We start from the raw sequence: 57,671 nt of genomic DNA, 5'->3' as shown, positions 1-57,671 counted from the left end.
TACATTTCATGTAAAAGCATCCAACAATGATGGCGTGTGGAACGAAACAGGTATTCAGTATACCATCATCATTTCACCACCATGGTATCGTACATGGACATTCAGGATCATGCTTGCGATTTTGTTATCCATGGTCGTATGGGCCATTTACGAGGCAAGATTGCGAAACCTTGAATTACGTAAAGAGCGAGAAGTAGCGATTCAAACTACACGTTTAAAAGAACAGTTTCTTGCAAATATGAGTCATGAAATCCGCACGCCATTGAATGCGATCATGGGAATGACACGTTTGCTCCGGGAAAAAGAACCCAAACCCGATCAGTTAAAATACCTCGATGCAATTGCGCAATCTTCCGATAATCTGCTGGTCATCATTAACGACATTCTTGACATCTCGAAAATAGAAGCCGGTAAAATTGAACTGGAAAAAATTCCATTCAGTATTCGCACCGCTTTATCCGGAATCTATGATACGATGCGTTTCAAGGCGGAAGAAAAGGGATTGTACTTTTCTACTTCCGCTCCGGAAGGAATGCACGATTATTTTATTGGAGATCCCGTTCGACTTTCTCAGATGCTGATCAATCTTGTCGGCAACGCGATTAAATTCACACAGCATGGTTCTGTGACAGTTCGTTGTCATATCACACCTCAGCATCCTTCAAATGGTGAAATTACGCAGGTGAAATTTGAAGTTGTCGATACCGGAATTGGTATTGCGCCTGAAAACATTCACAAGATTTTCGACAGCTTTACCCAGGAAAGCAGCGAAACAACAAGGAAATTCGGTGGAACAGGACTTGGTCTGGCCATCAGTAAAAAACTTGCCGAATTACAACACGGAACGATTGAAGTTCACAGTGAACCGGGAAAAGGAACAACTTTCATTGTGAATATACCTTATCCTGCCGCTGAAACACCGGTTGCTGAAACTGTCAACAATATCCCATCTGAAGATTTACGCAAAGCTTTGCAGGGAATTTCCATTCTCCTTGTTGAAGACAATGACTTCAATAGAATTGTCGCCGTAGATACACTGCAGGAGGAACTTACAGATGTGAAGATCGATATCGCTGTAAATGGACTTGAAGCAGTTGAAAAAGTACGTTCAAAACAATACGATGTGGTTTTGATGGATGTTCAGATGCCGGAGATGAATGGTTATGATGCAACCAAAACAATTCGAAAACTGGATTCGCCTGCAAAAGACACGAGGATTATCGCGATGACTGCCAGTGCGCTGAAAGATGAAGTGGAAAGATGCTATCAGGCCGGCATGAATGATTTTATTGCAAAACCTTTTGACACCGAAGATCTCCTGAAGAAAATCAAAGGGATGATTTTTGGGAATAAATAAAAAGCTACCGAAAATTTCAGTTATAAAAAAAGGGAGATCTGTAAACAAATCTCCCTTTTTCATTCTTTACTGAAGATTAATTCTTCATCGGAAGAAATCCATAGTCTTTTCCGTATTCAAGCATCTGTCCGACAAAATCCTTTGGATACTCAACTTTTACATCGGTAATCTTGTCTCCATCCATCACTGCGACAAGTTTAGGCTGAATGAAACCCATATACGGCGCGATGTTTAGCTTTTCATATCGTTGATGAACTTCCTCCCAGATTTTCTGATCCACCTTTACGCCGTAATTTTCGACAAGGTTCTTTCCCGCTTCGTAATCACCTTCTGATTTCATACGTTGAATCTCACGCAGGAGCTGACCAAACAGCTCTCGAAGTTTAAGGTAATCATTGATCACAATGTACGTTTTGCCATCCCGCACAACCATCTCCATGACTTTATCCTTCGTTCCTTTTTCCAATGCCCAGGCGGAAATCAACTGACGGTTACGCATGTGTGCTTCTTCCAGGTTCTTTCCCTTTTCGATCCTGTTGAGTTGTGTCATCAAGCCGTTCATGATGTAATTATCGTATTGCGCTTTTCCTGCATCCAGACTGGGGCTAACGCCAATGTCAATCAGTTTTTGATCCATGCAGAAATACAAACCTACCAGATCAGCTCTTGCCTCTTCGAGAATTCCCGCGTATGTTTTTAATGTCTGTTCCGTTGTTCCGACGCCTTTGTTGATTTGTCCGGATGCATGCCCGATCACTTCGTGCATATCCGTATGCAAATCACCTGCAATGGCTCCGTATTTTTTCACGCGCTCAATGACTTCAGGACTTGATCCGAATTCATCAATCACCGGACTTTTCGATCTGTAATAATTATAAGACTCAACAATATTTCCGAGTGATACAGATTTGGAACCGTATTCCTCACGAATCCATTCATTGTTCGGCAAATTGATTCCAATCGGTGTTACCGGTGCGGCATCAGCAACTTCACTGATCACTGTAATCACCTTCGCAGTAATCCCTTTCACATTCTTCTTCTTATGATTATCCATGATTGTTGAATGATCTTCAAACCATTGAGCTTCTTTGGATATTGCTTCAATCCGCTTGGTTGCAACCATATCCTTCATCGAAACAATCGCTTCAAAACTTCCCTTGTACTGCATCGCATCCTGGTAAACTTCTATGAATCCGTTGACAAAATCAATACGCGCGGAAGTATCAGCCACCCAGGCTATGCTGTATTCATCAAAGGTTTTTGTATCGCCCGTTTCATAGAATTTTATCAGTAGCGAAATGGTTTTTTTCTGCGCTTCATTTTCCGCAACTCCTTCCGCCTTCCTTAACCAGAATAGAATTTTGTCAATTGCAGCGCCATACATTCCACCGGATTTCCATACTCTTTCCGAAATTTTTCCATTCTCCTTCACCAATTGAGAATTCAGACCAATCGGAGATTTGTCATCCGGGTTAGCCTTCTTGATTCCGTTATAATAATCCTCAACTTCCTTTTGAGTGAGTCCGGAATAGAAATTATTGCATGATGCAGTGACAACATCCACACCGGCTGTCAGGTCAATTGTCTTTTTATCAATATTCGGATCAAAAATTATTTTGCTGACCATACTTGTAAATTCAGGAAGTGCCATTCCTTCAAGGGGAAGTTTACTCTGTTCTGATTTTGCAAGAAGAGAAGCAAAATAATCCGCGCTACACTCCGGAAGCATTTTATCGGCAGAATAAAAATGATGAATGCCGTTCGCGAAAAACATGCGTTTGGCGTATACCAGAAATTTATCCCATTGCTCACCCGATTTTTCTCCGCTATACGTTTCCAGAATTGTTTCAACAGTTTTCCTTACCAATAACGCATGAGTATATTTCTGATCATAAAAGATATCTCTGCCACACAAGCCTGCCTGATATAAATAGTAAGCAAGTTGTTTCTGTTGCAAAGTCAGCTCATCGAACCCATCTATTCTGTAACGGAGTACCTGTACATCGGCAAAACGATCAGCGATATAATCAAAACTTGTATCGGCAGGAGCCGATGATTCCTGTTTCTTTTCTCCGGGCGAACAGGAGAAAATGGTCAACGCAAGGGGCGCCAGGAGAAGCCCCTTCAAGAGTTTTTGTTTCATGGAATTGGAATGTAGAATTTTGGAATTTGCATTTGTCCGGTTAATACCGGTTACATTGATTATTGAATACCATACTTTGTTTTGTATTTCCGGTAGAGTTGCTTTTGGACATCATCAAGATTAATTTCTTTTCCGCGAATAAATGCCTGCACGACGTTATTGGTTCTCATGTCCAGAGCATCACCTGTTGAAATGAACAAGGTTGCATCCTTTCCGGTCTCCAGTGTTCCGCAGCTCGCATCTATTCCGAGAATTTGCGCGGGATATTGTGTCAGGCTCCTGACTGCTTCTTCCTTCCCTACTCCATAGCCGGCAGTTGTACCTGCATTAAACATGACATTTCTGGACTGCCAGGAACCATCCATTGTTTCGGTATAAACTATTCCAGCTTTGTTTAAGAGTCCCGGTAATTTATACGGCAGATCCACATCATCGTCCTCACGGGGAGGCAGGGAATGTGTCCGACCGAGTACAACCGATACATTATTCTCCTTCAGCAAATCAGTGACGCGCCAGGAATCGGCTCCGCCTACCAGAACCATTTTCAATTGATATTTTTTACAAAATTCTATAGAAGCAATTATCTCTTTAACAAAGTCACAATGCACAAATAATTTTTTGGAACCATCAAACAAACCACGCATCGCTTCAAAGCGGAGATTTTTTTCAGAATTATTCCCATTGGCATAAGCTTTCGCTTCATTGAAAAATAGATCTATGGCCGCGAGTTGCTGTGACATTCTGTTTTTCTGTACTTCTTCACTCTCGGAATAATTTGTCCTGCTGATGTACATACGCGGCCAGTTGAGATGCATTCCTTCATCCGTTTTGTATGCCGCGTCTTCCCAATTCCATGCATCGAGTTGCACAACAGAACTTTGTCCGGAAATAGTTCCACCCTGCGGTACTACCTGCGCCATCAAAACTCCATTGCTGCGTACAGTAGGAATGATTTTTGAATCGGTATTGTAGGAAATAATGCTTCTCACATTCGCGTTCATATCCCCTACTTCATAATAATCAGCTGTAGAGCGAACCAAATCTATTTCCGCCAAACCTAAAGTGGTGTTGCAGGAAATAAATCCGGGGTAGACATGTTTCCCGCCTGCGTCAATAGTGGTTTTGTATTTCGAAGCGTCAATTTTTATAAGACGCGCATCCGCGACAAGAATGAGTTTGCCGTTTTCAAAACCCACAGCTGAGTTCTCGATAATTTTACCGTTACCCAAATGAGCGGTAGCATTCAAAATGAGGATAGCACCACTCTGTGGTAATGCGGGAGCCGGGTTTTGAGCTATAAGAATTCCGGGGAAAACAATGAGTGCAAATATGTAAAGTAGCTTCTTCATGGTCTTTGGAGATGATCTCTTTGGTGAGGAATAATGGAGATTGAATTACTAATATTTATTATTTCATAAACACCTGTTCTTCTTCATCGCAGTGTTTAATGATCGTCGGTCGCATGCCGCCTTTTTGTACCGGTTCGCCTTTGACTTTGGCTTCATTCATTTTCTGAACAAGCCGGCTCTTGTCAATTTTTATTTCATCACGAAGAGACTGATCTCTATCAACATCGAAATAACAAATACCATCAACATAGGTACGCAATGCTTTCGCATAAATTGAAAGTGGGTTTTCATTCCACAATACAAGATCCGCGTCTTTTCCAACTTTGATACTGCCCACTTTATCTTCTACTCTCAGAATTTTCGCCGGATTCAGTGTAACAAATTTCCAGGCTTCCTCCTCACTGATACCACCGTACTTTACTGCTTTCGCTGCTTCCTGATTCAGTCGACGCGCCATTTCCGGATCGTCGGAGTTATACGATACTGTTAGTCCTACTTTATTCATAATCGCTCCGTTGTATGGAATCGCTTCGTACACTTCATATTTATACGCCCACCAGTCACTGAACGATGAAGCCCCGCGAAGACCATGCTGTTTCATTTTATCAGCGACCTTAAAACCTTCAAGGATGTGTGTAAATGTGTTGACCTTAAAACCAAATGTATCCGCGACATGCATCAGCATGTTGATTTCACTTTGTACATAACTATGACAGGTGATAAATCGTTTGCTGTTAAGAATTTCAGCAAGCGCATCCAGTTCAAGATCCTTGCGTGGAGCAGACATTGAGCTTTTTGTTTTTGCATCAGCCGATGAATATTTTTTCATTTTTGCATCGTATTCACGAGCGCGCGTGAAATAATCCATATACACCTGTTCAACGCCCATACGAGTCTGAGGAAAGCGATACACCTGACGGTCGCCCCAGTTACTTTGTTTTACATTTTCGCCCAAAGCGAATTTTATAAATCCCGGCCAGCCCTGGAATTTCAGTTTCTCGGGAGACTGACCCCAGCGCAATTTTATCAATTGCGTCTGACCACCAATTGCGTTCGCGCTGCCGTGTAACAAATGGGAAGATGTTACACCACCTGCAAGCTGACGATAGATCTGGACATCATCCGCATCTACCACATCACCTATTCTGACCTCCGCTGAAGAACTCTGAGTCCCTTCATTCACCGCGTCAGAGACTGCAATGTGAGAGTGTTCATCAATGATGCCTGAAGTGAGATGCAAACCTGTTCCGTCAACGACAACACATCCGGCCGGGGCAGACAAATTTTTTCCGACTTGTTTAATCACACCATCGGCAATCAGGACATCCGTATTCTGGAGAACTCCATCAGACTCATTGGTCCAGACAGTAGCGTTTTTAAACAATGTCGTTTGCGCTTTCGGTAACTCCTTCCAGCCATAAGCCATGTTTGGATAAGACACTTTGCCATTTATTGTATTTTCTTTCTTCGTGCTGTCCTTCTTTGGCAATGCGACAAATGCGGAATCAAATTTTGCGGACCATTTTACCCAATCGCCGTTTGGTAAAGTTGCGTTCCCTGACCAGCGTACTCCCTGGTTTTCTTCCACCAGACCACTGAGTCGGTAAATCCCTTTTTGGTTCACGTTTCTTAAATTCAAATTGAATATTAAGAAGATTACCAATACGTGAAAAATTTGTTTTGATCAAATTAGTGTCTTCAAAAACACTCACTTCCGGATTCATTAACTCGCCCCCTGCTTTCATGCGCAAAACAGGTAAATTGCCAATAGATAATGTATAATTTCCACGAAGATCAGTGATGTTGTAATCATTGACAGTATATCGTTTTCCTTTTACCCAATTTTCATAAACAATATTGTCTTTATCGAAAAGCGATTTGGACACGATGATGAAATTAGCAAGCATGCCATTGCGCAATGATCCTAGTTGATCCGACAAACCAAGCATTTCTGCAGGCACTGTGGTCAGTGCTTTCATGGCCTGTTGTTCCGTCAGACCATTTTCAATCGCTTTGCGGATATTTTTCCAGAAATCATTTTTGTTTCGCAGATCGGAAGTTGTCAACGCGAATGTAACACCAGCTTTCTCAAGTGCAGCCGGATTACCAGGAGCAAGCTCCCACTGTTTCATTTGCCGGTAAGAAATATTCAGCGCGTCATACGGATCCGTCACATCGTATGCTTCCGGAAAATTAATGGGTACTATAAAGGAATTGCCGGTTTCTTTGATTTCCTGAATACGCTCGTATTCATCACCGGCACCTTTTAAGATGAAATTCACCCCGAATTCATCGCCAATCCGGTTTGCACGCAATTCATTTTGTTTGTCACCGGCATCAAAAATCTGAGAAAGTTTCTGCAGTTTATTAAATGCATCAAGACTGATGTTGAATTCCTTTTTATATCCGCCATTGCTGTACCATTGCGCGTCATAATAAGTTTGACGCAACAAAGCAATGGATCCCATCAGGGAAGATGGATAGTCTTGTGAAGAGGAACCTTTGTCAAAAGAATAATTTGCCGCTACTCGGTCACGCAAGATCAGATCATTCTCTTTTCCATCACCTAACAATGTAACTGTAGATGTTCCTCTGACAATTCCATCTTTTAAAATACTCTGCACCGCGCCAAAACCCAGCTTTCTCCATTCCTCAGCCTTTTTCGAATCCGCGCTGAAACTCCTGTAGGCATCGTACTCCGCACGGATAGCCTGGTTCCAACTGTAAGCACCTTTGGTATTGCTGAGAAATTGCGGAGCACCGTCTCCACCGGAAGCACGTTTCATTTCCGGTAATCCATAGTCAGTGAAAATATCAATGAGCGAAGGATAAATCACTTTTCCTTTCAGGTCAAAAACTACGGCATCCTTCGGAATGCTCAGCCCTTTTCCTGAATTGACAATTTTGCCATCACGCACAAGCAAGACTGCGGAATCGAGAACTGTTTTCTCGTCGATATAAATTTTTGCCTTTGTAAATGCAAAGAGCGTATGACGAGGATCTGTTGTACCATTTACAGGGAATGTTTCCTGGGCATATGTTGCTGAAAACAGCAATAGAAATATCCCGGAAAAGAACATAGAAATTTTCTGCATAATCTGCTTTTAGAGAGAGACGAATGTAAAGAATTAGCCCGAAATGGATCGTTAAAATTTCTTAACAATCGGGCATTTTGCAGGAAATATGGCGGCTGGGAGGGATTCTGGATTTTAGATTGATGATTGTAGATTGTTGATTTGGGTTATTGAGTTATTAGGTTATTGGGTTATTAAGTTATTAGGTTATTAGGTTATTGAAACAAGAACAAACCCAGAGCTCTGTGCTTAATACTTTATACTTTATACCATATACCTAATCCCTTACAACATGCAAGTGTCAAATTACCATTCCAACTCAAGAAAAACAGTTTTGCTTCCGCAATTTTGTATTTTTCGAAAAAATTTACCCCCTATGAAGAAATTAATTCTATTTGTTCTTGGCATCCTTCCCTCTCCTTTCTCCTCCGCGCAGGCATTTACAGATCTGAACTGGGGTTTGCATGGATTCACCGGAGCCAATGTGGCATTCGCGGATTATGACAACGATGGTGATCAGGATTTTGTCATGTCCGGGTTCGGTAGTACAACCGCCGAATGGACCGGTTTTTATCGTATTGACAATGGCAACCCGGTGCTGATTGATTCATCATTGATCAAGGTATCGAATGGCTCAGCAAATTGGGGAGATTATGATCATGACGGTGATCCGGATTTATTGATGAATGGTCAGACCAATGGAGGAGCCCAAACAGCGCTCTATAGAAATGACGGAACCAGTCTGCTCACTCCCGTTCCGAATAACGGATTACCCGGATTTATCGGTTGTATGCGCTGGATAGATTACGACCAAGATCAATTATTGGATGTGATCGCAAGCGGAATGATTGATGTAAATTTCATGGACACCACCATGCTTTTCCACAATGATGGAAATGGAATATTCACCCACGCAGCATCTTTTCCTTTCTCTTTTTTTGAAGTGGATATTCAGGTATTGGATTATGATGTAGATTCCTTCCCCGACTTTTTTATCACAGGCAGAGGATCATTCTCACCAAATGGATTTTGCGGACTCTTCCACAACGATGGCAACGGACAATTCACACAATCTCCTGATAATTTTCGTCGTCTATTTACGGGTACTGCGAAATGGGGGGATTATGACAATGACGGAGATCCGGATATCCTCGTTGATGGAATCGACAGTACGAATGCCGTGTTCACTTTGATTTACGAAAACAATTCAGGTTCATTCACTGAATTGCCCAATGTTCTCCCGGGAAGTGGAGAACCCGGCGCTGTAGACTGGGCCGACATCGACAATGACGGCGATTTCGACATCGCGATTTCCGGTTCACACCTGATGAGAAATGACGGAAACAATTTATTCGCCGATATTTCTCCATGGGACACCATGAATTTTGCCTTACCAATTACCTTTGCCGATTTTGATATTGATGGAGATCAGGATATTTTCTTTCTCAGTTATTTCGGATTTACGGGAACAACAATGTATCAGAATAATCTGTTTACCGGAATCAACAAGGATCCCCGCACAGAAAATCTTCTTCTCTATCCCAATCCTGCGAACACAAGCATTTCGATTCAGTCCGATATAGCATTGAATGCATCGTTTACCATATACGATACGCAAGGCAGAGCAATTCAAAGTTCAAATCTCAACGCGATTAAAAATTTAATAGACATATCACATTTCGAAACCGGTGTGTATTTTATAGAAATAAAAAATCAGGATTCAATCAGGAAACTTCGTTTTACAAAAATGTAATCAGAATGTTTGTTTAGTGAATGGTGAAGAGTGAATGGTGAAGAGTGAAGAGTGAATGGTGAATGGTGAATGGTGAATCAAAGAGTCTGTATACTGTTTAATAGATAATTTTTAGAAAATTAATACACACACTGGCGTGCGAGGGCGTCCATGAGCAGCGAGGACCGTGCATCGACCGGTAAAAAGAGATTATCCGAAAAATCGGTGCACGATACACGGTCATTATAGAATTTCCTCGCATTCGAGCATATAAATCCCGAAGGGATGCAATTACTATAGACTAAACCATGCGTCTTCCAGCTAAAAGCCCGAAGGGCTGACATTTTCATCTGAATCATGTCAGCCCTTCAGGCTTCTTGAATAATTTAGAATTGTATATCTATAATAATTGCATCCCTTCGGGATTTTGAATACCTACTCTTCGTTCTGCGGAATCTTTGAACAACGGTCTTGTGCGATAGAGGATTCTGCCGCATGCAGTATTCCCGCTGGCTCAAGTCTTTAATGAAAGTTAGTACCCCTGAAGCATGATCTCTTATAAAACCAATTTATTCGGGATTTCAAAACACTATGAATTTATAGGAAGAGAATGTAATAATTGGAAATACGACTGCTACTATTCATTTGAATTTTTTAATAAAAACCATTGATCTGTATTCCATTTTGGAAAAGGAATGAATAAATGGTATATTTCTAAGACTATTTACAATGTAAAGGGCCAAGTCCTCCGGCGCACAGGCTTTCGTTAAAGACTTGGCCCAGCATGAATGTGTTACTAGGATAGAACTTGAACAATTCAGATCAGGAATATACATTATTGAGTTAAAAAGTCGTGATATAAATTTAACTAAGAAAATAATTAAGCTATGAAACGATTATTCAAAATATTTTTAATAATTTATAGTTTGTTGTATACTATTTCGGCATATTCCCAATCCTGGCAGTGGGCAAAACAAATTAAAAATGTTTGTCAAAATGGCCCAATACAAATCATGACCTCATTTTCAGATGGAGTTAATACATATGTTCTTGGTTATTTCACGGATTGTATTTCCATTGGAACTGATACTTTGCAATCTAATGGAAGTTCTGATATGTTTATTGCTAAATATAATTCATTTGGTGACATTGTTTGGGTAAAACAATTCGGAGGCGATGGTTCCGATTTGTCCTCAAGGGAATATGCTTCAGGCGTCATTGATACAATAAGTCATTGCATATATGTTGCAGGTGATTTTAGTGGAAGCATGAGTCTTAGCCCGTCAATTGTATTGAATGGACCAACCACTTTTTCTGCTACTTTTCTTGCCAAACTTGATTTGAATGGGAATTTTATTTGGGGTAAAAAAATCGGGAATACAAGAAATTCCTTGTTATACCCATATTTACACAATGGTTTGCTCTACACCACAGGCGAAGTCTATGATACAATGTTTATTGATTCATATCTTCTTACTCGTGGTGAATTTCTTGCCCGGTTTGATTCGGTTGGGAATTGCTTATGGGCAAGGACAGTGATTAGCCCTAACACTTCAGCTTATATTCAAGCTTCATTTATTGATGAGGATATTGTTTTATCTGGAATTTTTAATCGTGACACCTTGAACATTGATACTATTTCATTGTTTGGGAAAGGAAATTATGATGGATTTTTGACAAGAATTGATAGTACCGGTAAAGTAAAGTGGGCTCAACAGATTGGATCAGTCGGGTTTGATCAAATCGGAGAAGTTTATATTGATAATAATAAGGATATTTATTTTGGAGGGAAATTCGAGGATTCTTTGACAATTGATTCAATATTATTAACAAACACAGGAACAGATCTTTTTTAGCGAAGTTAAATAAAGATGGAAATATATTTTGGCTAAAGCAAGGTCATAGTACTGGTACGAATAATAATATCTACAGGCTTACACCTTTTCATGATTCAGAAATAGTTATTACAGGTTCATTCAATGCTAGCATTACTTTTGGTAATCAAAACATGTCTACTTCATACAATCAGGATATGTTTCTTGCCAGATTTAATGATGATGGATTGTGTTTGGGAGCTGACCATTTTGGTGAGGCAAATGGTTTATGTGTTGTAAGTGATAATTCGGATGGACTTGTGAGTATTGGCAAGTTTAATGACACAGTTACATTAAATGGAATTGTGTTAAATTCTGTGGGAGCTGTAGCTGACGTATTTATAGCTAAACATAGTGCTCTAACTGAAATTCACGAGACCACGGAACGCCGTAACAATTCATTATTAATTTATGCAAACCCAAATCAGGGGATTTGCAATATTCAGGTTCCTGAAGAGTTTCGTGGAGAAAAATCTCTGACCTTGAAAGTATATGGACAAAATGGAGCGCTGTTGAAAATTATTTCTATTGATCCGGGAAATGATGATGTTGATCTAACAATAGAAAACGAAGCAAAAGGAATTTATACTGCAATATTGAGCAACGGTAAAAAACAATTTACTGGAAAAATAATTTTCGAATGATCGATTTGAATCTTGGTTATGATACAGTATTTCTAATTTATTGAAATGTTGATAACGATAAAACAAACTATTGTTTAATAATTTTAAAAACAGATTGATTAAATTTCGATTGCACTTTCACGAGGTAAATGCCTGACTGGAGCGAAGGAAAACGTAGTCTGTATCCATTTGCGTTACGGTATGCTTCGTAATTTATCTCCTTACCAAGTACATCACTCACACTCCATTTCAATTCCGAAAAATCCATTTTTCCGAAATTCACCTGCAGATCTTCTGTAACAGGATTGGGCGAATAGCTGAGGACAAATTCTGTTTCCGGTTCGTTAACGAAAGAGCTTGTACACAGCTGACAATTCCTGAGTACAGAAACAGCAGTATCATTCGTCACCAGTGAATCAAAACGCAAACCTTCCGGACAATTTCCTTTGAGCTGAAAATTCAGCCAGGGGATTAGCAATCTGTTGATTGTCGCCTGTTGACTGGCTCTGGAAATAGCAGGAGCCGGTGTACAGGAGCTTTCGCCTATGGAACACAAAACATTCGCGTCCGCCATCTGGCAATGACTTCCTCCATGAATGGTGATCAGCGATTTACAGGTACTGTGCAGGGAATCATACATCGGTAATTGATTGCCGGCAATTGGCGTTACACAATCATTTTCTCCCGCGAACATAAGAGCGGGAAGAGTAATTCCGGAAGCAGCCTGAATAGCGGATGGATTGGTTTCCGCGGCGGCAAGATTCGCCAGTGCTGTGATGTGCGTATTGTATTGCACTGCCAGAAAACTTGCGCCTCCACCCATGGAATGTCCCATCACACAGGATGTTGAATCCACTCGGTTAAAAAACGCGGAGCCTGAATTTTGTCCTTCTCCCTGCAATGCATCCACAAGAAATGCAAGATCTTTTCCCAGCTCCGCATGCTGGGGTGAAAAACCGGTTTCGGTAATCGGAAATGCAACAATGTATCCTTCCGCCACAAGAGCATTCCAGAGTGTGGTATATGCGTCCCAGGTCATCACAAAACCATGACCAAAAATTACAAGTGGAAATTTATCGGTATTCAGCTGGGTGATTGTTACATTGTCACCATCTGTATCCGCTGGATAATAAACTTCCGTCTGGATCGCCCTGCTTCTGTTCGGATCCGTAAAGCTGATCGTACGATGTCCTACATGATAAGGCTGGGCAATCGCGCCGGAGCAGTACAAACAGACAGTAAAAAACAGGACAATACAATTTTTCATCTCTCAAATTTACAATTCAAACAACACTGTTTACATATTGTTCTCTAAAAATTAAATTTACCCCGAAATACTGTCATTTAGCTTCAATAAACAGTAAAAATCCCGGTCAAAAGTATCCTTTGCGGGAAGATAATTTTACCTATTTTTGGCGCAAACACAAACCGATGGACTCCTCCTTACTTGCAAAAATTCACATGGTCAGCGTGATGATCTTCCTGCTGATTTATGTTGTTAAAACTGTTCTTTTATTCAGCAACCGGGCCAGCCTTGACAAATTTACCCGTGTGATCAAGGTTCCTGAAATGATCATCAGCACCTTGTTTCTGGTAACAGGTTCATGGCTGTACATCCAAATCGGAGGAATCAAAATGTTCCACCTGATTAAACTAGCCTTTGTTTTGATTTCCATTCCACTTGCAGTAATTGCCTTCAAGCGTTACAACAAGGCACTTGCATTGTTGTCCCTTTTATTGATCATTGGAGCTTATGGACTTGCTGAGATGAGTAAAAACAAACCCTTTATTCCCGCGAAAGTTGTCGTGTCAAATGACGATGGCAGTCAGCTTGTGATCGGAACCCGCACGTATGCAGCCAACTGCGCATTCTGTCACGGTACAGACGGTAAAAAAATGTATCGCGCCGCTACGGATCTGACTCGTTCAACATTGGATGCAACTCTTGTTCAGCAAATGGTGAGGGAAGGTAGCAAAGGGAAGATGCCTGCATATGCCGGGTATCTCAGTTTAGATGAAATCGCAGCAGTTGGAGTGTATGTTCAGACATTACGCTCAGCTCCGGCCGTGAATCAATGATTTCCACCAAACAACTTCTACCTGGAAAAGAAAAACAGATATAACCGAACGGACTTTTGATAGCCCATTAATTTCTGCAATGTATTTTATAAAAAGGAACGTATCCGCGTTCCTTTTTGTGTTTTTACCGTTTATTGAGCCAAAATGAAGCCTTAGAAACTTATTTTTCTTTTTAAACTACCTTTGCATTCCTTCATGCAGTCCACGCTCAAGCCGAAAATTAAGTCCGTACTGAAAAAACTCCTGTTTGGTTCAGGAATCGTATTTCTGTTTCTGGTTTTATTCGCCTTTACAACAGGTCCGTTTTGGATGTATTACAACCTTGGATCCGGTCAGGCCAAAATGAAAGAAGCGCCTGCAACCATTGTACTGATGGGTGGTGGCGGCTTTCCAAGCGAATCAAATCTGATCAGAGCGTATTACACCATTCATGCAGCCAAAACATTTCCAAACGCGAATGTCCTGCTTACATTGCCCGGCGACAGTCTTGACAGCAACAGCAGTGTTTTTCGTTTTCGGAATTATCTGATTGAACAGGGAATTGATTCGACACGCATCCTGCTCGAATGCACCGGAAAAAACACTCGTGGTCAATGTCTGGAGATATCACGTATGATCAATATGTTCAATCCTCTGCTCGTCATCTCTTCACCCGAACACCTGAAACGTTCAGTACTTTGTTTTCGCAAAACAGGTTTTAAGAATGTGAGTGGAATTCCAGCTTTCGAAACGGCGATTGAGTCCAATTTATTTTTCAGTGAAAAAAAACTGGGCGGAAGAAAAATTCCGGGAACTGATGTCGGAACAAATTTACAGGTGCGCTATCAGTTTTGGACACATTTACGATATGAAGTGATTGTGATACGGGAATATTCAGCACTGGCTTATTATAAAATGAAAGGCTGGATTTAACATCAATCCAAATTCAAAAGAAAAATAAAGCATATAAATTTTCAATACACGATATTCACTCTTCTATTCATTAAGAATTAAAATTACAGAATGCCTCAAACACCCGTATCTACAGCCCGAAAGCAGGAAACCTGCATCCTGATCGGACTGATTCACAAACACCAGAATGAAAATCAGGTTACCGAATACCTGGATGAACTTGCATTTCTCGCTGAAACTGCCGGAGCATTTACGGCACGTCGTTTCACACAACGTATGGAACATCCGGATTCAAAAACATTCATCGGCAGTGGTAAGCTTGAAGAGATCGCGGCGTATATCAAAACCAATTCCATTGATCTCGCCATTTTCGATGATGAACTCAGCGGAACGCAAATCCGTAACATCGAAAAGGCTTTGGAATGCAGAATCCTTGACCGGAACAATCTCATTCTGGACATCTTCGCGAAACGCGCGAGAACGGCACAAGCCAAGGCACAGGTGGAGCTAGCGCAATATCAATACCTGCTACCCCGTCTGACACGCATGTGGACTCACCTTGAAAAGCAACGTGGTGGAATCGGGATGCGTGGTCCGGGGGAATCGGAAATTGAAACTGACCGTCGTGTGATTCGCGACAAACTCGCGAAGCTGAAAGGCAAGCTACGGGATTTTGAAAAGCAAAGCGCGACACAACGTAAACAACGCAGCGAATTGATCCGTGTTGCACTGGTGGGATACACGAATGTCGGCAAGTCGACACTGATGAACCTGATCAGCAAGAGCGATGTTTTCGCGGAGAACAAATTATTCGCGACACTCGATACGACTGTGAGAAAAATCGTTTATGACAACATTCCGTTTTTGCTTTCCGATACGGTTGGATTCATACGCAAACTTCCTCATGACCTGATCGAATCTTTCAAATCAACGCTCGACGAAGTTCGTGAAGCGGACATACTCATTCATGTAGTGGACATTTCACATCCGCAGTTTGAAGATCATATTAATGTTGTGAACCAGACATTGGTGGACATCGGAGCAACCGACAAACCAACGCTTTTGGTATTCAACAAAATCGACGCATATCATTACATACCAAAAGAAGAAGACGATCTCACTCCTGCTACGAGAGAAAACATGACTCTTGAGGATCTAAAAAAATCCTGGATCTCCAAGATCCCGGGAACCTGCATTTTCATTTCGGCGGTGAATCGAACCAATGTTGAAGAATTGCGTCTTACTCTGACGGCGAAAGTGAAAGAATTACATTTCCAACGTTACCCGAATTATCTCGAAAGAAATAATCAGGAAGAATAAAAAACGGCGCGAAGAAATTCTTCGCGCCGTTTTTTTGAGATAAAATTTTTATCAGAAAATATATCCGATTGCTAATCCAAATCCACGAAGACTTGGCAAACCGGTCTTGTATTCAACATTTACTTCACTTGCTGTAACAGTTGTTTTCAAAGAACCTACAGGAACATCTGTTGTGGAGAATTCATCACGTAAATCCTGTTGTTGCGCCGCATCAAAATTTCCTTTTCCGGTAAGTTCAACTTTGCTACTGCTAAAACCGGCACCAATAATCCACCAGTCCAGTGTAACATGATCTCCAAATTTCCATTGGTTTCCAATCATCAGTCCAACTCCTATTCCTGACAAACTACCTTCCATTGAAGCTACATCTTTTTGACCATTATCACGGTCGTAAGAAAAAGAATAAGTGCTGGTAGTATACTTTGAATAACGAAGATAGGGAGCAAGATAAAAGCCCTTTGGAGCATGTTTTTTTACGTACCAACGATATTCAGGCGTAATCGAAAATCCGGAGAAAGAAATATTTTTCAAATTTCCGCTGGAATCATCGGTTGTGATAGCAGTGGGTAAGCTTCTACTTGGCAGATAACTTAAACCAAGAGCAACAGAAGAAGATCCGTTTAAAGTATATTCATCCTGGAGATAAAAATTCCCAAAACCAATTGATGTCAGATTTAATTTAATAATATTTTGATTTCCGTACATTTTTGAAGCATCCGGATTGTCCTGTGCCATAACTGAACATGTCAGCAGTACTGCGGATAGTGCTAAGTAAAATTTTAATTTCATGTTGTGTAGTAGTTTTTGAGTAAGGGTTAAGATTAATAGTCAAAAATATTTCGTCTGCCGGTTATGGCAGTAATTATATTCCGATGAAATGTTATTTATCTGCCGACAGTGAAATGTGTCTGATACAAGGCATTGTTTTGCTGATCGAGCAAACTCAGATAATATGTGCCATTCGCCAAAGCGGATACGTCAACAGCGGTTTCTTTTGGTTCGATAAGATTGCTGGCTACCAATTGACCTTTCACATCAAAAATGCGATAAGTGAGTTGAATACTTTTCTCCAGTTCAACATGAATGTTTAGCTGATTCACCGCAGGCACCGGATACAAAGCAACAGATTGGATAACGTTTGGAACTTCATCGATTCCGATCAGCGAAGAAAAATACAAGCTATCTACCTGCAAGGTGCTACCTGTTTCACCCGGACCGTTTCCGAAAGCAATTGGTGAACGCGGTGAAGATTGAATCCAGATAAGAGAAGTGTCAGGGTTGCCAAGATTTTTCCGACTCATCAGAATGGAAAACTGTGTGTAGACATTGTTTTGAATATTTGTTTTGAATAATCCTGTAGCGATGGTATCACGACTGGAAGTTCCCGTATTATAACGTGAAAGCAACACTTCAACAGAACCGGTATCTGAATTTACAGGAGTGTATTTGTAATATCCATTTAACTGACCATGCGCGGCATTGTCAGGAGTACCACCGGTTGGAGTGATACTAAAACTCGTAAGGTTTGTAATGACAGTTCCGTTTGACGCGCAACCAGGTAATCCCGGAACAACAGGAATCGGGCCTGGTGAGGCGTAGAATGTCCAGCTGGTGAGGCGTAAGGATGCATTACCGGATTGTACATCTGAAATATCCTGCACAGCACTATGCTGTGGAAGAACATTGGTAAAAGATACGCTATCGGTCGTATTCCATGATGTCGGAATTTCAACTGCCCCGTAAGGAGTCCAACTTTCAAATGTTCCGTTTGGAACCTGAGCGAAACCCGCCAGTGATAAACAAATCAAAAGACAGGATGAGAAGATTTTTTTCATGATATTTTCCGGAATTAGAGGCTGTTCAAAAGTAACAAATTAATGAAAAAGGCAAAAAAAAAGAGCGATGAACAGGATCATCACTCTTTTCCATTAAATTTCTTGGATTAACCTCCAATTGTAACTTTCAGACGGGTACCGACTTTCAGGTCATTGGACTCAAGGCGGTTGATCTGTTTGATGGATTCAACGGTCATTCCACCATAACGTTGCGCGATTTTCCAGAGAGTATCACCCGGCTGAACAACGTGGTAGATTATTTTGCTATCGTTCGTTTTAACATTTGAAGAAGTGACAACTTGGTGAGCTTTGAGCCTGGGCAGCTTGAACAGGTTGGTTGGTTTCTGTGGAAGAATCGCTCACACTTGAATTCAATGCTGTTGTATTCGCTTTTTCAGGTGAAGATTTCATAACCAGTTTGCCCTCCGCTTTCCGTGGAGCATTTACATATACCGTGAGTTTCTGTCCGGCTCTGAGTTTGGTACTCTTCAGATGGTTCCATCGTTTCAATTCCTGAACCGAACAGCTGTAACGGTTCGCGATGGTTTGAAGATGTTCACCACTTCTGACTTTGTGCAATTTCCTGGTCAGCTGATCGCCTTGTTCTGAATCAGTATCCCGAACATCCGCGGCAACAAAGGAAGCCTGAGCTACAAGATCCTGTTGCTGATAGATGTTGTCTATACTCGCGATATAGGTATTGATCTTGTTTGTTGGAAGGCGCAATGTCATCGGTTCATCGCTGTCGGGAATCACACCCTTTTTATACACAGGGTTCAGATAAGCAAGCAATTCAACAGGAACATTGATCGCGTCAGCTACATTACGCAGTTGCATTTTGCGGTCGACCATCACTGTATCCGCTTCGAAATAACTGATCACCGGTGGAACAGATGTGAGGTTGTGTTCAGATGAATAATTCATCAGGTAAGTAACGGCGATGAATGCCGGAACATAACCACGTGTTTCTTTGGGCAGATAAGGGCTGATTTCCCAGAATGTTCTCTTTCCACCGGAACGGGCAATGGCACGGTTCACATTTCCTGCGCCACAATTGTAAGCGGCAATTACAAGCAGCCAATCGTTGTAGATGGCATACATGTCTTTGAAATACTGAGCTGCAGCCATTGTCGATTTCACAGGGTCACGGCGCTCATCGATGTAAGAGTTTACTTTCAATTTGTACAGCTTGCCGGTCGCGAGCATGAACTGCCACAAACCTGTTGCTCCCACACGGGAAACAGCAGTTGGGTTCAATGCGCTTTCAACAATAGACAGATATTTGAATTCAAGAGGAAGACCCTGCTGATCAAAAATTTGTTCGTACAAAGGGAAATACAAATTCGCCAGACCCATTACACGTTCTGTCAATGCACGTTTACGCAATGCATACAGGTCGATGTATTCCTGAACCTGGCTATTGTATGCTAAAGGAATTGGTGTTTGAATTTTCTCGATACGCTTACGATAGATATCGTCGGCATAGGATGGGACTTCGTAGGGTTGAAAGTTATTGCCTTGCTGTGTACCGGAGCTCGCGAAGCTGAGGCGCTGAATGTAATTCAGGCTTACCAGGCTGTCGAGAGTCGCTGCAATCGGATCGTATGTTCCACTTGCAACGGCCTGCTCAATCACTGCATCGGGCGACTGTGCCACGAGCTGCTGCGAGCCGACGAACATCAGAGAGGCAAACAGTGATGTCGCAAGTATGTGTTTCATGTAATTTCTCATTTCAATTCTCCGTTTTTTCGGGGATTAAATCTACATCGGTTATTTTCTTAGGAGGATTGCAAAGATATGGTTTTCTGTTAATTATAAATCAATTTACGATGAAAGCGTCATGAAGTTGACCCTAAGGAACTGACTTTCTTACACATGTATATTGTGTTAAAAAAGAGCATGCATTCTTCATTTAAAAACCTAAATTGTAGCTAGTTGTGATCGCCTGAATATCAATGGAATAGACGGTTGTGAAATTTGGAGTTTAGAGTCCGGACTCAGCTTAATTTCACCATTCACTCTTCATTACCTGAAATTTTCCAGAGATGTATTGCTCATCACAATCCCGTATCACAAGTTGATACTGTCCTTCCTGCATTCCGGAAACATCTTTTTCAAATGGAAGAGAAATATTTTCTTTTTTGAAAACACACCGCCCACTGACATCATAAATAAAAAAGGTGATCGGAAATTTTAAATTGAGGGTCCCGTTCAGACTAACAAATATTTTTTTTGCTGATGGGTTTGGATAAACAGTAACACTTACTTTTAATTCAAGTTCATCAATTCCTGTAACTGGTTCATAGTAATAAAAGAACTGGTTCTCATTCTCCCATTCGTTCTCCTGAACGATCCAGTTTTGAAAAATAGAATACACCAGATTTCCATTGCTATCATAGGTGTAATTCAATAAACTCCCATTGTAATAAGAAGAAAGCAGTGTATCGTAATTTTCATATAAATAAGTCACAGGATGATACACCGAATCATATGAAACACTCCACTTTTGCAAATGATACCAGGATGAATCTACTGTGTCCCATCGATAAATGAATGCATTGAGCAGATGCTTTCCGGAATCATACGTATAATCTGTTCGCCTTTGTGGTAACCATGTATTGAAGGACATATCCCATCGCTCTGTCAGGTACACTGACAAAGTTGAGTCGGTTGCGTAGCCAGACGAATAACGGTATTGGTTCTTCCAGGTGTTTTGATCGTATACCTGCTGAATTTCTTCCGTCAATAAATCCGCGTTGGAATAAGTATACAATGCCCTTCCCGTATAGATCCATTGTTGTATGCCCGGGTTATACAAGAAGGAAGTTTTATCGCTTTGTAAATTGTTTGTTCCATACCCGAAGGAATCCTTTTTAGCATTTTCCCATTGTCCCAGGAAATTCTGTCCGGTGATGAGTAAAATCTGATCCGAACCGGTATAGCTATAAAGCGTGCGATAGGAAAGGTACCATGATGTGCCGTTCGAAGAGTAATTCAGTTCATAATCGCTGAGCTGATTGGGTAAATAGTAGTAACGAACACTATCAGCATTGCTGAAAACATGAAAAACATCGTCATACAGCTGATTCACACGGGCAATCTTGCGAAACGAAGGGGTATTTGTGAAAAAGCGGAACTCATTCGACTGCAAAAACCCAGTTTCTTCATTAAAAGAACCTCTGTTCTGCGCCCACAAAGGGTTTTGGAGATATATACTCAGTAAAAAAAGAGTCAGTAGGCTAAAAAAACGGCTCATGCAGGGCTGATTTTACTATCAAAGATAGGAATTTCAATCCTACGGAAGCTGATTGACCAACGCTTGAAGGCTATTGGTGGAATAGTTCAGGGTCTTTACCGAATTAGTTGGACTTCCACCTGTCCACGGTGGTATTTTCGATACGTCCTAACCAATCTGTGTGGGGCAAATAGCCTGCGAAGCTGGCAACACACAGGATTCCTTCTCGTCAAACCACAACAGCATTTGGCTGCTTCACAGCGGCCCTGACTTAAACTGTCTCAACATGGCAATGGAAACTGCGCTACTGGGCTGTGCTTTGCCCTTAGTGATTCAAAAATTACAAGAGATGCTGATCCGAAAAGGTTTTCGGGTGCAAACACTTCGTGAACACACGACCATCATTATGGCTTACCAGGACGGAACCTGGTTCAGAAGTCCAAAACAAGTGGTGCTGGAATTAAGTCCTGTCGAGGATTCCATCACACGTGTTGACGTAACGGCCATCATTGATGCAAAGAAAAAAGACCCTGAAGCGGAAGAAGTCATAGAAGAAAAAATCGTTTCCGCGATCTACCAAAATTTTAAACCAACTAATGAAACACGCTATGGGATTTGATGAAATTACCCCGCATCTGAATAAGATCGCGACACTTTATCTGATAAATAATAAGCGAAAGGTGGGGTGGATCTTTGTGGATAAGGCCAGTGGATCCAATACAATGCAGGAAATTTATTTTATCAGTGTACAAAAAGGAAAACGCCTGATCAATGCACTGGAAAATCACGATCACAAAGTACTGGAACCTTTCCGGGAAAGTATTCCACTAACCATGATCGAGCGCATTCGCTCCACAAAATAAAACTCGGAAATTTTAAAAGGAGAGAAGAACTATTTCTTCTCTTCTTCTTTTGTATCAACGCCATTTTTGGCGTCTTTGAATTCCTTGATTCCTTTTCCCAATCCACGAGCCAGATCAGGCAGACGTTTAGCGCCAAAGAACAGGAGGATAATAACCAGAACGAGAAAAATTTCTCCTCCACCCATTCCGCCAAGAAATCCAAGAAGTACTTGAAGTGTCATTTTATCTTTGAATTAATGCACTACTGGTGCGGTTGTAAAGGTAGATATTTTCATTGGCTAAGCCATAAATTAGCCGCCTTTTTATCATTCAAGCCAGAATTGTACTATCAAGTCCTGTTTTTGTTATCCAAAAGAGGGTTTCAATTATCAATTAATGGATAATTGAGGCGATTTGCGGTTAATTTAAATAGCTCACCTTTTCGCAGCCAACCATCCTTCCGGATCCATTTTATTGCTGCCCCGCCAGATTTCAAGGTGTACTTCAGTCTTCCCTTCGTCCTCATTTGTCTGAACCAAACCAATCGGTTGTTTGGTGATGACTTTATCGCCGGCCTTCACGAAGACTTCCTGCAGGTTGGAATAGAGGGTGAAATATTCACCATGCTGAACAAGGATCGCGTATTTGTCCACGACCATAATTACCCTTAACACTCTGCCGTCAAAAATCGCCCTTGCTTTCGCGCCTTTTTTGGAATTGATATCAACGCCATTATTATTTACTACCACATCTCTCCACACCGGATGCGCATGTCGGCCAAAGGAACTACTGATGATTCCCTGCTCCACCGGCCAGGGTAAACGGCCTTTGTTACTTTCGAAATCATTACTCAGCTTGATCGCTTCCGGAGTGCTTGCCAATACACTGGTTGAATTCGCGCTGCTGACATTCTCAATTTTCTTATTCGAAACATTCGCGCTTCCGGAGCTTGCATTTTTCTTTCTTGCCGCTGTACGCGCGGATTCTATTTCCTTACGGATGATGTCTTCAATCTTCGATGCAAGGATTTGCTCCTTTCTTTGTTTCTCACGCAACTCCGCCCGCAGTTTCTTTTCCTTTACAGTCAGATTATTGAGCACACTTACCTGTTCCTTTTTCTCCTTGCTGAGATCCCGCTTCTCCTTTACCTGAACTGTCAGTAATCTCGATTTATCTTGTTTTACATCCTGCAACTCACGCTTCTTTCCATTCAATGAGTCCTGTACCTGCACGATCAGATCGCGCTGACGCAAACGATATTCACTCAGTTGTCGCAAATACTTAAGACGCTTGTAAGCCTGGTTGAAACTCTCCGCGGAAAAAATGAATGCCAGTCTGGAATAATTTCCCTGATTCTTATAAGCATAATACAGCATTTCAGCGTATTGCTTTTTCAAGCCATCCAATCGTGAATTCAGTGAATCGATCCGCGTGGAGACATGACCGATTTCATGATCCACAACATTCAACTCCGTGTTGATCGTACTGATGAGCTCCGCACGGTAGGAAATTTTTTGATTGAGGGCAATCAGTTGTGAAAGTGAAGCGGATTTATTTTTCTTCGTCTGACTGAGCAACTCATTGGTATATTCTATATCCTGACGAATCTGTGCTTTCTTACGCTCCAGTTCCTTCTTGGATTGAGCAAAAGCAATTATCTGAATAAGAAAAAAAACGGTCAGCAGGATAAAACGAATCGTCATCCCAAACCACCTGTTCCCCCCATCCCTGCTCATTTCCTGCTTATGCATTTGTATTCAGTGTTGCCGCGGATTATTCCTCGAACGATAATTTGTATTCAAGATTGAACGGAAAAATTGACTAAAAGTTATAGAAAAACTTACAGATTTTATCGGGATCAGGAAAAGGATGCGGAACCCTTGTAAATACCCGGGAAATGCCTGCTTTTAACAGAATTAACTGAATTGTCAGAATCAGGGTTTACCACCTAATTCCCGGAAGGCGCAACTACCCTTTCGTATTTTTCAGGAACTGAAAAAGGCATGGAAAATTCTTCATTGGCTGTAACCTTTGTGTACTCCAGTTTGATGATAATTGGAGAAGCTGAAGAAATGGTCACCACCAGGTTGCCAGGGAAAAGTTCGGAATTCACATCCATGAAATTCTTATAGTTCGCTTCAATCCAACGGTCTTTTTTGTCATCGGTAATTCTGGATTTCGCGATCCGGTAATTGCCATCGATCCAGAAATCCTGGATAATAGGTTTACTCGGATCTTTTTCTTCCTGAACCCTTTTGGCCTGACGTTTATTGAGTGTACTCAAAATAATATAAGGTTCATCCTCGTACATCGATTTCAGCTTCTCATTTTTTAAGTACGGAAAATAATTCCCGACAATCACTGCCTGAATCATGTCATAATTGACATCCGATTTCAGCAATTCTTCCAGATAATTATAATCTCTTGCACTAAACTTTTTATGTACACGATCCAAAATCATCAGGCTGTCACGATTGATCAGCACACGTGCCGCTTCTATTCCCAACAATGGTGTGATTGAGATCCAGATCGCGCTGTCTTTTCTTACTCTCAAATTGACATCAAATGTGTTTGTTTCACCACTCTTGTCGGTATAATCGACAGTAGCTTTGGCGGTGAGCCATTCAAAATTAAATTGCCTGGACAATACACTATCAAAAACACTGATGACTTCTTCTCCTTTCAGCTTTACGGGTGCAGGAGGTGTTTCGACAATCTTCCGAGTTGTTTTGCAACTGAACAGGAACACAAGCAATGTGGAAAAAAGAAATATTCGTCCGTGAGAACGAAATGAAATGCTAAACCGGTTTTGAAGGTAAAATTTATCCATGAGCCAGGAGAACATCAGCGGCGATAAAATGCCGCCGGTATTAATCGAAAAGTTTTTTCTCCTGAATTTTTTTATCCAAAAACTCGGAACCATCACCGGCATCTTTGGCTTGCTGCCAATAATCCAACGCTTTGATTGTATCACCGAGTTTAAAGAGAACATCGCCATAATGTTCCAGCAATGTACCGCTTTTACCCGGAGTATTGGCAATGGCTTTTTCTATCCAGATTTTCGCGTCGGAATATTTGCCCATTTTATACATGATCCAACCGTAAGTATCCTGGTAGGAAGCCTGGTTGGGTTCCAAAGCATTACTTTGTCCACTCATCACTTCCGCCTTATCCAGTTTTTCTCCGCGAAGTGATAAATAATACGCGTAATTGTTCAACACCGTCGCGTTCTTTGGGTCTAGCTCAAGTGCTTTGTCGTAATTTTCTTCAGACTTCGGAAAATCTTTTAGTTCCTGGTAAGTGTCACCCAGACTCGCATAAAACTGAACTTCCAGATTTTTATTATCCACCACCATTTTCAATCCGGTCTGGTATGCCGCGACTGCATCAGTATATTTTTTCTTTTGCGAACACGCCACACCTTTCAGGTAATATACTTCCGGCTGATCAGGAAATAAAGTGAGTGCTTCTTCGCTCTCGACAAGCAGTGAATCCCAGGCCTGCAATTGTGCTTCGAGATACATGATCTGCCTGTAGACAATAAATTCTTTGGAACCGAGTTCTCTTGCTGTTTTGAATTCGACCAAAGCTTCAGCGGTTTTTTTATCCTGGTATAAAAAATCACCATAGACAGCATGAGCACGTGATTCATTTGGATGTGCTTCAATGAGAAGACGGCACATATCCAAGGCCTGTTCCTTGAGTTCAGGATGCAATTCAACGAGTGCAAAATAAGAACTGAGGATACTCAGCTTTGTTTCGATATCAAGATCTTTATTCTGAAAAGCCTTTTTTAATTCTTCTACTGATTTTTCTTTATCTCCATTATTCCGGTAATAATCAGCGAGTGATAAATGGATGTATGGATTTTCAGGATCTATCTTTAGAATTTTGTTGTAGGTCTCCAGCGCTTTTTCTTTTTCACCCATCGATTGATACAATTCCGCCAGCATGCCATAGGATTGAGCCTCATTGGGATTGCTTTCGATCAGTTTTTGCAATTCCGCAACAGCTTTATCATTCTTGTTCATTCGCTGATACAGCCGGGCTTTCTGCATACTGAGATCCTTGTTGATGCCGGTCTTTGCCTCAAGCTTGTCATACACTTTGATCGCCTCCGCTGGTTTTTCGGCATACAACAATGCCGATGCCCATTCGTAATAATAATCTACACGATCAGGATAGGTGTTGACCAGCTTTTCAATGACAGTCGCCGACTCATCGAATTTTTTATTCTTCTGCAAAACATCAGCATAGGTCATGGTATACCATGGATTGGAAGGATCAATCAGGTATGCGCTTTTGCTGAAGAACAACGCGTCGGTAAATTTCTTTTGCTCGCCATATATATTCGCGAGTTCATACATCGCGGCGGCGTTGTTCGGATCTTTGCGGATCACTTCAGCGAAAAGATCAGCGGCATTGTTGTAGTTGCCCAGGAGTTTTTCCTTGTTCGCATTGAAGAATAAAAAAGTAACCTCCGCGCGCTGACCGTCAGACAAAGTATTCTTTGAAACCTTTGGGGAAGAAGTAGTGGATTGAGTGCTCTTGCATCCTGTGATCAACAGGATGGCAACAATGAGCATTGCAAAATATCGGTTCATGGAGGAGAGTTCATCCACACCTGTTCCTTCCGGATTTTCTGTTTACAAAAAAGCAAACAGAGATGCTGCAGGGCAGGCTGTGGTTTTAGTTATGGGTAGAGTAATCGCTGAGACTCAGTTGTTCGGGTGAATTGTTGTATTCCGCAAAATGTCCGATCATGGAATTATCAAGAACACTGTTGCGGACTTTTGTATTGGTTTGAATGATGCAGTTTTTTATGACTGAAGATTCAATTTTCGAATTCGCACCAATCGATACATGCGGACCGACGATAGCGTTTTTCAATTCAACATTGTCGCCAATATAACACGGCTGTATGATGACAGAATTTTCTGATTTCACACTTTTGGAAATCATATTTTCTTTTTGATGAATCTCAAGGACACGTTTGTTGGTGTATACTGTGGCGTCTTTATTTCCGCAATCCAGCCATTCATCGACTTTACCGGGAACAAAACGGGTTCCTTTCTGCTTCATATTCTCCAGCGCGTTGGTGAGCTGGTATTCTCCTTTTTCCTTGATGTTGTTGTCGATCAGGTATTGCATTTCCTTGCGGAGATAATCGCCGTCTTTGAAATAATAAATTCCGATGATGGCAAGATCCGATACAAAGGTCTGAGGTTTCTCCACAAAATCAGTGATGGTTCCTGAATCATTGACTTTCACGACACCAAACATGCGCGGGTCATCAATACGGTTAACCCAGATTACACCGTCCTGGTTTTCATCGATGGTAAAATCGGCACGAAACAAAGTATCCGCGAACGCCACAATCACTTTACCTTTTAACGCAGATTGGGCGCATAATATTGCATGAGCAGTTCCAAGTGGTTCATCCTGGTAATGAATGGTTCCTTTTGCGCCGAGGCTGCTTGCAATGGCAACCAGCTGAGCTTCCACGTCTTTCCCGAAATCTCCGATCACAAAGGCAATTTCCTCAACTTTTTCTTTACAAACCTTGGTGATGTCTTCCACCAGCCATTGTACAATAGGTTTTCCGGCAACAGGGATCAAAGGTTTCGGAACTGTCAAGGTATGCGGCCGCATCCTTTTTCCCATTCCAGCCATCGGTACGATTATTCTCATTGAATTGATGTTAGGTATTAGGTATTAGAATTTAGAATTTAGAATTTAGAATTTAGAATTTAGAATTTAGAATTTAGAATTTAGAATTTAGAATTTAGATAAAATTTGCCTTGTATCCAAAATTTTTTTAATTTGTATGGCTTAAGCAAATTGACTTTTGACTTTTGACTTTTGACTTTTGACTTTTGACTTTTGACTTTTGACTTTTGACTTTGAACTTCGAACTTCGAACCACTAAACCCCCGTCGATCCAAAGCCCCCGGCTCCACGTCCGCTTTCTGCAAGTTCGCTGACTTGTTCCCAGCTTACCTGTTCATGTCGGGCGATGACGAGTTGTGCGATCCTTTCTCCATTTTCGATCGTGAAAGGTTCATTGCTCAGGTTAACGAGGATAACTTTAATTTCTCCACGATAATCCGCATCTATCGTTCCCGGTGAATTGAGAACAGTAACCCCTTTCTTTGCCGCCAGTCCGCTTCGTGGTCTGACCTGCGCTTCAAAACCAACAGGCAATTCAATGAACAGGCCCGTTGGTACGAGTGTGCGTTCAAGGGGTTTCAAAACAACAGGGGAATTTAAATTGGCTCTGAGATCCATTCCTGCTGCATGGGCAGTTTCGTAAGAAGGTAATGGATGGGCAGACTGATTGATGATACGAACGTTCATGCTTTTTCTGAAAATACAATACCACTTCATCCGGAATTTCTTTACCGGCGCAGGGATTATTTCACCCTGCGAAGGTATGCAATTTTCTTCCTTTCAAAGACCCAGATCAGCCCCAGCCAGCTTAGCATTAATAATGTGTTAATCAACAAGATAACAGGCATGTTTTCCGGAAAAAACCCACGCAGATACAAACTTACCACGTAAATAATGACAGCTGAACCGATGGATGTTGCAAAGGATTTGAGATCGTAAGGAACAGGATAATGTCTTTGTCCATAGATATAGGAAACGATCATCATGGATGCATAACAAATAAAAGTGGCCCATGCAGCGCCATAGAAACCCATGATCGGGATGAGAAGGAAATTAAACAAGAGGGTAACAACCGCGCCAAAGACCGAGAACCAGGCACCCCAACGGGTTTTCGAAGTGATCTTGTACCAAATGGAGAGATTCAGATAAACTCCCAGAAATAAATTTGCCAGCAACAAAACAGGGACAATTCCGAGTCCACTCCTGTATTCATCACCGATAAAATGCTTTACGATATCAAGATAGAGCAGAATTCCCAGGAAAACGAAAGAACAGAACAGGGTAAAGAAATACATTACCCTCGCATAAATTTTCTGAGCATCTTCTTTCCCGGCCTGGCTAAAGAAAAAGGGATCGGCAGCATAACGAAAAGTCTGCACCACCAGAGTCATCAGCATGGAGAGCTTATAACAAGCTCCATAAATACCCAACTGAGTAACCGCCTGTGATTTGTCTGCAAGCAGATAAGGCAAAAGAATCCGGTCAAACGTTTCATTCACCATTCCCGCATATCCGGCGATCATCAGCGGGAACGAATAGATGATCATTTGTTTCCACAACTTCGTGTCAAAGGCAAAGCTGATCCCGAAGATTTCCGGAGAAAGTGCGAGCAGCGTGAGAAAACTGGAAATGAATTGCGATAAAAAAACATAGCCTATACCAAACTGAGGATCATAGATGGATTGCAACCAGGTATTTCCGGAGGCGATAGCATTAGGGCACCAAAACAGGAAAAACAAATTGAGACCAACATTCACCAGTATGCTAAACAAGCGGATAAATGCAAAGCGTTTTGCTTTGTTCTCCATTCTTAATCTTGCAAAAGGAATGGTAGAGATCGCATCAAAAGCAAGGATCCCGGCAAACCAGGAAATATAAAGAGGTGTATTTTTACTCTGACTGTCTACAGCAGTAATGAATCCGGATAAAGGCCCTGAAAAACCGACAATGATCAATCCGAGTATCAGCGAACTGATGACTATCGAAATCATGGAAGTCGAATACACTTTCGGATCCCCTTTCTCCGACTGAAAAAAGCGGAAGTACGCAGTCTCCATTCCGTAGGTAAACAAAACGTTCAGAAAAGAAACGTAGGCAAAAAACTGTGTGACTTCACCATATTCCCCCGCATGAAAAACTCTTGTATAAATAGGTACCAGCAGAAAATTCAAAAAACGCCCCAGAATCGAGCTGAGCCCGTATGTAGCAGTTTGTCCGGCGAGTTTTTTGAGTAAGCTCAAGGAGGAGTTGTTAGTGGTTGGTGGTTAGTGGTTAGTGCTTAGTGCTTAGTGCTTAGAGCTTAGTGCTTAGAGCTTAGTGCTTAGAGCTTAGTGCTTAGAGCTTAGTGCTTAGTGCTTAGAGAAAAAACACGCTACTTCATACTTTATACCTTATACTTTATACCGAAAGCCACAACCCATTTTGCAAAGCCAATCAACAAACTACAATCTACAATCAGCAATCAAAGAAACTCATTCCCTCATCTCAACACACTGAAATCGCTGAATTTTTTCAATGGGAGCTCGTGGATATCTATGTGGCTGACTTTTGCTCTTGGCGGGCCCTGGTGACACCAGCTTACAAAAGCACCCAAAGCTTCCGCTTCGCCGGTTGCTTCAATGATTACCGTTGAATCCTCATGATTCCGAACCGTGCCAACGATTCCCAGTTCAATTGCCTTTTCCCGAGTGTGCTTCCTGAAAAAGACACCTTGCACAAGGCCGTGGACTTTTAATTGGACTGTTCTCATTTTTTTTAGGGTGGGCGAATTTAGTAATTTCTGGAAGAGGGACGAAGGGACGGGGGACGAGGGACAGTGGTTAGTGCTTAGTGCTTAGTGCTTAGTGGTTAGTGCTTAGTGGTTGGTATGGGTGGGCTATTTTGATGCACTTTTTTGCATTTGGATTGCGCTAATCTTTTGACTTTTGAATTTTGCCTTTTGACTTATCACTTCATCCATTCACCCTTCACTTATTACAGATTTTGTAACGATCTTTAGTCAGCCAAATTTCTTTTTATGTCAAAAATAATTCTTTCAGAAGAAACAGCGTTTCCGGGGCGATGGATAAAAGTGAACCGGTATCATGTAGAAGATAGCAGCGATCATTCTGTAAAGGAGTTCGAATGTATGGAACGCGGCAATTCTGTAACCGCCCTGGTCTACGATCCTTCAACGGATGAATATTTATTCACTGAACAATGGCGCATGGGAGCGAAAACAGATTTGCTTGAACTTGCAGCCGGCGCCATGGACCATGCCGGCGAAAAGCCTGAACAAACCATTCAACGTGAAATTGAAGAAGAACTTGGATACAAAATAAATCCCGCATCCCTGAAATTACTTTTTGAATTCTATGTTTCTCCCGGTGGATGCTCCGAAAAAATGTTTCTCTATTACGCGGAAACAGGAGAAAAAATAAGTGACGGAGGAGGTATTGATGATGAAAATATCCGCATCGTCAGACTCAAATTTGATCAGCTTAAAAACCTGCAACAGTTTCAGGATGCGAAGACTTTGATTGGGGTGATGTGGCTTTTGGGAAGAAGGGACAGGGGACTAGGGACGGGGGACGATTTGCAATAAGTGTTCAATCTTAATAGTTTACTTCTGTCCACTCAAGTAATATAGACTAAACCTAAGCAAATTAAAACTCAATAACCAACCCGGAACCCGGAACTAAAAAACCCATTACGCTCTTAAAAAATTCGCCTTCCGCTTTTCTAAAAATGCTGATACGCCTTCGTTGAAATCATCGGTCTTGAAACATTTACCGAATTCATCGACTTCAAATTGAAAACCATCCACACCATCGGTGAAGTAAGCATCCACACAGCGGATGATAGAACTGATGGCATTGGGTCCGTTCGAGTTGATTTTAGCAAGCAACTCATTCACTTTCGGCATCAGTTGATCCGGAGTTGTGACGTAGTTCACCAGTCCGAGCTGACGGGCTTCCTCTGCTCCGATCATGTCGGCAGTCATGAGTAATTCCATTGCTTTGCCTTTGCCGATCAGTTGAACGAGACGTTGTGTCGCGGCGTAACCCGGGATCAGGCCCAGCTTAACTTCAGGCTGACCAAATTTCGCGTTATCGGAAGCGACACGAAGATGACAACTCATCGCAAGCTCACAGCCTCCGCCCAATGCAAATCCATTGATCGCGGCGATGACAGGTTTTCTGCAGAGCTCAATTGATTTAAATACTTTTTGTCCGGCTGCACTGAGGGCCTTGCCTTCTTCCACTGAATATTTTGAAAACTCAGAGATATCAGCACCTGCTATAAAAGCTTTGCTTCCCGATCCCGTAATGATAATTCCGGAAATCTCCCGGTTGTCTTCCGCTCGTTTCACCGCGTCGCCAATCTCCTGGATGGTTTGCGCATTCAGTGCGTTCAGTTTGTCGGGACGATTGACTGTGATTGTCAATACATGCTCGTGTATATTGATCAGGATGTTGTTATAGGTCATCATATGCAACAGTAATAATAGACAGATTAATTTTTTCTTCTTTTCTCTACTTCTTCTTTAATGTAGGAAACAATGTCCTTTGTTTCTGTTCCGGGAGGAAAGAGTTGTCCGACCCCAAGATCCATCAGCTTCTTCATATCCGCTGCCGGAATAATTCCCCCACCTGTAACCAGCACATTCATCATTTCCTTTTCGCGTAGAAGGTTCATGATTTTGGGAAATACGGTCATGTGAGCTCCGGAAAGTATGCTTACTCCAATCACATCAACATCTTCCTGCAGCGCGGCATTGACAACCATCTCGGGAGTTTGACGAAGGCCGGTGTAGATCACTTCCATCCCGGCATCACGAAGAAAAGAAGCAATCACCTTTGCTCCGCGGTCGTGGCCGTCGAGACCAACTTTGGCGATTAAAACTCTGATGGGACGGGACATGCGTTTATATTAAATTACCAGGTTTTGTTTTGAAGATTTCAAAAAATGAAATTGCTGATTCAGAGTACAAATATAAACCAATCTTATGCAGGTTTCCGAATTCAAAATAAATCTAACCTGCATTAGAATTGGTTATGCCGCCAAATCAATTAAGAACATTAAAATATGCGCGGCATAGAAAGCATACTCGGTTTACGAAGCCTGTGGGAGTTTTACATAAAAAGTGCTTCCTTTTCCCTGAGTGCTTGTAAACCAAATCTTTCCGCCGGAATTTTCGACGATGTTGTGTACCATGGCCAGTCCAAGTCCCATTCCACTTGATTTTGTTGTGAAATTCGGACGGAAAATTTTCTCCTTTTCTGATTCCGCAATACCGATTCCATTGTCCTTAACAGAAATGATCACATTGCCGTTTTCATTCTTTACTTCTACATCAATCATCCCTGAACTTCCTTCCGCAATACTCTGAACCGCGTTTTTGAGGAGGTTTGAAAATACACGAAGCAGTTGATCCTTGTCGGCGATCACAATGCTATCACCATTTGCAGGGATAAAACGGATACCAATACCAGGCGTCTCCTTGAAAAGATCGATCGTTGATTGAAGTATATCGGTCAGGTTGACTTCCTCTTTGTGTGCCTGCGGCATCTGAGCGAAGTTGGAGAATTCGGTAGCAATGTTCGACAAAGTGTCAATCTGCTGAATCAAAGTATTTGCCATCCGGTCAATCATCTCTTCCTTACCCGGACGGTTTTCTTTCCAGGCCATCTGTACATGCTGAACGGAAAGCTTCATCGGAGTGAGCGGATTCTTAATCTCGTGAGCGACCTGCTTCGCCATTTCACGCCATGCACTTTCACGTTCACTTTGCGCGAGTTTATCAGCACTGGCACTGAGTTCATCAATCATCCGGTTGTATTCCCTGACGAGCTGTCCGATTTCATCTTTCCGTGAATACTCGATGGGTTCGTTCCGTTTACCCAAACGTATTCCGGCCAGCTTTTCCTGGATCAGCAACAAAGGTTGTGTAATTCTGGAAGAAATGAAGAGTGTTACGAGCAAGGCAAGTGCAAAAAGCAAAACGTAAATATTGATCAACGCGGATAAAAATCCGGAGATCTCTTTATTCAGGTCATTTTGCTTTTCAAAATAAGGAAGATTGAGATAGGCGATGATATTTCCGTGTACATCTGTAAAAGGAGCGTAAGCGGAAACGTATTTCAATTTCCCCGCGTTTTCGGGATGGATGTACTGGGTTTTTCCTTCCTGCTGCATTTCAAAAAATGCTTCCGGATTCATTCTTCTTGAAATAATATTTTGTTCAAATATTTTGGGCTGGGAAGAATAATACAAGGAACCCTTTTCATCGTAGAGATTAAAATCAAGATTGAGATTATTCACCAGTGTATTCAGCTGAGGATACAAAGACTCCGGAGAAACTGTGGAGAGCTTTGTTTGAGAACCGAGAATGTCACCGGTGAGGAACCATAGTCCGTTCACCTGTTCGCTGATGCTTTTATTCTGATCCGCATTGTATTTTTTGAAAATATAAAAAACTGTACCGGTACCAATTAAAACAAAAGACAATACGACCATCAGGACTACCGCCAGTTGAATCCGTAAAGTCAGACTGACCTCAATACGTTTTCGGCCCGACAATACCTGATAGAGCAGGTAGAGCAAAGAACACACAATCGAAAAGAATGCGAATACCCAGCTGAACAAAGTGAGTACATACACTGCAGTCTCCGCAGGTTTACTGACGACAATAAAAGCGCCCGGTCCCACCCTGAACACGAGGTGACTGTATCCTTCGAAATTGACAAAGGAATAATCATCCCCAAATTGATTAAATATTTTATCTGAAAATGAATACGCGAAAGAACCATATTCATAGATCAGAGATCCTTTGGAGTAACGTGCGAATGAATAATCCCGCAAGCCGGAATTTTCTTTGTACTTCCCGCTCATGAAAAGCTCGGGAAAACCTTCTTCCGATTGGAAAAATTTGGCGTTTAACTGAATGACGATGGTGCCGGAATGAACGACATTCTGAACCGGTACAATCGCGAGATAAGACAATCGCCCGGATTCATTGGGCATGTAAAATAATTTTCCGGAAGAAGTTGCTTTACCGTATGAATCTGTACGTTGTTTGTAATATGAAAGTGGAATTGAATTATCTGATGAATCCACTGCCAACCCTGCGGCATCAAAAACTGAAATGCTATTGTCGAATTTTCCGAGGTAGCCGGTCAGGTAAGTAGTCGTCAGCCGATTTCTGATAAGCTCCGATGCAATAGGAACAGCATTGAAAGCACTGACAATTTGAGTATCCGCAGAGATTTTTTCCGCGGCTTCATCAAAAAGATATTCAGCGACATGATCCTGACGTTCGTCTACTTTTTGCGCAAGAAGCTTTCTGCTTTCCTCCTCTTTCCGAATATTGAGCTGCCATATTGTTATCGAAACATAGATGGAAGAAATAAACAATACGCTGAGGACATGTTTGAAGCGTGGTTTAAATCCATTGTAAAACGTGAGTGCCGCGCTCAGGAAGAGATAGAAAGCAACGAGCAACAAAGCGATACAAAAGAAAGCGAGGGCAGTATAGATTCCAAGTTCAGACAGATTACTCAGGTCAAAAGAAATGCGGCTGTTAATGACCAGTCCGTGTATGAAAAGATGAATTCCAATTCCTGATAATACCAGAAAGATTGCCAATGCCGGCAGCAAGTACTGTCTGCCATTTGCATCCGGATTTCTTTTCCTGCTGAGTGTAAAAAACAAATAGGAAAATGTTGTGACAAGACATGCATTGATCAGAAGATCACCAAGTGAATTAAAAAGAAACGACGATGCATAATTCCTTGGACTAAACAAATCAGTGTTGTAGAGTACTTCCGGAAATTTGAAAACGATCATAGCGATCCTTCCCAAAAGCACTATTGCAAGGAGCGTGAAACCCTGCCATTTCCTTTTTCTGAACAGATTTAGTCCAAGAAAATAAACGCCCATCAAAAAGAACAATCCTGAAACCGTGTAGAGCCAGGAACTGGTGATGCTGATTCCGGTCGAACTATCCGGAATGATGTTACACAACACTTTTCCATCCGGGCCATGAAAAGGCAACCCTTCTGAAGTGCTGATACGTGAATCTTCCGGCAATCCTAAAGCGGAGTTGAATGTATTGCGGAGATAAGTATTCTCGTAAGCAAATTCATTTCTTACCAGCAACAATGAAAGAAGTGTTGTATCTCCACGGGTATTCGTACGACAATAGAACCAGCCATTTGCCAAATGAAGCATTGCATGATCATGAACAACATCCAATAAGTTCTCTGAAAGTACCGGCTGGTTATCTGACCAGCGCAGCAAAGAATCCCTGTGAAAAAAATAATAACTGATTCCCCGGGTTTCCAGACCGCTGTGCATGAAGAAATCATGCAAACTGCTTTCATTGGTGAATGAAAAAATCTTGTCAAGTCCCTCCCCCATTTGCTGATCAAGGGAATTGAGAAGGGATTCTGAATGCCGGATTAATTTCTCATCATTCTGTTGAAAGGGTAAATGGGAAAATTCCGCTGCAAAGAAGAGCAGCAGGGCCGAAATCAGGAGGATAATCGGCAGTTTATTTTTTTCCCGGACCGGTGAATTCATGCAATCAGGACAATACGCTTTTGCAGAGGCAAGGTTGCAATTCAATGGCTCTAAAAGCTGAAAATCATTATTCCTGTGGAAAGAAACAAGAATACCCTTGTCACGTCAAAACTATTCGTTTTTTTGCATTAATTTCTCATGCTTTTTAACTCCCTCGCCTTCGCCATTTTTTTTCCGATTGTAACGATCGGTTATTTCCTGCTGAACGTTCGTTGGCGCTGGAGCTGGTTATTGGTCGCCAGTTGTGTTTTCTACATGTACTTCCGGCCTGTTTACATCCTCATCCTGTTTTTTACAATAGCAGTGGATTATGTCGCGGGAATCCTGATCGAACGAAATACAAATCAAAGGCGAAAGAAACTATTGCTCGTCATGAGTATCATCGCTAACGTTGGTGTACTCGTGCTGTTTAAGTACTATAATTTTTTAACGCGAATTTGTCCTTCTTATTGGCATTCACGGGAACCGATTTCCATATGCCTGTACTGGAAATGCTCTTGCCTGTCGGCTTGAGCTTCCACACATTTCAGGCCATGAGTTACACGATAGAAATTTACAAAGGCAGACAAAAGGCGGAAAGGCATTTGGGTATTTATGCTTTGTATGTCATGTTTTACCCTCAGCTGGTTGCAGGTCCGATTGAACGGCCACAAAATTTATTGCACCAGTTTCGTGAGAATTATTCCTTCGACTACGACAGAGTCAGTGCGGGATTAAGAAGAATACTATGGGGCTTATTTAAGAAAATGGTGATCGCGGATCGCTTGTCGGTGTACGTTGATGCTGTTTACCAGAACCCTGAACATTTCAGCGGCTGGCCCCTGATCTGGGCTACACTCTTGTTTTCGATACAAATCTATTGTGACTTCAGCGGATACTGCGACATCGCCATCGGCTCAGCCAATGTGATGGGATTTAAGCTGATGGAAAATTTCAGTTACCCTTATTTCAGTGCATCCTTCCGTGAATTCTGGACACGCTGGCATATTACACTTTCGGGATGGTTCAGAGATTATGTATATATCCCGCTAGGCGGTAACCGTTTGGGCATAGCTACGTTCATGTTCAATATACTGGTTGCCTTTTCATTGAGCGGTTTATGGCATGGAGCTTCCTGGACATTTGTGATCTGGGGGGTCTTGCATGGAATTTATGTGATCCTGGAAAGGCTTTTTCACAGGGAAAAAACAAAACACAAACCCTTCCGGATCATCCTGACATTTACCGGTGTCACCTTCGCCTGGATTTTCTTTCGCGCTTCCGGTTTTGGAGATGCGATGTATATTATAACACATCTGTTCAAATTTCAATCCGGCTTGATCGGTGTGCCGCAAATTTCCGGTTTGAGCTTTGTCATCAATTTTGTACTTGTGGGTTTGCTTATCGGAATAGAAGCAGCGGATTTTACAGGTAAAAAAAGAATTGTAATGAATCTCTTTCCCAGTCAGCGGGTTTATCGATATACCGTGAATGTGTTGCTTGTGACAGCAATACTGCTCCTTGGAGTTTTTGAAGAACAAACATTTATCTATTTCCAGTTCTGATATGAAAACTGCCGGAAAATTATTTCTTGAAATAGCCGCACTGCTGGTTTTCCTGGTGCTGCTGACGGGATTCCTGGAATGGAAATATGCGTCATATCGTACTCAGGCGGATATACTCATGGAACAATTTCAGAAAAAGAAATCCGATGCGGAAATTCTCTGGCTAGGAAATTCACACACGATTCCTCTGGTAGCCGAATATGATACGCTGCATTTACAGCCTTCCTCCGCTTCCTTTGCCTATGGCGGAATGGACTTATTCTGGAGCGCGGTGCTTTTGAAAAAATACAAAGAACAGATGCCGCGATTAAAAACGTTGTGTATTGGTGTCGATGAGGAATTACTCGGTTACAACCAGACTTTTTTCAAACTTGAATACATTAACCGCGCATTATTCCGGTATACTGATACTCTTGATGAAGATTCCCGTTTTGATCGCTTGCTTGCGTCCAGCAATTTCTTCCGGACCAACAGGGACATCAGTTATCTCGTCAACAAAAGAAATCAACCCAGCGATCTCAAGCCCATGTTGCAAGGGTTTTTCCAACCCGGAAGTATGGATCAGCAAAGCAGACAGAGGGCAAAAGAAAATTCCATCACCCGTTTTTCAAAAAAACTGATCCCAAAAAATATTTTCTTGCTCAAGCAAATTGTCGAAACCGCTAAGGCTTCCGGAATTAATGTGCTTTTATTTACTTCTCCAAAATCCGCGAGTTACCTGCATTACAGGGACAGCGCATCGATAGAATCCTCCCGTCTGGCGCTCAGGGATTTTACTGTTTCGGAAAACCTGATTTACAAAAACGGCAATCGTTTTCAATTTCCGGACTCACTCTTTAGCGACCCGGATCATCTGAACAAATCAGGTGCGAAAATTTTTCTTGATAGTCTTAATGAGGTGTGGCTGGAAAAGAAGGGCGAAATGCTCTTTAAAAAGTGAAGGGTGAATGCTGAAGCGTGCACATCTTTTCAATCTTTTTCTTGCAGAATTTTCTCCAGAACAACCGGATAATATTTGTGTTCGAGCTGATGGATTTTATTTGCCAAGGAATCGGGAGTGTCATCCGGAGAACAATAACAAGCTGCCTGGAACAGAATTTTCCCTTCGTCAAATTTTTCGTTCACTTCATGTATGGTGATACCGGAAATGGGCTTGCCGGATTCCAGTACAGCCTGGTGAACTTTTGATCCATAAAACCCCTTACCGCCAAATTCAGGCAATAAGGCAGGATGAATATTGAAAATGTGTCCCGGAAAAGCATGAATCAAATAATCCGGAACGAGCCAAAGAAATCCGGCCAAAGCAATGGCATCTGTTTTATCTTCTTTTAATTGATTCAGAATTTTACCGCCATTTTGAAATTCCGTTTTATCAAAAACCAGACAAGGGACTCCAAGCTTATCGGCTCTGGAAATGACTCCCGCATCCGGCTTGTTGCAATACACCCTGGTGACGGAATGAGTTGTTGAATTTTTAAAATGCCGGATGATTGCTTCCGCATTGGTTCCGGATCCTGATGCAAAAATGGCGAGACGTGGCATTTGAATTAATGATTGCTGATTGTAGATTTTGGATTGAAGATTTTGGATTGAAGATTGTTGAATGCAGATTTTAGATAGTTTATTGAGAATAAATGATAAATGATGTTTAGATTTTGAATGAATAAATCTTCAATCAGAAATCTAAAATCATCAATTTCCTATTCTTCAATTATTAAGGATTTTTTCTTTCTGAATATGCTTTCATCACTTCATTCTGTATTCAGGATCATCGACCCTTATGCAAATGTAATAGATGAAAGTTGGTTCTTGATTCATTATCTCAGGAGATTGAATACCATTTCCCGACACTTTTATAATTGATAATTTTTCAACCTGTTAATGCTTAAGAAAGAAGGATTCACAATGTTACTTCAGATTAATAACTATTAAAAGCCTGAATAGTCCGAATGAAAATGATGCATATACCGGTTTAAAGTATCCAAAATTTTTCCTTCACGGCTGATTCAATTTATCAGCGACTGGTGTGTCCGAAAGCCCTGTATTATCAGGCATTTCAGGCATTTTTTACCTTCTCATATTCCTGGTTTTCAAAATGAAACAATGATTTTAAGCAAAAATAAACTGGTTAATAGTTAATTTGCTGATTTTCAATATATTAATTTAGATGACCTTTGTTATTTACCTGCGGAGGGAATTTCTTTACAATTGAGACTGTTTTAATCCCTTCTCTATTACCATTTTGAGAAGACTATTTTGAATTGAAATGAAGGTGACGCTGCAGTTGAAGGATCTTCCATTGTTGATGAAGATCAAAACGCTTTTATTCACAGGAATTTTATTTTTCAGTTTCAACACTTATTCACAACCGGTTTGCGATGCACAGTTCGGAAGTTACTTTTTCAGTAATCCGGACAGTTTGCATTTTGTTCCTTCCGGAGGAAACCTTGCCGGAACGCATTATACCTGGAGTTTTGGAGACGGAACTTTTTCAACGGACCAAAGTCCATGGCATCTCTATGCACAGGATGGAGTGTATTATGTTTGTCTGACCGTTTATGATTCCATTGCCAGTGGAAGTTGTACCGATACCTGGTGTGACAGCGCTTATGCGATTCCTCCTCCTCCTGTTTGTGATGCGCAGTTTTCATATTATTCCATCAGTAATCCTGACAGCATTCATTTTATTGCAACCGGAAATAATCTTCCCGGCGCTACTTATCATTGGGATTTTGGTGATGGCGTTACATCAGCAGCATCTAATCCCTGGCATTTGTACCCGCAAAACGGAACTTACTATGCTTGTCTGACTGTTCAGACTACAACTGCCGGCGGATCTTGTTCTACAACATGGTGCGACAGTGTTCATGCTGTACCGCAACCACCGGTTTGTGATGCGCAATTCGGATATTATACTCTTAGCAATCCCGATAGTGTGCATTTCATTTCATCCGCAAATAACCAAAGTGGAACTCAATACAGCTGGGATTTCGGAGATGGAAATACATCCACCGCTGCCAATCCATGGCATTTGTATGCTCAGGATGGAATTTATTTTGTGTGTCTGTCTGTTCAAAATACAACCGCTGGTGGAAGCTGTTCAAATACCTGGTGCGACAGTGTTCACGCTATTCCACCACCGCCGGTGTGTAATGCAGAATTCGCATATTATCCTACAACTGCAGCGGACAGTGTACATTTTTATCCTCCTGCTAATGATGCCGGAGCAAGTTACTCCTGGAACTTTGGTGACGGAGGAAGTTCCACAGCACAATATCCATGGCATCATTACACACAAAATGGAATGTACTTTGTTTGTTTGACGGTTCAAAATTCCAATTTATCCGGATCCTGTTCTTCCTCCTGGTGTGACAGTGTACGTGCAATTCCTGAACCACCTGTGTGTGATGCAAATTTTGCCTCTTATGTTTCTGTGAATCCTGACTCCGTGCATTTTTTCGCGCCGGCGAATCAAACGGGCGCAACATTTACCTGGAGTTTTGGTGATGGAAATTTTTCCAGCGGAACCAACCCATGGCATTACTATGCTCAGGATGGAACATATTTTGTTTGTCTGACTGTTGCCAATTCAACAGCAGGAGGATCATGCAGCTCCACATGGTGCGACAGTATTCATGCTGTACAGCCTCCACCGGATTGTGACGCGACATTTTCATATTTTGCAAGCAGCAATCCTGACAGCGTTCATTTTTTCTCTTTGGGAAATAATCTGTCAGGAACACAATATTCCTGGAATTTCGGAGATGGGGCGCATAGCCAAAGCACCAATCCATGGCACTTGTATGCGCAGGATGGTGTCTATTATGTGTGCTTATCTGTTTACGATTCCACTTCCGGCGGAACCTGTTCCTCAACATGGTGTGATAGTGCGCGGGCGATTCCACCTCCTCCGACATGCGAAGCGGAGTTTTCTTATAATACTTCAACCAGCAATCCGGATAGTGTACATTTTTTCTCTATTGGTACGAATCTTTCGGGTGCTCAATTCTCCTGGAGTTTTGGTGACGGAGCTCATTCGTCAAGTAGTAATCCATGGCATGAATATGCACAGGATGGAACATACTATGCCTGTGGCATCTCTATCCTCAGGATGGAATTTATTATGCTTGCCTGACCGTTCAGCTTACTACTGCAGGAGGGTTCTGTACTACCACATGGTGTGACAGCGTTCATGCAATTCCTCAAGCTCCGGTTTGTGATGCGGAGTTCGGATATTATTCCTTAAGTAATCCGGATAGTGTGCATTTATTATCTTCGGCAAATAACCAGAGCGGAACTCAATACAACTGGGATTTTGGTGATGGCAACACATCCTCTGCCGCCAATCCATGGCATTTGTATGCGCAGGATGGAGTTTATTTCGTTTGCCTGACGGTTCAAAATACTACTGCAGGAGGAAGTTGTTCCAATACCTGGTGTGATAGTGTTCACGCTGTTCCACAACCACCGGTTTGTGATGCTGAATTCGCTTACTATCCTACAGCAAATGCAGACAGTGTTCATTTTTATCCTCCTGTCAATACTGCAGGAGCTACTTACTCCTGGAACTTTGGTGACGGTGGCACTTCCACCGCTCAGTATCCATGGCATCAATACGCGCAAAATGGAATGTACTTTGTCTGCCTGACAGTGCAAAATTCCAATTCATCAGGATCCTGTTCTTCTACCTGGTGTGACAGCGTACGCGCAATTCCTGAACCACCTGTGTGTGATGCAAATTTTGCATATTATGTTTCCATAAATCCTGACTCGGTACATTTTTTCGCTCCTGCAAATCCAACAGGCGCAACATATACTTGGAGTTTTGGTGATGGAAATAATTCCGGAGGAAGTAATCCATGGCATTACTATGCTCAGGATGGAACTTACTTTGTTTGTCTGACTGTATCAAATTCTAATGCAGGAGGTTCATGTAGTTCCTCATGGTGCGATAGTGTTCATGCAGTACCGCCACCGCCTGAATGTGACGCGACATTTTCTTATTATCCGGGAGTGAATCCTGACAGTGTTCATTTTTTCTGCGTTTAGTCAAAGTATCAATCCATGGCATTTGTATTCTCAGGATGGAGTTTACTATGTGTGTTTGTCTGTTTACGATTCCACTTCCGGCGGAACCTGTTCCTCAACCTGGTGCGATAGTGTGCGTGCGATTCCCGGGCCACCGGCATGTGAAGCGGAGTTTTCCTATTACAATTCAACCAGCAATGCGGATAGTGTACATTTTTTCACGGTTGGAACCAATCTTTACGGCGCGCAATTCACCTGGAATTTTGGTGACGGAAATTATTCTACAAGTACTAACCCATGGCATGCTTATGCGCAGGATGGGGTTTACTTTGCATGCCTGACAGTATACGATTCTACTTCCGGCGGAACATGTACTGCAACATTCTGTGACAGCGTTCGTGCTATTCACGCTGCGCCAGAGTGTGATGCTCAATTCTCTTCCTACTATTTAAATAATCCGGACAGTGTTCATTTCATAGCTCCATCGAATCCGGTTGGTTCGACTTATTTCTGGGACTTCGGTGACGGTTCATTTGATGGCACAAGCAATCCCTGGCATCAATATGATAATCCGGGTGTTTATCTAGTTTGTCTGACGGTTTATGATTCCACAGCTTATGGAACCTGCACACAAACATGGTGTGACAGTGTTCATGCTGTTCCTCCTCCACCACAATGTGATGCGCAGTTTTCATATTATCCGAGAACTAATGCCGATAGTATTCATTTCATTCCTGCGACAAATCCTGTCGGAAGTTCATACACCTGGAATTTTGGTGATGGAAATTTCTCATCCGCAATAAATCCATGGCATCTTTACGCACAGGACGGAGTTTATTATGTTTGTCTGACTGTATATGATTCCACTTCAGGAGGAACCTGCAGTTCTACATGGTGCGACAGTGTTCGCGCCATGCCATTGCCACCATCATGCGACGCGCAGTTCGCTTATTACCTGAGCAACAATCCCGATAGTGTACATTTCATTTCACCTGCGAATCCGATTGGAAGTTTATATAACTGGGATTTTGGTGATGGGAATATTTCCAATTCATCAAATCCATGGCATTTGTATGCAAACGATGGCATGTACTATGTCTGTCTGACTGTATACGATTCCACTTCGGGAGGAACCTGTTCTTCCACCTGGTGTGATAGTGTTCGTGCAATGCCACTTCCACCGGAATGTGATGCACAGTTTGCGTATTACCTTGGAACAAATCCCGACAGCGTACATTTCATGCCGGCAACAAATCCTGTCGGAAGTAGTTACACCTGGAGTTTTGGAGATGGCACTTTCTCAACCAATGTTAACCCATGGCATTTGTACCCTCAGGACGGAGTATACTATGTTTGTCTGACGGTTTATGATTCCACTTCCGGAGGAACTTGTTCTTCCACATGGTGCGATAGTGTACATGCTGTTCCGACTCCTCCTTCCTGTGATGCTCAATTTGCGTATTATTCAATGAGCAATCCTGACAGTGTTCACTTTTTCCCGACCGGCAATAACAATGCAGGTGCGCAATACACCTGGGATTTTGGAGATGGAACTTTTTCGAATACTTTCCAGCCCTGGCATTTGTATGCACAGGATGGAGTGTATTATGTTTGTCTGACGGTGCATGATTCATCCTCCGCAGGAACCTGTACTTCCATCTGGTGCGACAGCGTTTCCGCTATTCCTTTTCCGCCATCATGTGATGCTGAATTCATTTCCTATTCTGTTTCCAATCCGGACAGCGTTCATTTTTTCTCTATCGGAAATAATCTGGCCGGTAGTAATTATTACTGGAATTTTGGAGACGGTACATATTCAACCAGCATCAATCCATGGCATTATTACACGCAACATGGAACATATTACGTTTGCCTGTCGGTAACCGATTCTACATCCGGTGGCACTTGTTCGGCTTTATGGTGTGATAGTGTGCGCGCGGTTCCTGTTCCGCCGGAATGCGATGCGCAATTTGGCTATTACTCAGCAGTTACAATTGACAGTGTTCATTTTATTGCGCCATCAAATCCTGCGGGAACAACTTATACCTGGGACTTTGGTGATGGAACATTTTCAACGGATACCAGTCCGTGGCATTTGTATGCACAGAATGGGGTATATTTTGTTTGCCTTACTGTATATGATTCAACAGCGGGAGGCACTTGTACTTCCACTCATTGTGACAGTGTATACGTGATTCCTGTACCACCGGAATGTGATGCCCAATTCGCGTATTATTCAATAACAGAATCCTGATAGTGTTCATTTTGTAAGCCAGGGAAATTCAGCTACAGCTACCTACCTGTGGGATTTTGGCGATGGTTTCACTTCTACTGTGAATAATCCATGGCATGTGTATTCAAGTTATGGAGTTTATTATGTATGTCTGACCATTCACGATTCTACTGCCGGAGGAACCTGTACATCGAATTGGTGTGATAGTGTTCACGCGGTTCCGGTACCTCCGGATTGTGATGCGGAATTCAGTTATTACACCACCACTGATGCTGACAGCGTCCATTTCTTTTCGATCGGGAATAATCTCTCTGGTTCACAATTCACCTGGGATTTCGGGGACGGAAATACTTCAACGGATATAAATCCATGGCATGTCTATGCAAATACAGGTGTTTATTTTGTTTGCCTGAATGTTTACAATTCAACAGCAGGAGGATTTTGTTCCGCGAACTGGTGTGATAGTGTATGCAGTTCCGGTTCCTCCTTCCTGTGAACCTGAGTTCGGATATTATGTATCGCTAAATCCTGACAGTGTGCATTTTTACCATTCAGGAAACAACTCGCCATCGGCACATTATTCATGGGATTTTGGCGATGGAACGTATTCAACTGACATCAACCCATGGCACCTGTATCCCGTGGATGGAGTTTATTATGCATGTCTCACTGTAAGCGACACTACTGTAGGGGGAATCTGTTCAGCTACGTGGTGTGACAGTGTCAGAGCACAACCCATACCTCCATCCTGTGATCCGGAATTTGTCTACTATTCAATCAGCAATCCTGACAGCATTCAGTTTTTCCCGATTGGAAGTAATTTCAGCAGTGCGCATTATTCATGGACATTTGGTGATGGCGGAACTTCCACACTTATGAATCCATGGCACTTGTATGCACAGAACGGGATGTATTATGTTTGTCTGACCATAAGCGATTCCAATTCAGTTGGTGTATGTTCAAATACGTGGTGTGATAGTGTCCGCGCAATGCCGGCTCCACCAAGTTGTGTAGCGGAATTTGTTTATGCGACTTCGATCAATGCTGACAGTGTTCAGTTTTTCCCAACCGGAGGAAATGTGAGCGGAACAAATTACTCATGGGATTTTGGTGATGGAAATCACTCAACAGATATTACGCCCTGGAATGTTTACCCGCAAAATGGAATTTACTATGTATGTCTGACAGTAAGTAATTCCACAGCCGGTGGTACCTGCTCTGAAACCTTCTGCGACAGTGTAAGGGCGATTCCTGCTGTTCCACCGTGTGAAGCGGAATTTGCATACTATTCTCTTACCAATATCGACAGTGTTCATTTTTCTGCTCTTGGCAATAATTTACCCGGAGCAAATTATTCCTGGGATTTTGGAGACGGAAGTTTTTCTTCTGACATGAATACCTGGCATTATTATACCATCCATGGTGTATTCCAGGTTTGTCTGACGGTTACTGATACAACGGCAGGTGGAACATGTTCAGCCACATTCTGTGACAGCGTGCATGTTGTTCCAATCCTCCATCCTGTATTGCCGAGTTCTCCTATTTTACTTTGGGTAATCCCGACAGTTTGCGCTTCTACCCTACCGGGGACAATTTATCCGGAACAGAATATTTCTGGAACTTTGGAGATGGAGATACATCTACAGAAATAAGTCCATGGCATTATTACAACCAGAGTGGAATGTATTATGTGTGTCTGGAAGTATATGACACAACCAGTTCCGGAACATGTTACGCTTCATGGTGTGATAGTGTATATGTTGTACCGGTTATTCCGACCTGCAATGCGGAATTTTCTTTTCGGTTGCATCAGGAAACACGGATAGTCTGCACTTCATCGCACCGGTGAATTCTCCGGGATCACACTTCTCATGGACGTTTGGAGATGGAGGTAATTCTACCGAAGCAAATCCATGGCATTTCTACCAGTTGAATGGAATCTATACGGTTTGCCTGACTGTCTATGATTCTACAGTGGATGGCGCTTGTTCAGCTACATGGTGTGATACAATTCCGGTAGCTTTTGTGAGTGATGATTGTGATGCGCGATATATCCATTATTCCATCAGCAATCCGAACAATGTGTATTTCTTCCCTTCTTCACATAATAATCCGGGTACCCGTTACACCTGACATTTGGAGATGGAACTTCTATTTCAGAATTAAGTCCAAGGCATTACTACAGGTATGGAGGAATTTACCCTGTCTGTCTCACGGTATATGATTCCACATCCACGAGTGTTTGTACAAAAACATGGTGTGATAATATCGATGTGCCTCCTTCAACTCCGGGTATTCTTTTGATTTATCCGAATCCTGTGAGAGTATCAGGCACGATAAGCTTCCAGAATGTTACGGGCCCATTCTCTATGAGAATTTTTGAAAGAACAGGTCGTCTTGTTTATAAAAAAGATGATATTCCGGATCCATCCGCTGAAATCCCGCTCAATGGAATTCGTGAAGGAGTTTACTATGTGGAAGTTCTTGATGCTGATCAAAACAAAATGATCGGCAGGTTGATTATGCTGCAATAAATTGTTGATAAGATATTAAATAGCTTTATAAATCAAAAAGACCGGAGTCTTCATGATTCCCACTTTTCTATTTAGAATCATTCTAATTTGAATTCACTGGCATGTGATTTTATGATTTTCGTCAATTAATTAAAATATTTCTGTTAAATTAATTGCATATTTAAATTTTACATTGTTACCTTCGATACAGGTATTTCGTTGATTATTTTTTCATATTAATTTTTCAATTATTTTTTGCTGTTTGTTTTAATAGCATATGCATTTCAATTATTCGTTCTTTTTATTCATATTATTTTCCTGGTCTTTTTGGTGTTTTTATAATTAATAAATCAAATCTCATGAAAACTTCCCTTTGCTTCAAGGTGATTTTTTTGTTCGCCTTATTTTGTTTTAGTAATAAAATTATTTCTGCTCAATCAAATCAATATCCTGTTTTGGCTATGTCCGTACAGGTTACTGCCATTAGCTCTGACACTAGCCTGGGTGGTTTGCCGGCATTAACGGATACAACGGTTTTTTCAGCAAACATGTCAATTGATCTTTTGATACCACAGGAATCGATCAGATTGAAGTTAAACTCGGTTCAGTTATGGGTGGCAGTGACTATTTATCCAAAACTTCCTATTCGATGTTCCAGGATCATTTGGAGATGGAACATCCTTTTTTAGGAATGATTTTAATGTCAGTATAGGACTTGGACATTATCCTGGACTGACCGATTATTTTGCGGAAATTGAATAAAACGGCAAGATGGTTCCTTTACAGATTCAGTGCTTTTTAATCGCTAAAACTTTCCTCACCATGAAAATATCATTTCTACTTCGAGACGACTTTTATTTTTAGTAATCTTTGTTTTTGCAATTTATGTTCAAGCCTTTGCCGGTAATTTTACCTGGAATGGTACAGCATCCACTGATTGGTCAACGAGTACAAACTGGATCCCGAATGGAGTACCTTCAAGCAATGACAGTGTCACCATTGTCACCGGCTCAAACAATGTACACCTTGCTTCCAACACTAGCATAAAGCTAATTTCAATCAATTCCGGAATACTGGACTTGCAATCTTATTCACTTACTGTTAGCGGAAATGCAACTTTTACATCCGGACAAGTCAATAATGGTATACTTTCAATGTATGGAACTGCCACCATTACTTTTAAGGGCACTCAGTTCGGAGCAAAAGTTTATGCAACAGGAAACAGTATCCTCTTAAATGGTTCCACATTTAACGATTCGCTGAGTGTGGTAAAAAAGGGAACAGCTACTGATAACGGAAAAGGTGGAAACACCTTTAATAGCGCGGTTTCAATCGTTGATAGCGCCAATGGAATACTTGTATTATCAGATTCCTTTCCCGACACATTCAATTCCCGACTCTGGCGGGCTAATCGCAGCACATCCAAAATTTATCTTGCACACCGCGGCTCAGGAAACAATTTTAATGGTGATGTGTGTTTTCAAGGGAAAAATATCTGGTCCAACTATTACGGAACAGCTGCTTTCAATGGCAATATAACTTTTGATACTCCGAACGGTGAAGTATATTTTGGTTATTCAACCGGGAGCGCGAGTCTTGCTAATGGCAAGAATCTTTACATAGGAACCGGAGGCTTTAGTGCCGGGTATCTGTATTTTCGAAATTTTGTGCAATCAGATTCAACACTTAGTATTTCATTGACTCTAACAGGAACAGCCCGTTTGGCTTTTGAATCAGGCTCCAGTTTCAAGCAACATTCAGCGCAAGTGCTCCATTGCTTTATCTTGACGGGACACGATTTCTAGGAATCGCTTCAATCACAACTACAGGCTCTTCCAATTCGACATCTCTTGAGGATGCTACTTTGCGAAGGCAACCACTATTTATCACAATCCTTCTTCCGCTTGCACCTTCACCACAGGAACAAGCGCACCCGACACATTCGCCTCACCGGTTGTAATTAAAACGGAATCGGTACCATGAGTATAAACAAGTCTCTTTTTCAGGACAGTGTCACGATGAAAAATCTGAATTCCTCAACAGGTTCTGATCGCTTTTATATCGGTAACTCCGGAGATGTTATTTTTCAGGGGAAGTTAATATTGGATAACGCTTTGGCAGGAATGAACTTCGAATTCCGGAGGAATAAGTACAGTTGTAGGCACAGGTTCATTTTCCATATTATCAACATTTACCGGGATTCTAACATTAAAGAATTTTCAATATTCAAGTTCTGATAGTGTTTCAATACTAATGAACAATGCTTCGAGCAAACTGATACTAAATTCTGGTGTCTATTTTGAGCGGCCATTTTCTTTTTTATGGCCGAACATCCAATTAAATGGAGCAAGTTTTGACTCCTCTGTTACAATTACAAGATATGGAACCACAGGTGATGTCTCCAGTGGCGGAAATACATTTGGCTGGAATACCATCATCAAAGATTCCAGTTCAACTGCACATAATTTTATTTTAGCTAATTCAACAGGAGACAAATTTGACGGCAATGTGACCTTCTATAAAAAAAGGCACCGGAGTGAATATTTATCCTGCATACTCAGAATCGACATTCTTCTCCGGTGATGTTGTTGTAGAAAGCAACCGGTATGCAATTTGGAGCAAACGGAGGATTTTCAAAATTTAAAGCCGGATCCATACAAACAATTCACAGGAATGGTTCCGGAACAATTCAGTTCAAAAGCTCGAAGTAGACAAAAAGGAAACTATGTTGAATTGACAACTCCAATCACAGTTACCGATTCCTTAAATTTATTCAAATACTATCTGCATTCCGATTCGATCAATTTACTTACACTAAGCGACAATATAAAAGTAATCGGCGGAAGTGATTCCAGTTACATTATGGGCTTTGTCTCCAAGATCGGTAACGACTCATTTTTATTCCCACTCGGATCACCAGAATTAACCCATCCCTATCATCCATTGGGAATTTCCGCACCTTCAAGTACAACGGATGCTTTCCTGTCGGTTCTCATTCCTGCTCAACAGAATTACGGAAATGAAATGGATTCTACTATTGAGAACATAAGTGCTTGTGATTATTGGAAATTGTACCGTACAAATGGTTCTTCAGCTGTAAAAGTTAATCTAAGTTGGAATTATGATGATTGTATTCTAACCAAACCTACTGAAATGCGTGTAGCCGGTTGGAATGGCACGCGGTGGAAGGATCTTGGCAATTCTCATTCTTCAGGAGATAGTATCATCGGTAATGTAACTTCTTTAAATACACTAACTCAATTCGGTGCATTCGCATTATCAAATAATGTTTGTGTGACATTTGAAACCTATCCTTCCACAAAAAATGTATCTTGTTATAACTATAAGAATGGTTATGCAAAGGTAATCGCACAAGGCGGCACACCACCATATTATTATTCCTGGTCTGATAGTCTGGGTTTTTATATGAAATTTCCAACCTGGCTCCCGACACGTTTATAGTCAATACAACAGATGCGCATGGATGCTCGCTGACTGACACCGTCCATATTTATCAACCCGACTCCATTACTTGTTACTTTTTCAACCACTTCTTCCGTTTGCAAAGACAGTACAGGAATTGCAATTGTAACATCCTCCGGTGGAACGCCTCCCTTACAATTACCTTTGGTCACTTTCAGGAAATGAAGATTCAACTGAAACCAATTTAAAGGCAGGAAACTATTTGTTATTGTTGGCGATACCAATGGATGTTTTAAAACTTATGAGGCCATTGTTGCTGATACGAATGGACCTGTTAGTACAATCAGCGTGGTTTCACATGTTTCCTGCCATGGCTATCGTGATGGCAGCGCACAAATTTCATTGAGTTCCGGAAATCTCCTTTCATTTTGAATGGCTGAATCCGGGCGATACAGATTCTGTCGTGGTACGGCTGCCTGCCGGTACACAATTCGTTAAAATTACTGACGATGATGGTTGCCTGAGTGTAGATATACTTACAATCACACAACCCACTGCATTAACCGTTTCTTTAGCTATTACCCCTTCCGGTTGTGGCCAATCTAACGGAGAAGTCACTCCGACGGTAAGCGGAGGAATAGCCCTTATGCTTTTTCACTGGATTGTATCAGGATCAAATGAGGCAGAAAAGAAATCTGTCCTCAGGGAATTGATACATTGATTGTAGAAGACTTGAACAAGTGCATAGTAAGTACTACCGCCATCGTTTCAAATTCAAATGGACCAACAGTTAGTTCAACAATCCTTTCAGAAATTCAATGCTACGATGATACCAGTGGCTCCATTCTTGTCACTGCTACAGGAGGAACGTTGCCATATTCCTACAATTGGTTTCCATCTGTCTCCACAACTGACACAGCGAATAATCTTTGGTCGGGAACTTATATGGTAATAGTCAAGGATTCTAACAATTGCTACGGGATTACCAAGATTTCACTGTATCAACCTGCTCCATTACAAATAAATATTTATTCAACGAATGCCTCTACCGATAGCACCGCCGATGGAAATGCAGGAAGTATTATTCTTGGGGGTACTCTTCCATATTCATACCTATGGATACCTTCCGGTGATTCAACACCCACTGCTTTGAACCTGTATGCCGGAATTGATACTCTTATTGTGACCGATGCAAATGGTTGCATTGATTCATCGTTTTTTGAAATTGCTACTACCGGATGCCCGAATTTTCACTGTGATCCATATATCGATTTTTCAACAATTCAAACATGTAGTGGTGGGAACATCAGCCAGGTATCTCCGGTCATTAAAGATTTACATGCGGATTTTGGTGCCAATGGTGATCCTGAATCCGACCGATGTGCTTTGAAGAAGCCATGAATTTTTCAGAAATAATTTGAAGCCAGATCATTATAATAATGGTGCCCCAAGACCAGGTAATGGCGTTCTTACAATTCCTGCAGGAACATTTTACGTCGGATATCAATACACTCCGGATGTACCCTGCCAATGGTATTTAAAAGGTCATGATATCATGTGTATGGATGGTTGGCAAGACTTTACCATTAAAGGGAAAAATCCGGATTTTGCTGGAGGGCCGCCCCTTGACAAAAATTAAATATGTTGATTGTCTAAAATTTGGAGCATTTGATCCGATAACAGGAGATCGCAGGTTGAGTTCATATAACAATTGTGGACTGAGAACACATTTACCTTTGTGGGATGAAACAGGAGCGTGTTGGCATGGCAAACTGGTCAACTGCGTAGTAGGTGGCACACCTTGGCATCGTGTTGCAGCTTATATTGGAGAATGTATTGCGATGGTGAATTGCAACAACATGAAAATTGAAAATCTTGAACTTGATGGAAACTCCGACAACATCATTTATGGTGGGCATTATACTGATGGGATTCAATTACCGCATGACGGAATCTTCATTGATCATTCAATAGGTGTAATTATATATAATGCAAATGCGCATCACTTCGGAAGGGAGGGATTAATGATCACGGATTATGTATGCAACCCTAGTCCACCCCCGATTGGAGATTTTCTCGACATTCGTATTGGCAGAAGCAAATTTAACTGGAATGGTCGAAATGGTTTTTCACTGGATGGTGGCCATGGGATAATTGTAAACAATTCAGAATTTAATCACAATGCCGTTGGTCGTCTTGCATCCATGCCCGGTGTAGGAGTGGATGTTGAATGGGAAAACGGAAATTCGCAAAATCGAGAAGTACTAACTCCGGCACAGATCCTGCTATTGAATTTAATGGATGTAGATTTCATTACAATAAAAACGCCGGGATCGAAAATGAAAGCGATCAATCCTATGAAGTTCTTGTTGTTTACCCTTATCAGACAACTCAACCAAATCCTCCTTCAAGATTAGATTTATTTGAAAAAAGGTTCAATTTCAACTATTGTATATCTTGTCGGTTCCGAAAATGGTTATGCCGCAATCCGAATGGAAAAGCATTTACTTTTTCGAGATTGCCATTTTAACGGACAAGTAATGAAAACTTATTTTTCGCCTTTGATTATTGATATAAATGGGGATGAACAGACAGAATTTAAAAACTGCACCTTTAATGGAAATTATACCATGAAAAGCATGAATCATCAAACAGTAAAATGAATGCTCAACACCTGTATGTGGGAACACACAAGGCTGTTAGATGCCAGGGACCAGGGGCTTATTCATATTTCTTATGGAGCTCGAACACTTTTCGAAGGTTGCACTTTCAACAGCAATTATTCAATGCGCCGGGTCTCTTTAGTGGGCATCATGATAGAGGACCTGGTCCGTGGCCGGATACTATGTACTTCTTATGATAAGTTGGAATTGAGAGCTTGTTTCTTAATTCCAATAATGATGGCATGAATACTCAATTATGTGGTGCAGCTTCTTGTTATACTTCACCCGGAGAATTTATTAATACACAAAATAACCGCCAACATAAAATTTTACATCCTTAACGGATATGTGAATAGCCCTACATACTGCCCAAGCTACACAAATTACAGGATTGATTATCATCAACTAACTTGTGAACTATACCCTGCGCCTCCCTCCGGATAAAAATCATATTTTTATTCCAAAAGTCTGCGTGCCGAAATACTTTGATTGTCGTGTAAATCCTGTCTAAATAGATATTGATTGCCAGGATTGTGATGTTAATTGCATCAACTGCAACATCCTTGAAGACGAAGAAACCTGTCCGAATCCGAATCCTTCCCAGAGAAACGTAATAAAACCTATACAAAAGCAAGAGGATGGAAATTTCACCAAATCCTGCTACTCACATCATTCATGTTGGGGGCGCTGAAAGAGGAGAAATAATACAGATTTTGAATGTGTACGGTGCTTGTGTAAAAACGGGAATTATATTTAAATTCACAACAGGACTTCAACATTGAGAGCCTTGCCCCGGAATTTATTTTATTCGGAATTGAAAAAACAAGCTAATATCAAAATTTATTAAACTGGAATAGACAAATGAAAACACTACTGCTTTCTTCTCTGGTTTTATTTATTTTGTAATATCATATATTCCTCAGGCTCCTGCTATCCAATGGAAGAAATGCTTTGGTGGGAGCAATGATGATATAGGTTTTGCGATACGAGAATCACTAACAGGAGGATATTATATTGCCGGGCATACACAATCACATAATGAGATGTATCACCATAATAATGGTTTTGGCAATTTGTGTTGTTTAAAATCGACTACAATGGTAATCTCGGCATTTGGGAAAATCATGGAGGAAGTTTTGGACATGACGCTGCAAATAATATGCAAATCACAGCAGATGGAGGAATAATTATGGTTGGTGAAGCAAGTTCTCAAGATGGAGATGTCATAGGGTTGCATGGTTCGAATTCGGATATTTGGGTTGTCAAAACAGACAGTTCCGGCAATTTATTATGGCAAAAATGCCTTGGTGGCGGGAATGATGTGGTTGGTACTGAAATTAAAGAAACCAAGGATGGTGGATATATTCTCATTGGCAACTGAGAATTCTCTTCAGGCGATGGAGATATTTCATTTTCGCATCGACCTCCGGGATGCCTGGGCTAAAACTGATAAAGCGTTGGGAATTTATTATGGGAAAAACTTTGGGGGATATGATGCTATTTTGGAGTTTCAGTTGTTGAAGGTGACACTAATGAGTTTTAGAGCTTGCGACCGATTCGCAGTCAAATGATAGTTTATTGAACAGCAATCATGGTGGAGAGGATGTATTAATTACTAAACTTGATGCAAATCAAAACATTGTTTGGCAAAAAGTGTTTCGGGGCTCCAATGGCGACGTTCCTGCAAAAATTTATTTTGATTTAAATTCCCGGTTGAATATAGGTGCCACGGCGTTATGATCTAATGACTTTGACATACTCCACTCTTATGGCGCCTACGATGCTCAATATTTTTCACAATTGACTCAACAAATCTAGTTTTGTCACATTGTTTTGGCGGCCCTGCCTATGAAGAATATTTTCAATTTCTCCGACCATTGACAGTGGAACGCTTTTGTGCGGAAGTTCAAACTTTTTGTAAGTCAATTTACTTGCTATAATACATTTTTGGGTGACTTCTTTATTTTAAAATCAAATAGTGCGGGAATGTATGAATGGAATGTTTGTATAGGAGGGTCAGGAAACGATGTTATGCCTACGATGCCATCGAAACAAAGGATGGCAGCTATATTGCGGTTGGATCGACAGAGTCTTCAGATTATGATGTAGTAGGAAACCATGGTGGAAAAGACGTCTGGGTTGTAAACTCTCCCCACCCGGCGTGAATGTTCCTGAACTGGAAGCGGGTGTTTTGATTTTACTGCTTTCTATGAAAATTCCGGAGGTGCAATTCAATTGGAATTTAATGCGGAGTTATACCGGAACTTAAGCTTTCTTTGATCTCACGGGTCGCTAGTATTAAAAGAAAATTTTGATTGCATAGCAGGTATGAATACTTATCGTACTCATCCTTTTCTCCTGCACCGGGGATTTATGTGCTGGGACTTTGGCGGATGCAAAGGGGGGCGATGGTGAAAAAGGTTTTTGTGAATGGGAGGGAAATGATTCTTGTACTCTTCAGATATTTCGTGTACCTCGGTGCACCCTTTGTGTCTAAAATAATCTGGCTTTTAAAAACCTCCTCCAGAAATAAATAAGCCTCATACTTATTTAATGAATTTCTTTTAAATCCACAGAGTTTCACCGAGTACTTCACAGAGGTTTTTATTTACGAGAAAATTTAGAATTCCTGAAGTATTTTATATTTCATTACATTTGGAAAATTCTGAACTATTTCTGAATGCAAAACGATACGATACGTCTTAATAAATGGATTGTGCGAGTGGTTTGTGCTCCAGGCGCGAAATATAATCAGCTATATGGGAATGTGTATATCAACGGAAGACGTGCTCATATTGGTGATGCTGTAAAAATTGGTGATCGTGTGCGTGTGAATGTAACAGAACTTGGAACTCGCGCCAGGGAGAGGATCTTGTTTTATTGCCTTTGAATAAACCGGTCGGCATCACCTCCACTACTGAAGCCGGTGTGCGTGATAACATTGTTCAATTCGTCAATCACAGCAAATTTGATTTCTGATTGGCCGTCTGGATAAGATTCACAGGGATTACCTTTCTCAACAACAATGGAGATATCGTAAATAAGATTTTGCGCGCGGGCAATAAACACGAAAAGAATATGTCGTTAATGTGAATAAACCCCTGACCGATGCTGTTATTCAGGAATGGCAGCAGGTGTACTGATGCTTAAAGAGTTAATGTAAGCAATAGTTTCAGAAGAACTTTTATATCCTGAACCATCTTTATTCATATTTGAATGTAAGATAAATTAAAAGGATGTTAAGTAGCTTTCGAAAATAGTTATAAAACCAAAGAGCGCAACGGTCAACATCATTCAAAGGTTTGTCTCAAAGTAGCTACATGAGATCCTGTTGTTAGAATGCCTAATTTTTAGTGATGATTTGAAGACTCTTCAGTTTGAAAATGTAATTAAAAAACAAAAATCACCTAAAAAAAGATTCTGAACCAAACCAACTTCTTGTCAAAAACCAGAAGGGAAACCAAGACAGGGAATCCTGGTCCAAAAAACAACACAGGCAGAAATACAACTCCTGGATAAAAGAAACCTGAAGACCAGGGAATAAAAATTCCGGAAAACCGGGAAACCGAAAAGGCGGCAGGCGATAAAATAAATTTTTTTTCGCCATTTTTATGACCTCCGGTCGAATACCTGAAATTCTTCTTACGAATCTGAATATTTTTTAATCAATAGTATCCGGTA

The 57,671-nt window shown here is 41.4% G+C and carries 53 protein-coding genes and 1 pseudogene (1 of these 54 running past the window's edge); 30 read left to right on the top strand and 24 right to left on the bottom strand.

Translation table 11 applies throughout. The features are described from left to right. Positions 1–1,357 carry the 3' portion of a response regulator gene (locus IPP86_02760; GenBank protein ID MBL0137438.1) on the top strand. The gene continues 2,432 nt to the left of window position 1, outside the view, so only the last 1,357 of its 3,789 coding nucleotides appear in the window; the start codon falls outside the window, past its left edge; its stop codon occupies positions 1,355–1,357. Between the two features lie 76 nt (positions 1,358–1,433). Here IPP86_02760 and IPP86_02755 read toward each other — a convergent pair whose 3' ends face one another. The 4 genes from IPP86_02755 to IPP86_02740 all read right to left on the bottom strand — a co-directional run bounded on the left by IPP86_02755 (position 1,434) and on the right by IPP86_02740 (position 7,944). Further along, on the bottom strand, positions 1,434–3,500 hold the full coding sequence (locus IPP86_02755) for a dihydrofolate reductase (protein MBL0137437.1): 2,067 nt from the start codon (positions 3,498–3,500) through the stop codon (positions 1,434–1,436). A gap of 59 nt (positions 3,501–3,559) precedes the next feature. Beyond that, on the bottom strand, positions 3,560–4,849 hold the full coding sequence (locus IPP86_02750) for an amidohydrolase family protein (protein ID MBL0137436.1): 1,290 nt from the start codon (positions 4,847–4,849) through the stop codon (positions 3,560–3,562). Positions 4,850–4,907: 58 nt separating this feature from the next. Continuing rightward, entirely contained in the window at positions 4,908–6,275 is a 1,368-nt protein-coding gene (locus tag IPP86_02745) for an amidohydrolase (GenBank protein MBL0137435.1), read from the bottom strand. Positions 6,276–6,354: 79 nt separating this feature from the next. Then, positions 6,355–7,944: an amidohydrolase family protein gene (locus IPP86_02740; protein MBL0137434.1), complete on the bottom strand. Its 1,590-nt coding sequence runs from the start codon at positions 7,942–7,944 to the stop codon at positions 6,355–6,357. A gap of 355 nt (positions 7,945–8,299) precedes the next feature. On the opposite strand from IPP86_02740, the gene IPP86_02735 reads away from it, so the two are divergent. From IPP86_02735 to IPP86_02725, 3 genes are all read left to right on the top strand, one after another. Continuing rightward, positions 8,300–9,676: a T9SS type A sorting domain-containing protein gene (locus tag IPP86_02735; protein ID MBL0137433.1), complete on the top strand. Its 1,377-nt coding sequence runs from the start codon at positions 8,300–8,302 to the stop codon at positions 9,674–9,676. A 992-nt stretch (positions 9,677–10,668) separates the two neighbouring features. After that, positions 10,669–11,511 carry a hypothetical protein gene (locus IPP86_02730; GenBank protein ID MBL0137432.1) on the top strand — a complete coding sequence of 281 codons (843 nt, stop codon included), beginning with the start codon at positions 10,669–10,671 and terminating at the stop codon, positions 11,509–11,511. A gap of 176 nt (positions 11,512–11,687) precedes the next feature. Next, positions 11,688–12,173, top strand: coding sequence for a T9SS type A sorting domain-containing protein (locus tag IPP86_02725; protein ID MBL0137431.1), 486 nt, complete (start codon positions 11,688–11,690; stop codon positions 12,171–12,173). Between the two features lie 67 nt (positions 12,174–12,240). Here IPP86_02725 and IPP86_02720 read toward each other — a convergent pair whose 3' ends face one another. Beyond that, a complete protein-coding gene (locus tag IPP86_02720; protein MBL0137430.1) occupies positions 12,241–13,419 on the bottom strand; it encodes a T9SS type A sorting domain-containing protein in 1,179 nt (392 codons plus the stop codon). Between the two features lie 164 nt (positions 13,420–13,583). Between IPP86_02720 and IPP86_02715 the strand changes: the two genes are divergently transcribed. The 3 genes from IPP86_02715 to hflX all read left to right on the top strand — a co-directional run bounded on the left by IPP86_02715 (position 13,584) and on the right by hflX (position 16,442). After that, a complete protein-coding gene (locus tag IPP86_02715; protein MBL0137429.1) occupies positions 13,584–14,231 on the top strand; it encodes a c-type cytochrome in 648 nt (215 codons plus the stop codon). 195 nt (positions 14,232–14,426) lie between these two features. Beyond that, a complete protein-coding gene (locus tag IPP86_02710) occupies positions 14,427–15,143 on the top strand; it encodes a YdcF family protein (protein ID MBL0137428.1) in 717 nt (238 codons plus the stop codon). A 90-nt stretch (positions 15,144–15,233) separates the two neighbouring features. Next, complete coding sequence (gene hflX / locus IPP86_02705; GenBank protein ID MBL0137427.1) at positions 15,234–16,442, top strand: GTPase HflX; 1,209 nt, start codon at positions 15,234–15,236, stop codon at positions 16,440–16,442. Positions 16,443–16,493: 51 nt separating this feature from the next. Here the strand turns inward: hflX and IPP86_02700 are convergent, their stop codons facing one another. The 5 genes from IPP86_02700 to IPP86_02680 all read right to left on the bottom strand — a co-directional run bounded on the left by IPP86_02700 (position 16,494) and on the right by IPP86_02680 (position 21,533). Next, positions 16,494–17,231 carry a DUF3575 domain-containing protein gene (locus IPP86_02700; protein MBL0137426.1) on the bottom strand — a complete coding sequence of 246 codons (738 nt, stop codon included), beginning with the start codon at positions 17,229–17,231 and terminating at the stop codon, positions 16,494–16,496. A gap of 95 nt (positions 17,232–17,326) precedes the next feature. Next, positions 17,327–18,277, bottom strand: a complete 951-nt coding sequence (locus IPP86_02695) for a T9SS type A sorting domain-containing protein (protein MBL0137425.1) — start codon at positions 18,275–18,277, stop codon at positions 17,327–17,329. A gap of 107 nt (positions 18,278–18,384) precedes the next feature. Continuing rightward, positions 18,385–18,633: a LysM peptidoglycan-binding domain-containing protein gene (locus IPP86_02690; protein ID MBL0137424.1), complete on the bottom strand. Its 249-nt coding sequence runs from the start codon at positions 18,631–18,633 to the stop codon at positions 18,385–18,387. Continuing rightward, positions 18,554–19,996 (bottom strand): transglycosylase SLT domain-containing protein, encoded by a 1,443-nt coding sequence (locus IPP86_02685; protein ID MBL0137423.1) that lies wholly within the window; start codon positions 19,994–19,996, stop codon positions 18,554–18,556. The genes IPP86_02690 and IPP86_02685 overlap by 80 nt, the downstream gene beginning before the upstream one ends. A gap of 289 nt (positions 19,997–20,285) precedes the next feature. Further along, positions 20,286–21,533, bottom strand: a complete 1,248-nt coding sequence (locus IPP86_02680) for a T9SS type A sorting domain-containing protein (protein ID MBL0137422.1) — start codon at positions 21,531–21,533, stop codon at positions 20,286–20,288. A 271-nt stretch (positions 21,534–21,804) separates the two neighbouring features. On the opposite strand from IPP86_02680, the gene IPP86_02675 reads away from it, so the two are divergent. After that, positions 21,805–22,131 carry a hypothetical protein gene (locus IPP86_02675; protein ID MBL0137421.1) on the top strand — a complete coding sequence of 109 codons (327 nt, stop codon included), beginning with the start codon at positions 21,805–21,807 and terminating at the stop codon, positions 22,129–22,131. Beyond that, on the top strand, positions 22,109–22,375 hold the full coding sequence (locus IPP86_02670) for a hypothetical protein (protein ID MBL0137420.1): 267 nt from the start codon (positions 22,109–22,111) through the stop codon (positions 22,373–22,375). Before IPP86_02675 ends, IPP86_02670 begins: the two co-directional genes overlap by 23 nt. A 29-nt stretch (positions 22,376–22,404) precedes the next feature. Here the strand turns inward: IPP86_02670 and IPP86_02665 are convergent, their stop codons facing one another. From IPP86_02665 to IPP86_02630, 8 genes are all read right to left on the bottom strand, one after another. Then, positions 22,405–22,596, bottom strand: coding sequence for a twin-arginine translocase TatA/TatE family subunit (locus IPP86_02665; GenBank protein ID MBL0137419.1), 192 nt, complete (start codon positions 22,594–22,596; stop codon positions 22,405–22,407). A 192-nt stretch (positions 22,597–22,788) separates the two neighbouring features. After that, positions 22,789–24,105, bottom strand: a complete 1,317-nt coding sequence (locus IPP86_02660; GenBank protein MBL0137418.1) for a peptidoglycan DD-metalloendopeptidase family protein — start codon at positions 24,103–24,105, stop codon at positions 22,789–22,791. 197 nt (positions 24,106–24,302) lie between these two features. Beyond that, positions 24,303–25,184, bottom strand: coding sequence for a DUF4292 domain-containing protein (locus IPP86_02655; protein ID MBL0137417.1), 882 nt, complete (start codon positions 25,182–25,184; stop codon positions 24,303–24,305). A 40-nt stretch (positions 25,185–25,224) separates the two neighbouring features. Continuing rightward, on the bottom strand, positions 25,225–26,958 hold the full coding sequence (locus IPP86_02650; GenBank protein MBL0137416.1) for a tetratricopeptide repeat protein: 1,734 nt from the start codon (positions 26,956–26,958) through the stop codon (positions 25,225–25,227). Between the two features lie 85 nt (positions 26,959–27,043). Then, entirely contained in the window at positions 27,044–28,045 is a 1,002-nt protein-coding gene (locus IPP86_02645) for an NTP transferase domain-containing protein (protein MBL0137415.1), read from the bottom strand. A 234-nt stretch (positions 28,046–28,279) separates the two neighbouring features. Next, positions 28,280–28,711: a dUTP diphosphatase gene (gene dut, locus IPP86_02640; GenBank protein ID MBL0137414.1), complete on the bottom strand. Its 432-nt coding sequence runs from the start codon at positions 28,709–28,711 to the stop codon at positions 28,280–28,282. A gap of 56 nt (positions 28,712–28,767) precedes the next feature. Continuing rightward, positions 28,768–30,264 (bottom strand): oligosaccharide flippase family protein, encoded by a 1,497-nt coding sequence (locus IPP86_02635; GenBank protein ID MBL0137413.1) that lies wholly within the window; start codon positions 30,262–30,264, stop codon positions 28,768–28,770. Between the two features lie 239 nt (positions 30,265–30,503). Continuing rightward, complete coding sequence (locus IPP86_02630) at positions 30,504–30,773, bottom strand: acylphosphatase (GenBank protein MBL0137412.1); 270 nt, start codon at positions 30,771–30,773, stop codon at positions 30,504–30,506. A gap of 267 nt (positions 30,774–31,040) precedes the next feature. Between IPP86_02630 and IPP86_02625 the strand changes: the two genes are divergently transcribed. Beyond that, positions 31,041–31,607 (top strand): NUDIX hydrolase, encoded by a 567-nt coding sequence (locus IPP86_02625; GenBank protein MBL0137411.1) that lies wholly within the window; start codon positions 31,041–31,043, stop codon positions 31,605–31,607. A gap of 105 nt (positions 31,608–31,712) precedes the next feature. On the opposite strand, the gene IPP86_02620 is transcribed toward IPP86_02625, so the two are convergent. The 3 genes from IPP86_02620 to IPP86_02610 form a co-directional block, all read right to left on the bottom strand. Continuing rightward, on the bottom strand, positions 31,713–32,492 hold the full coding sequence (locus IPP86_02620) for an enoyl-CoA hydratase/isomerase family protein (protein ID MBL0137410.1): 780 nt from the start codon (positions 32,490–32,492) through the stop codon (positions 31,713–31,715). Between the two features lie 26 nt (positions 32,493–32,518). After that, positions 32,519–32,926 carry a cobalamin B12-binding domain-containing protein gene (locus tag IPP86_02615; GenBank protein ID MBL0137409.1) on the bottom strand — a complete coding sequence of 136 codons (408 nt, stop codon included), beginning with the start codon at positions 32,924–32,926 and terminating at the stop codon, positions 32,519–32,521. A gap of 192 nt (positions 32,927–33,118) precedes the next feature. After that, on the bottom strand, positions 33,119–36,586 hold the full coding sequence (locus IPP86_02610) for a HAMP domain-containing histidine kinase (GenBank protein ID MBL0137408.1): 3,468 nt from the start codon (positions 36,584–36,586) through the stop codon (positions 33,119–33,121). 138 nt (positions 36,587–36,724) lie between these two features. Here IPP86_02610 and IPP86_02605 point away from each other — a divergent pair. Together IPP86_02605 and IPP86_02600 are read left to right on the top strand one after the other, a co-directional pair. Then, positions 36,725–38,130, top strand: a pseudogene (locus tag IPP86_02605) (MBOAT family protein). Position 38,131: 1 nt separating this feature from the next. Continuing rightward, positions 38,132–39,070, top strand: coding sequence for a hypothetical protein (locus tag IPP86_02600; GenBank protein MBL0137407.1), 939 nt, complete (start codon positions 38,132–38,134; stop codon positions 39,068–39,070). Positions 39,071–39,099: 29 nt separating this feature from the next. Here the strand turns inward: IPP86_02600 and IPP86_02595 are convergent, their stop codons facing one another. Beyond that, on the bottom strand, positions 39,100–39,672 hold the full coding sequence (locus IPP86_02595) for a phosphoribosylglycinamide formyltransferase (protein ID MBL0137406.1): 573 nt from the start codon (positions 39,670–39,672) through the stop codon (positions 39,100–39,102). Positions 39,673–40,396: 724 nt separating this feature from the next. Between IPP86_02595 and IPP86_02590 the strand changes: the two genes are divergently transcribed. The 9 genes from IPP86_02590 (at position 40,397) to IPP86_02550 (ending at position 48,593) form a co-directional block, all read left to right on the top strand. Then, positions 40,397–42,265 carry a PKD domain-containing protein gene (locus IPP86_02590; protein ID MBL0137405.1) on the top strand — a complete coding sequence of 623 codons (1,869 nt, stop codon included), beginning with the start codon at positions 40,397–40,399 and terminating at the stop codon, positions 42,263–42,265. A gap of 125 nt (positions 42,266–42,390) precedes the next feature. Beyond that, a complete protein-coding gene (locus IPP86_02585) occupies positions 42,391–43,179 on the top strand; it encodes a PKD domain-containing protein (GenBank protein ID MBL0137404.1) in 789 nt (262 codons plus the stop codon). Then, positions 43,157–45,412 (top strand): PKD domain-containing protein, encoded by a 2,256-nt coding sequence (locus tag IPP86_02580; GenBank protein ID MBL0137403.1) that lies wholly within the window; start codon positions 43,157–43,159, stop codon positions 45,410–45,412. The genes IPP86_02585 and IPP86_02580 overlap by 23 nt, the downstream gene beginning before the upstream one ends. A gap of 46 nt (positions 45,413–45,458) precedes the next feature. Beyond that, entirely contained in the window at positions 45,459–45,887 is a 429-nt protein-coding gene (locus IPP86_02575) for a hypothetical protein (protein MBL0137402.1), read from the top strand. Further along, entirely contained in the window at positions 45,850–47,043 is a 1,194-nt protein-coding gene (locus tag IPP86_02570) for a PKD domain-containing protein (protein ID MBL0137401.1), read from the top strand. Before IPP86_02575 ends, IPP86_02570 begins: the two co-directional genes overlap by 38 nt. Further along, a complete protein-coding gene (locus IPP86_02565; GenBank protein MBL0137400.1) occupies positions 46,959–47,240 on the top strand; it encodes a PKD domain-containing protein in 282 nt (93 codons plus the stop codon). Before IPP86_02570 ends, IPP86_02565 begins: the two co-directional genes overlap by 85 nt. Further along, the gene (locus IPP86_02560; protein MBL0137399.1) at positions 47,147–47,524 is read left to right on the top strand and encodes a PKD domain-containing protein; all 378 of its coding nucleotides are present in this window, start codon (positions 47,147–47,149) and stop codon (positions 47,522–47,524) included. The genes IPP86_02565 and IPP86_02560 overlap by 94 nt, the downstream gene beginning before the upstream one ends. Positions 47,525–47,664: 140 nt before the next feature. Continuing rightward, positions 47,665–47,925, top strand: a complete 261-nt coding sequence (locus IPP86_02555) for a T9SS type A sorting domain-containing protein (protein ID MBL0137398.1) — start codon at positions 47,665–47,667, stop codon at positions 47,923–47,925. A 338-nt stretch (positions 47,926–48,263) separates the two neighbouring features. Continuing rightward, the gene (locus IPP86_02550) at positions 48,264–48,593 is read left to right on the top strand and encodes a hypothetical protein (GenBank protein ID MBL0137397.1); all 330 of its coding nucleotides are present in this window, start codon (positions 48,264–48,266) and stop codon (positions 48,591–48,593) included. Positions 48,594–48,793: 200 nt separating this feature from the next. Here the strand turns inward: IPP86_02550 and IPP86_02545 are convergent, their stop codons facing one another. Next, a complete protein-coding gene (locus tag IPP86_02545; GenBank protein MBL0137396.1) occupies positions 48,794–48,949 on the bottom strand; it encodes a hypothetical protein in 156 nt (51 codons plus the stop codon). 34 nt (positions 48,950–48,983) lie between these two features. On the opposite strand from IPP86_02545, the gene IPP86_02540 reads away from it, so the two are divergent. From IPP86_02540 to IPP86_02530, 3 genes are all read left to right on the top strand, one after another. Further along, positions 48,984–49,709, top strand: a complete 726-nt coding sequence (locus tag IPP86_02540; protein ID MBL0137395.1) for a hypothetical protein — start codon at positions 48,984–48,986, stop codon at positions 49,707–49,709. 448 nt (positions 49,710–50,157) lie between these two features. Then, positions 50,158–50,487 (top strand): hypothetical protein, encoded by a 330-nt coding sequence (locus tag IPP86_02535; GenBank protein MBL0137394.1) that lies wholly within the window; start codon positions 50,158–50,160, stop codon positions 50,485–50,487. 30 nt (positions 50,488–50,517) lie between these two features. Continuing rightward, positions 50,518–51,366 carry a SprB repeat-containing protein gene (locus tag IPP86_02530; GenBank protein MBL0137393.1) on the top strand — a complete coding sequence of 283 codons (849 nt, stop codon included), beginning with the start codon at positions 50,518–50,520 and terminating at the stop codon, positions 51,364–51,366. Here IPP86_02530 and IPP86_02525 read toward each other — a convergent pair. Continuing rightward, complete coding sequence (locus IPP86_02525; protein MBL0137392.1) at positions 51,327–51,539, bottom strand: hypothetical protein; 213 nt, start codon at positions 51,537–51,539, stop codon at positions 51,327–51,329. The genes IPP86_02530 and IPP86_02525 overlap by 40 nt on opposite strands. Before the next feature lie 251 nt (positions 51,540–51,790). Between IPP86_02525 and IPP86_02520 the strand changes: the two genes are divergently transcribed. The 6 genes from IPP86_02520 (at position 51,791) to IPP86_02495 (ending at position 56,880) form a co-directional block, all read left to right on the top strand. Next, positions 51,791–52,048, top strand: a complete 258-nt coding sequence (locus tag IPP86_02520; GenBank protein ID MBL0137391.1) for a hypothetical protein — start codon at positions 51,791–51,793, stop codon at positions 52,046–52,048. An 11-nt stretch (positions 52,049–52,059) separates the two neighbouring features. Next, on the top strand, positions 52,060–52,728 hold the full coding sequence (locus tag IPP86_02515; protein ID MBL0137390.1) for a SprB repeat-containing protein: 669 nt from the start codon (positions 52,060–52,062) through the stop codon (positions 52,726–52,728). Positions 52,729–52,874: 146 nt separating this feature from the next. Beyond that, the gene (locus IPP86_02510; GenBank protein ID MBL0137389.1) at positions 52,875–53,744 is read left to right on the top strand and encodes a hypothetical protein; all 870 of its coding nucleotides are present in this window, start codon (positions 52,875–52,877) and stop codon (positions 53,742–53,744) included. A 6-nt stretch (positions 53,745–53,750) separates the two neighbouring features. Then, positions 53,751–53,990, top strand: coding sequence for a hypothetical protein (locus IPP86_02505; GenBank protein MBL0137388.1), 240 nt, complete (start codon positions 53,751–53,753; stop codon positions 53,988–53,990). Between the two features lie 1,078 nt (positions 53,991–55,068). Beyond that, a complete protein-coding gene (locus IPP86_02500) occupies positions 55,069–55,371 on the top strand; it encodes a hypothetical protein (GenBank protein ID MBL0137387.1) in 303 nt (100 codons plus the stop codon). Positions 55,372–56,670: 1,299 nt separating this feature from the next. Further along, positions 56,671–56,880: a hypothetical protein gene (locus tag IPP86_02495; protein MBL0137386.1), complete on the top strand. Its 210-nt coding sequence runs from the start codon at positions 56,671–56,673 to the stop codon at positions 56,878–56,880. Positions 56,881–57,671: the final 791 nt, after the last annotated feature.

It is taken from the genome of Bacteroidota bacterium, assembly GCA_016720935.1.
In the GTDB taxonomy this organism is placed as follows: Bacteria; Bacteroidota; Bacteroidia; order AKYH767-A; family 2013-40CM-41-45; genus JADKJP01.
Note: the sequence above shows the minus strand (reverse complement) of the source record. Positions and strands in the feature narration are given on the sequence as shown.

Excerpts from the sequence above, each read along its gene's own strand:
- IPP86_02755 (MBL0137437.1), bottom strand. The coding sequence starts at position 3,500 with ATGAAACAAAAACTCTTGAAGGGGCTTCTCCTGGCGCCCCTTGCGTTG.
- IPP86_02750 (MBL0137436.1), bottom strand. The coding sequence starts at position 4,849 with ATGAAGAAGCTACTTTACATATTTGCACTCATTGTTTTCCCCGGAATT.
- IPP86_02745 (MBL0137435.1), bottom strand. The coding sequence starts at position 6,275 with ATGGCTTATGGCTGGAAGGAGTTACCGAAAGCGCAAACGACATTGTTT.
- IPP86_02740 (MBL0137434.1), bottom strand. The coding sequence starts at position 7,944 with ATGCAGAAAATTTCTATGTTCTTTTCCGGGATATTTCTATTGCTGTTT.
- IPP86_02735 (MBL0137433.1), top strand. The coding sequence starts at position 8,300 with ATGAAGAAATTAATTCTATTTGTTCTTGGCATCCTTCCCTCTCCTTTC.
- IPP86_02730 (MBL0137432.1), top strand. The coding sequence starts at position 10,669 with ATGACCTCATTTTCAGATGGAGTTAATACATATGTTCTTGGTTATTTC.
- IPP86_02725 (MBL0137431.1), top strand. The coding sequence starts at position 11,688 with ATGTTTCTTGCCAGATTTAATGATGATGGATTGTGTTTGGGAGCTGAC.
- IPP86_02720 (MBL0137430.1), bottom strand. The coding sequence starts at position 13,419 with ATGAAAAATTGTATTGTCCTGTTTTTTACTGTCTGTTTGTACTGCTCC.
- IPP86_02715 (MBL0137429.1), top strand. The coding sequence starts at position 13,584 with ATGGACTCCTCCTTACTTGCAAAAATTCACATGGTCAGCGTGATGATC.
- IPP86_02710 (MBL0137428.1), top strand. The coding sequence starts at position 14,427 with ATGCAGTCCACGCTCAAGCCGAAAATTAAGTCCGTACTGAAAAAACTC.
- hflX (MBL0137427.1), top strand. The coding sequence starts at position 15,234 with ATGCCTCAAACACCCGTATCTACAGCCCGAAAGCAGGAAACCTGCATC.
- IPP86_02700 (MBL0137426.1), bottom strand. The coding sequence starts at position 17,231 with ATGAAATTAAAATTTTACTTAGCACTATCCGCAGTACTGCTGACATGT.
- IPP86_02695 (MBL0137425.1), bottom strand. The coding sequence starts at position 18,277 with ATGAAAAAAATCTTCTCATCCTGTCTTTTGATTTGTTTATCACTGGCG.
- IPP86_02685 (MBL0137423.1), bottom strand. The coding sequence starts at position 19,996 with ATGAAACACATACTTGCGACATCACTGTTTGCCTCTCTGATGTTCGTC.
- IPP86_02680 (MBL0137422.1), bottom strand. The coding sequence starts at position 21,533 with ATGAGCCGTTTTTTTAGCCTACTGACTCTTTTTTTACTGAGTATATAT.
- IPP86_02675 (MBL0137421.1), top strand. The coding sequence starts at position 21,805 with ATGGAAACTGCGCTACTGGGCTGTGCTTTGCCCTTAGTGATTCAAAAA.
- IPP86_02670 (MBL0137420.1), top strand. The coding sequence starts at position 22,109 with ATGAAACACGCTATGGGATTTGATGAAATTACCCCGCATCTGAATAAG.
- IPP86_02665 (MBL0137419.1), bottom strand. The coding sequence starts at position 22,596 with ATGACACTTCAAGTACTTCTTGGATTTCTTGGCGGAATGGGTGGAGGA.
- IPP86_02660 (MBL0137418.1), bottom strand. The coding sequence starts at position 24,105 with ATGCATAAGCAGGAAATGAGCAGGGATGGGGGGAACAGGTGGTTTGGG.
- IPP86_02655 (MBL0137417.1), bottom strand. The coding sequence starts at position 25,184 with ATGGATAAATTTTACCTTCAAAACCGGTTTAGCATTTCATTTCGTTCT.
- IPP86_02650 (MBL0137416.1), bottom strand. The coding sequence starts at position 26,958 with ATGAACCGATATTTTGCAATGCTCATTGTTGCCATCCTGTTGATCACA.
- IPP86_02645 (MBL0137415.1), bottom strand. The coding sequence starts at position 28,045 with ATGAGAATAATCGTACCGATGGCTGGAATGGGAAAAAGGATGCGGCCG.
- dut (MBL0137414.1), bottom strand. The coding sequence starts at position 28,711 with ATGAACGTTCGTATCATCAATCAGTCTGCCCATCCATTACCTTCTTAC.
- IPP86_02630 (MBL0137412.1), bottom strand. The coding sequence starts at position 30,773 with ATGAGAACAGTCCAATTAAAAGTCCACGGCCTTGTGCAAGGTGTCTTT.
- IPP86_02625 (MBL0137411.1), top strand. The coding sequence starts at position 31,041 with ATGTCAAAAATAATTCTTTCAGAAGAAACAGCGTTTCCGGGGCGATGG.
- IPP86_02620 (MBL0137410.1), bottom strand. The coding sequence starts at position 32,492 with ATGACCTATAACAACATCCTGATCAATATACACGAGCATGTATTGACA.
- IPP86_02615 (MBL0137409.1), bottom strand. The coding sequence starts at position 32,926 with ATGTCCCGTCCCATCAGAGTTTTAATCGCCAAAGTTGGTCTCGACGGC.
- IPP86_02610 (MBL0137408.1), bottom strand. The coding sequence starts at position 36,586 with ATGAATTCACCGGTCCGGGAAAAAAATAAACTGCCGATTATCCTCCTG.
- IPP86_02600 (MBL0137407.1), top strand. The coding sequence starts at position 38,132 with ATGAAAACTGCCGGAAAATTATTTCTTGAAATAGCCGCACTGCTGGTT.
- IPP86_02595 (MBL0137406.1), bottom strand. The coding sequence starts at position 39,672 with ATGCCACGTCTCGCCATTTTTGCATCAGGATCCGGAACCAATGCGGAA.
- IPP86_02590 (MBL0137405.1), top strand. The coding sequence starts at position 40,397 with ATGAAGGTGACGCTGCAGTTGAAGGATCTTCCATTGTTGATGAAGATC.
- IPP86_02550 (MBL0137397.1), top strand. The coding sequence starts at position 48,264 with ATGAAAACTTCCCTTTGCTTCAAGGTGATTTTTTTGTTCGCCTTATTT.
- IPP86_02545 (MBL0137396.1), bottom strand. The coding sequence starts at position 48,949 with ATGCTAGTGTTGGAAGCAAGGTGTACATTGTTTGAGCCGGTGACAATG.
- IPP86_02535 (MBL0137394.1), top strand. The coding sequence starts at position 50,158 with ATGAACAATGCTTCGAGCAAACTGATACTAAATTCTGGTGTCTATTTT.
- IPP86_02510 (MBL0137389.1), top strand. The coding sequence starts at position 52,875 with ATGATATCATGTGTATGGATGGTTGGCAAGACTTTACCATTAAAGGGA.
- IPP86_02495 (MBL0137386.1), top strand. The coding sequence starts at position 56,671 with ATGCAAAACGATACGATACGTCTTAATAAATGGATTGTGCGAGTGGTT.